The following is a 56,282-nucleotide window of genomic DNA, read 5'->3' on the forward strand; positions in this document are numbered from 1 at the left end:
CATAACCCCATCGTGCGCCCCGCAAGCAACCGCGACTGGCCGCCGCCCGAGCCGCGCAAGCGGACCCCGTATGAAGACCTGATCCTCAACGCCTGGGATAACCGAAGCGCCTTGCCGGCCTCCGTTGACGGACTGCTGGCCGAACACGTCCATGATTCGGTTGCGCACTTCACTTCGTGGCCCTGTGCGCTCTATGAACCGCGTGGCCTCTATTGCGACGGCGAGAAGTACTACGCTTACGCCGGAGATCGCAGCATCGAGACGGCGTGACGAGCGCCCGCTCGGCAAGGTCGCGGGCGTAGCCGTTTTCGCTGGCCCAATCGCGAAACGAGCTTCGATAGCCGTGCGCCGTCACGACGCGCTTCGACGTATCGCTGGCGGCTTTCACGCGGCGCAGTAGCGCCGTCAACGTCATATGGATAACACCTTGCCGCGCGGCAACGGAAACGACGCCAGGCGTGCAGACCATCTCCCGACGCGCAAAAGAGCATCCAGTCCGTGGACATGCCGCGTGACGTTGATATGGGTAGCCGATCCGAAAGACTCCCGGCGGCTGTCGGAACTCATCGAACTATGGAATCTTCATCACGGAATGCAGTTGCGGCATACGCGCACGTACCCGACGCTCCAACGCATTTGCGTTGCGCTAGGCAACCCGCTAGCGACAGCATTCAGCGCTGATGACTTTGCGGCTTATCGGGCGTCGAGGATCGCAGAGGGCGTCACGGCAAACACCGTCAATCGCGAGCACGCCTATTTGAGAGCCGTCTTCAACGAGCTCGCGCGTCTCGGCCATTGGCCTGGAGCAAACCCGCTAGCACGCCTCCGTCAATTTCGGATCGCCGAACGAGAGCTATCCTTTCTAACATCGGAGCAGATCGAGGCATTGCTGAACGCCCTCGGTCGGAGGAAAAGAAAAGATGCGCAACTGATTACCAAGCTGTGCTTGGCGACAGGAACTCGTTGGAGCGAAGCCGAGAGTCTTCGCATGCAACAACTGCGGGGAAACGCAGTGCACTACACGCAAACAAAGACTGATAAAAATCGCTCAGTGCCCATCGATGGTACGTTAGCCGATGAAATACTAGCTTTCCACGCCTCAAAGCCGAAAGCTATCGGCGATCGCTTTTTCGAAAACTCTGCCGGAACCTTCCGCATGGCAATCGAAGATGCACAAATTGACTTGCCTGAAGGGCAACTTACGCATGTTCTGCGTCACACGTTCGCGAGCCATTTTATGATGAATGGCGGGAACATCTTACTTGCCGAAGAAGGCGTCGAGGTGACTCCGTGTGAATTTCTCGCTGCGTTGCGTGGTCGCCTTCTTGGTAGCCGACACCTCTTCCATGTACCGCTTCAACGCGGCCGACACCGTCAGCTTTTCGGAGGGCGGGCGAGACAGGTAGACGCCCCGTACCATCTCGTCTTCGGTCCGGCGCGCCCAATCCTCGGCATCGTGTTTGGTGCGGAAAGTCTTGGCCGTAGTCGGCCAGCCGATCTTGCGAATGACCGCCTTCCAGGTGCCGGAAGGTGTCTTGACGATGATTGCCATGTGGCTGTTCTGAAAGCTGACTGTACCAAAAATGTACTTTTCAACGCCCAGAAAGCACAATGGGTTACGTGAAATTCACGTAACCCATTGATTTTATTGGTGCCGGCTGCAGGACTCGAACCCGCCACCTGATGATTACAAATGCCTCGTGAACTGGCACTATAGGCCACTATCGCTTACTACACGGGCGTGGAGTCGCGCACGGATCACTTCATGCCCTCGTTCGCTAACTATTGCGTTGACAGCTCGTTGACGCACGGCTGATCGTTACCCGAGGCATCGGCCACCGGACAGCATTAGACGAAAGAATGGAACCATCGGTCAGCGTAGCATCTATCGCAGTGAAGAGCACGGTATCGGCAATCTGGAGCTTGCTGAAAAAGCCCCTCGAACTCGTCACTCAGATCCTGTTTCGTGCAGCCTACGAGCTATCCACACGGCATAAGTCCTATCGGGACGTTAAAGGGCTTTGGCTGGACGAACTAGGCGATTACTTCTCATACAGTGTGAACTGGAGAAAGGTGTTTCTCGGGAAAAAGCAAGAGGCATGCACGTTATGGATCAAGGCGAAGGAAGGGAGGTCGTTTAAGCGGGTCACACTATGCGTAACCGCATCGCTCGAAACGCTTCGCTATCAATCAACCGTGGTCCTTTACGACGTCGGCGAAACGCCGACTGTCGCGGCCGTCCCAAGCATCCCGCTGCGACAAGTCGAGGTCCGGGGCAATATGGTCCATGTTCCATACGATACCGTGCGAATCGAATTGAAAGAGCTGATCAATGAAGATGGCGAACCAATTCCGCTGCCGCGCGACGTGTCGGATTACGGCCACCCCTTCGATAACCTCGAAGCGGCAATGGGCCTCCGCAAGAGCGACGTGTTTCGGTGGGGGAAATGGTGGAACCTCGACTTCCTAGAAAGCGAGAAGCACGAATTCCGCGTCAATTATCGTGGCATGGCATTCCTCTCTGAGTTTCACGGTCAAAGGGTTGCTCACGCCTGGTACTCTTTGCTGGCCTGGCTTTCCAAGCGGGATTGGTTTCTCGAAGTCTGCTTTTGGTCGAGAAATCTTGTTACTGCAAAGCAGTTGAGGCTGGCCTTTGAGAAAAGCTTCAGCGCAGAGTGAGCCGTCCTATGCGAGCGACACGTTTGGCAGAGTCAGATTACGAGGTAGAGCACGCCATCACTCTCAATATTCACCAGTCCCTCATTCTTGTAACAGCAGTGGAGCCCACATAGGCGTCACCTGCGGTTAATTGTGACATTCCGGCACTGTGCTTTCGTTCTCGGTACCCCACGTGTCTAGCCATCGCCATACCTCCTCACCAGTGAGGTGCAAGCCCGTCTTTTGGAACTCCAGCCAGGAATTCACGGCCTCTTGCTGGAATCGCGCGCGTGCCGCCACTCTCTGACCGAGCTCGACGTCAGACGCGTGGCCCACATCGTGAGCTCCAGATGACGGTAATCGCGATTTCATAGCATAACGTAACGTATCAATCGTATCGTAACGTACCAAGCGACGGTCTAGACGCGCGTTGCTACGTTTGCGGCGGGAGCTGCCGCCGAGGGTCACGCCCTCGCCTCTACGATACTCGGTTTCGTTCGTCGGCCTCGCGCGGGAGCGCGAGGCAATCAAAGGAACGTGGATGCGCGGACGCGAGCCAGTGTTCAAAGTCCCTCATCCTTGTATTCGCTAAAGCTTGGAGAGTTCGACCGGACCAAACATGAACACCATCAGATAACCAGTGGAGGTCTTGAATTTCCCCGCCGTAAAACCGGGCTGGACCTTTGCCACCAAGGCGACCCTCGTTTTCAGCCCGATGAATGGACCGTTCACCGAGCCGCCGACCAATTTTTCAAACTCGTCCTTGGTCACCGGCTGCGCAAAGTCAGAGCCGGATCGCCAGCTTCCATTGCTGTAATCATCGAACACGTAGCCGGCGGCCGTCTTTTCCACCTTGATCACCGGTTCGACTTTTCCGTTTTGCTTCGCGCCGTACATCCCCTCCAGCGTATCCGGCGAATTCCTGTTGCAGCCGGAAAGTATCGCCACAAGTAGTCCAAGCACAATACCCAAGAGCTTCTTCAATTTTTCGTCCTCTATATCGGTCAGCAGATAAGGGAATTTTAGCCAGCGCCTATAGACCCTTGACGCTGTTCATGCGGAATCGACTCGTCGCAGCGCGAGCGGCAGCCTGGCCGGCGCCAATAGCATGGCGCGCGCCAGCTTGCGCACCACCCAGTGCTTTACCGCCCGCCCATTTCGAGCCTTGACCGGCCGCGCGCGCGATGATGCGCGACGCACCGCCAGTCGCTGAAGATACGACCCAGTTCCCGAAGCCGGTGCCGATCGGCGCACCTCCGGCGAGGCTAGATGCCACGTGGGTAACACCCATGATGACGAGCACGTCGATGATCGCAATCAGCAGCAAACCCAACGCACTGCCGAGGCCGGAGGTCGGAGTCATCGAATCCATGTACTGCTGAAATGCGACGTACGTGAACGACAGCACTGTCACCGCAAATACGTTGACGAAAACGTAGTTGACGATCAGACCTACCCACGCATCGAAGAACCGCTTCGTAACGTCGAAAATCAGGCAGCCGATGAAAATCGGACCAAAAGCCAACAGTACGGTCAACATGCCCTTTGAGAGCAGGATGAGGTAGGCGGCATAGACGGTCATGATGAGCCCAGCCCCGTAATACACTATCCCCGAAAAGAAGAATGAAAATCCGTTAGAGGTTAGCAAAGAACCCCGAGAGAACGCATCGCTCCCAAGCGACCATGCCTGACCCAGTTGTTGATCGAGGATCGATGGACCGGCAACGGTGTCAGCGGTCTGCCCAGTAACGATGCTCGTGAGATCTGTCGGCAAATTCAGCACGGGATCGAGCACGTACTGCCCGTACCCAGCGATGGAAAAGCCGATGCTCAGGATCAGCGTTATCTTGATGATCCGGAATACCATGTCATTGCCCCAATCCTGCACTTTTCCGCGAATGCCCGCCCAAGAATAGAGAATGAAGTAGATCCCGAGGCACGTTGTTACTACAGGCAGCATCGCAGTAATCGTCCGCTGGACTGCGGCGTTCAGGAACGCATCAATCGCAGCTTGGAAGTGCGTGAAGATGTTTGCGAAAATTGTCAGCGTCATGGCGCTCTCTCCTTGCTATTGCCGGCGAGCCGGACTTTCGTTGACTAAAGTTTTGCCGGCACGCTGGGCCTTCAGAAAGCTGCCGTAGTCACGGCATACGCGTTCGATTGCTACATCGTCGTATGCATCAAGCGTACGTCGCTCAAAGGCGAGTAGCTGCCGCTTGATATGTAAGCGCGCCAACATCTTCGCGTCAGGCCGAGGCTTTGCTTCCTCCGCCGCTATTTCGCTCACGATGAATCCGATCATCGAGTTGAGCACCTCCAATGCCGTTTCGAGGCGAGCCACGCTATCGGTCATCACAGAACCTCCGTGACGGCGGGAAAGCCCTCGACCACCAGATGATCCAGGCGCTCGTAGAAAACGCCCAGCATTGCCGCGAGGTCCTCGTACATCGGATTCGGCCTCATCAGATCGATGCATTGGCCCATCCCATGGACGGCCTCCTGAAGCGACGTGTACCACGTGAGTAAATCGGGGGACGCGTTACTATTGATGTCAGCCATGATTCACCTCCTTGCAGGTGGGTCGTGGTTAGGGACGAAGGAGCGTCTCACCGCTCGTTCGTCCCGCTACGAAGAGCGCATCGTTGTGCTTCGAACGACGCGCGAAACAACAGAACCTGGGGCGCAGCAAGACAAGCAAGGGCGACGAGCTCAACGCTCATGGTCATCTTTCCTTGACGCACTATCGCGCGTTGGAATCACGCTCGGCCTCGACTTCTGCACATGAGTTCCTGCCGCACTTGCGACCTTCGGCCTCTCGTCACTGAGACGATCATGCCCTTCCCTCGTCTTCCTCATCCGGCTAGCGGTGTGCTGCCGCTCTGTCATCGGCACCGGCACGCTGCTCACGAAACGTCTAATGTCGTTGCTCAGAAGCGCGTCACCCGGCTTACCAGAGGCTCGAAGCGCGTCAGCGAGTTCCAGCCACGTATTGGTCACTTCTTCATGCCTGCGTGCAGCTGCCGCCTCCCATACGCCATCGGCGCTCTTTCCAGTCAGTACGGCATTGGCAGCAGCTCGAAGCTTGGCGAGCTCCACATTCGACCGACAGGGATTGTCCTGGCGGTTCTTGGACATGTGGTACATGTTCTGTCGTTTTCCCTTGCGGACAACGCCGCGGATAGATCTCGGCGTAGCTGCGGCCTGAATTCCGTGTTCACGTAGTTTCTGAGCGAACAGTTGCCTAAACTCCCAAAGCTGAGGCGGCCCGTGAAGTAGTCGTTGCCCATCCACCGAGCCTGCTTTCACGCATACATGAGCGTGCGGATGCGGTGGTGCTTGTGGATCTGGATCAGTATCGGGCGTGTGGAGTGCGAAAACGTACTCGTGCCCCGCGAACGCTTCTCGCGAAAATTCCCTGACCGCCGACGTAAACCGCTCGACGTTCGTATCGGCAGGCATCGACAGCACCAAATTGACTGTGAGCTTTCCATTCGAGCGTCGCTTGCCGCACCATTCAGACCAGTGCTGCTGCAACTCGCGCACATCATCGAGACACGTGAGTTGTTGGCCGCTATCCGTCTCGGCTGTGAGCCGGCCATTTCGAGTGATATACGTCAAATGAGCCCAGACGCGACCGGTCGTTTTCGCGACACTGCTAACCTTCACAACCGCCTCCGGCGCTCGATGCACAACACGCGCTATCGCCGCTCGCGCCGTATCCGTGCTGGCAACAGCGCGCCGGCTACTGCGCATATGCAGGTCAGGAAGCGAAGGCCGCACTTGCCCGGTCGATTGCCGTCCGGCGCGAACCGATGTTAGTCGTCGGAGTTCTTCCGAATCCGATGAATCCAGTATCCCTAAAGTATCGAAGAGTTTTTCGACCTTGCGGTTGCTCATGGCTTCGCACTCCTTCGGCTAATGCTCGCATCCGTCAGTTCCGCGACGAGAGCGCAATGCCGCTTGATTTCTGCGCTGAGCGTTTCGACACGCTCGACCGTCATGCTTCGACTCGCATTCGGCTCCATGTTCAGAGTACGGGCGATCTGATTGAGGTTCCTCCCAATCGCCGCAAGTTGCCTGCTCGACTCGGCCAAGGCGTCAACCTCGGCACGGTTGAACTGTGGCTGCCGGAGCAATGTCGCCCGTATGAGCTTAACGATCCATTCCGTCCTTCGAAGGCCCTCCCCCGTAGCCGCTGCCGTTAGTAGCTGATGCTCTTCGGAGGTCAGCAAGACGTTCACCTGCGTCCCTGCGCTCCGCGACTTCCGCGTAGGCGGTAAAGCGGGTTTCTCTTCGGTATGCAACACCTTGTCCAGCATCAGCCGTAGGAGTTGCGCTTCGCTTCGACAACCGTGGCGCTGTGCCGCCGCAGCAAACTTCAGCTTGGTTTCTCGTGACACGCGCGCCCGGATCGTCTCGTACTCTTTCATGTCACGGCTCCGCCGCGTGCCCACTTTCTAGAAGAAAGTGTTTCCTGCCCTAGCACACAAGACACATCGCCACTTTCGTTGACGAAAGTTTTCGTCGGCCTGTATTGCGCAATACACGAGCGCACAAGGCATCGAAGCGCTTCGTCGCGCTCCCGCGCGACTATGTCGTCGTTGTTTGCAAAGGCGAGGAGTTCCCCCTCGATAGCGGCTCCCGCCGCTGGTTGGCACATTTGGCTATGGTTCATGACGCTCCTCGAATCCCCTCGCTGCACCCGGCCAGAAAGCCCAAAATCGCGTCGTAGGCATACGTCAGCGCCAGTGCGCCGGTTCCAACCGTTGCCATCAGCAACTGATTCCGGACCGGTACGGGATAGGGGATAACAAGTGTCGCCACAAGTACAAACAGCGATACGCCGGATAGCAGTAGCAGAGGCCATCTCACGACAGGCCGAATCCAGCGAAGAGCGAGAAACGCGCAGATGGTTACGATCACAATTGCTGCCGAGATGGCTCTACGCATGGCTGTTTCCTCGCTTCCGCTGGGTGATCTCTTTGATGGCGTCGAGCGCGGGGCGAGCAATCTGTGGATCGCTGCGGGGACCGTCTTTCGTCCGCAATTCGGCGATACGCTGCTGCTCGCTTGCTTCACGACGAGCTTTGACGCGCACGGCTCCGAGCGGAACGAAACTTCCGTCATGAAGCTTTCTCAGAACTGCACGAAACCATCTGAGCGGCGTGGTCCGAATCGCCCTAGTCTCGATGGCATCCGCCAGTTCGTCGAGCAACTCCTGCGCTCTACAGGCCTCCGTGCTCGCGAGAGTCTCGAGAAGACCCAGGATCGCAGCTCGTTCGCTCGGTGGTAGCTGCGGAGGAAAGATCAAGTCGCGGGCGCCGCATGGCTCGATGTTTTCGGGCTTTCGTAGCCTTCTCTCACAACCACGCACAACGTCGTTCGACGAGGTGGTTGTAGTGGTGGTGTTAACTGACTTTGGTATGTCTTGGCTTGGTAAACCTTTATGGCCGCTTCCACCGGCGCCGGCTGAGCCGTACGCGGGTCCGCCGGAGGCGGAAACGCCGGAGCCGGAAAATCCGGCTACGGAGTTCGCCGTAGGCGCAACGAGAGGCTCCGGGTTGAACTCGATATTCCATATCCACTTTCCTCCCGCCCCCTGCCGCTTTTCGCGGATCAGATAGCCGGCAGCTTCCAGTTCCCCCGCCATCCGCTGCCAACGATCCTTACGGACCTGCAACCGAATTCGAAGCGCTTGCACGCTAACCTGCCAACCAGCCGGCTTCACGGCAAGCCACGCAGCGACTGCTCGGCTGTCGAGTGCTAGGCGGTCATCCTCCAACAACGCTTCGGGAACTGATCCCCATCGGGTTCTGTGGGTTACGCGAACCACTCCGCCCGCATGGTGAGGAAATGCCGATCGATCTCGGACCATCGCAGATGACGTCACAGCGAGAACCCTTGTTCGAGACACCGTTGCTGAAGGAGCGCGACGTTGATCAGGCTGTACTTCCCTACACTTACCGTCGGCAGATAACCCTTGTTGCAGAACCCGACGATAACGCCGACCGGTAGGCCGATCGCCGCGGCGAAGGCCTCGCGCGACATCATCGGAACCGGTGGAAGCACCGGAAGGCTCGGCGCGCTCTTTGCCGCTTCGGTTATTGACGCCATAATCGCTCCTTGGAGAATCACCAGTGATAGTGGTAAATTACCACTGTTAGTGATTTATAGTCACGGAACGATTTCTTGTCAACGGTCATGCACATGCACCCCATAGCCACGCGAATGAAGGCGATCATTGAAGCCGAGACGGACAACCGGCGACGCTACAAGGAGCTGGAGGAAATCTCGAATGTCCATCCAGATACTTGGAAGTCGTTTTGGTACGGTAAGCAGCGCCCGACCGCAGAGATGATTGAGGCCATAAGCCAAAGATGGCCGCAGTACGCCTTCTGGCTCGTAACAGGCATCACCGATCCCGAACGGAACCACATAGCGCCGGCAACGGCTGCAAGCGGGTACCCGGTTATGCGCGGGGTGGAACAGCCTTGGGCGACACGAGAATTTCGCTATCTGATCGCAGCGCGCAACAGTGAACCGACCGACGACGATCAACGAGCGTTGCGTCGGCGACAAATCCAAGACGCGGCTCTTCAAGCCATGGAGAAAGTGATATCGCCGGCAGCGAACGTTTCGTACGAAAAGGCGATGCGCGTACTCGGCGAATCCGGCCGGCATGATTTCTATCCGCTGGCCCTGGATCCCGAATATCTATCGATCCGTAAGGCCCGACGGGACGCCGAGGATCAATTACGGAAGGACGGCTTCGGTTGGTTCGATAACGTTCTCTCGTCCGTGAAGATCGACAAGCGGTTGCTCCAAAACCCTAAGGCGTTGCTCAGCAAGGTCTTCGGCGCGTTATTCGCTCGACAAGATGACCATCAAGAAGACTAAGAGCGGCTGGCTCGTTGATATCCAGCCTGGGGGCCGCGGAGGGAAGCGCTACCGGAAAACGCTCAAGACGCAAGCCGAAGCGAAAGCGTACGAAGCATGGCTCACGGCGAAGGTTGCTCAAGCGCCCGAGTGGGTGCCTGCACCCAGAGACTCGCGGCGACTGTCGGAGCTCATCGAGCTATGGAATCTCCATCATGGAATGCAGTTGCGGCACACCCGCACGTATCCGACGCTCCAGCGCGTCTGCATTGCGCTAGGCAACCCGTTGGCGACAGCATTTAGCGCAGACGACTTCGCGTCTTATAGGGCGTCGCGGATCGCCGAGGGCGTAACGGCCAACACGGTCAATCGTGAGCACGCGTATTTGCGAGCCGTCTTCAACGAGCTCGCTCGTCTCGGTCATTGGCAGGGAGCAAACCCGCTCGCACGCCTCCGCCAATTTCGGATAGCCGAACGGGAGCTGTCCTTTCTCACATCGGATCAAATCGAGGCGTTGCTGGTCGCCCTCGGTCGGCGGAAAAGACAAGATGCGCTGCTGATTACCAAGCTGTGCTTGGCGACAGGAGCGCGTTGGAGCGAAGCCGAGTGCCTCCGAGTGCAGCAGTTGCGCGGGAATGCCGTTCACTTCACGCAAACGAAGACCGACAAAAATCGCTCAGTGCCGATCGACCCTGCACTAGCCGAAGAAATACTCGCGTTTCGGGCATCGAAGTCAAAAGTCATAGGCGACCGCATTTTTGAAAATTCTGCGGGCGCCTTCCGCATGGGCGTACGCGATGCGTGCATTGAACTGCCGGAGGGGCAACTCACTCACGTACTCCGTCACACCTTCGCGAGCCACTTCATGATGAATGGTGGCAACATTTTGACGTTGCAGCGCATCCTCGGGCACTCTAGCCTACAAATGACGATGCGTTACTCACACTTGGCACCAGATCACTTAAAGGAGGCTACCCGGCTCAACCCCCTTGTCTCGCTATCGAATCGGGAGAGCGTCCGGACTCCGAATTCGACCACGCATCAAAACACTGACGGCTTTGAAACTCGCGACGTCACTCAATTGGAAAGACCCGATCAGGTCAACGAACATTGCGAACACGCGCCTGTTCGCGCTGACGTAAGCGCTGACGGACCTGCACATACAAGTTAGCGTCTGCGTTTTCGAGGTCACGAAACGTTACCGCCATAGAGTAAGGCTCCGGAATATCCGGTCGGGGATTCCATGGCTCATCCTTTCTTGTGACGACGATGAACAATCGCCTATCCTTGGATACTTTATACGTCCATGTTGCACACTGTAACGTGCCCTTTGATCGGGTGGTCGCATTGATATTGGCAAACGCTGACTCAGCCAGTTTTCGCGCGGCTGCTACGCGATTCGTGTTGAACCAGCCACTAACCTGCTCAAGGCTTTCAGCCTCAACTACGTTAAAACTGAGTTTTGAAGATCGGTAGCCAATTCTGGTCGTCTTCACCGTCGGGCTGTATGCCAACGCGACCGAAATCTCTCGTGCTCTCTTGCGCCCCTGCCAAAATTCATCCGGCAACAACAGCTCGTAAAAATGATGATGATCTGTGGCGATAGCGTCCTCTGCAACCAAAGTAACGGCATCGTCATCAGATTCGAATAGGTGTCGAGTCACTACGCGGCCGAATCCGCCAAGGCCGAGCTTCAACTCGTTATCTTCGGCGAGGAGAGTCTCAATCTCTCCAGGAACTCGAGCATGCGCACCAAGTATAGCCCTCACCATATTCGCAGAAGCGTCTGGCAAAAAACGCAGCACTGTTGCCGCAAGATGCGCTACTTGTGGCGCAGCGAAGCTGGTGCCCGGAGCATCATCGAAAAGTCTGCCATTGGCAAAATCTCGTGAGGTTGAAACCACGCCAAGACGTTGACCTGCGAAACCGTTGCGAAGGTGATGCCTCGCCACGTTTCCGCCAAACGCGACGAAGTCCGGCTTGACAGCTCCGGCGACCGAAGGGCCACTTCGCGTGAAAGGGCTCGGCTGGTTGCGTCTTGCTATGGGGGTGGTCTCGATTCTTTCCGGGAATCGCTGAGCTTGATGATCCAACTCAAATTCGGCTAGTCCCCCGACGGTCAGGGAGTTTATTGAAGTCGCGGGATCAAGCAGGCGAAATTCACTACCCGACAAATATCCGGGATATGTCTGCAATGCATCGTCCGGTATTTCGTCGGTGAGAAGATTGCCAGTAGGTACAACAAACAGGATATTCAGTTCGCGGCTCAATCGATCTAGCGTGTACGCCAAGCCCCGGACATGCCTCCCGTCGTACACTTTATTCGCGTCGCCATATGCAAGACAAAAGATCTTGCAGCCATACTGTTCGCGAAAATACCGAACAGCATCCTCAACTGCCTTCTCAACGAAGTGGGTTTGATCTTGGCCATCATTGCTGAATACCTTTCCCGCAAAGAGTCGCAACTGCGGTGCAAAGCGATCTGGCAGCAGATCAGTCATCGAACCATACAAGGCGAGACCAGCAACACGAGTACCATGCCCATCCTCGTCCGCTGCTGGCTCGCCCGGCTCTATAAAGTTGCCCGTTTCCCCAATCGCAGGCGCCAACAATGGATGGGCCGCCGCAATTCCCGTATCCAAAACGCATACGCCCGGAGCGTCATCCGGTACAGGGTCGAGATCGGGCAAATCGTTGATGTCCAGCTGCAGCGACTGCAGCTCAAGTCGGAAACTCGGCGGCAAGTCAACTAGCCGCACATCCCGATAGCGCAACAAGACGTCTACCTGCGTTGCAGACGCTCGGAGCTTGAACATGAGCAGGCTTTCTTTATCGAGCCGATCTAGCGTCTCGATCTGTTCTGCTCGCAGTAATTCCTCAAACGCGCGGACCAAACGTACTCGCTCGTCGTTACGCTCGATCGGCCAGAGCTCGACGTCCACAATCGACGAATTTTCATCGGGCAACCCAAGCTGTGCTAACGCAGGCCCCGTTCGGTCAGCCGGCGTCCAGGAATCAAACCCCCTAATGGCGAGCAGTAGGTTGGCGTACGTAACATTGCCATCACGAGCCAGCACGGTAAGTCGTTGGTCCACCACCGCGAGCGCGTCTTCGGTGCTGAACAGCAGCGCGACCGAACGCCCCTCTTGGCTTACAACAGTGAGCCCGGGAATTACCTCCAAGTCGTCCGGTCGAAACCCCTCAAGAACATCGATACGCAAGAGCCTACGCTCGTCGAAACCTGGCTCCGCTGGAGCCTCAGTCACGACGGTTAGACTGCGCTGTAACTGAACGCCGTGCTGCCTTACGTCGCTTGGCTTCGGAAAGCCAGGAAATCGATTTTTTTTCCTTAAGGTTACCGGCTCATCCCGTACTACGCGCAGATGCTCATATGGCATTTGGCCCCCGCGGTTCTATATGTTTGATGGTCTCCGCGTAAGAATGCGCAAAAAAGCTACTTTGTGCAACTTTTGCCGGTGGTGCGTCGTCTGTGCTCACGAGCGACCGCAGAATCGAGGTGCGTGGTCTCCAAGAACTCTCGACCCTGAAGGACCATTTCTTTTATCGCCCGACGCAAAACGCGCTCGATATCCGCGTGAGACATACCCTTGAACCGAGAAGACACTGCAACGTCAGACGGCTCGAAGTTCCTCCGGACGCCACGTAGCTTGTTCTGCAACAGCGCCTTTATCTGCACGGCATCTGGGTTAGCAAATTGGACAGTCTCATCGAAACGTCTCCAAATTGCCGAATCGAGTAGATTCTCGTGATTTGTCGCCGCTATAAGCACGCTCTTACCGCGATACTCATCGATCATTTGGAGCACTGCATTAACCACGCGGCGCAGTTCTCCATGCTCTCCGGAGTCGCCCCTATCTTTGGCCAACGCGTCAAATTCGTCGAAGAGGGCCACGACCGGACGCCCCTCCACAAAGTCGAATACCTTTCGAAGATTGGCGGCCGTCTCTCCGAGGTACGACGAGATAACTGCATCCAGACGAATAATCGCCAGCGGCAAATCAAGTTCCGTCGCAATTATTTCCGCCGTGAGAGTTTTGCCGCATCCCGGCGGACCGAAGAATAGTAGCTTCCGTGCAGGCTCCAACCCGTAGGTCGTCAGTGCGCCTTCGCGGTTGTGCTCAAGCAGGATGTGCTCGATAGCCGAACGAACGTCAGCGCTAACCACCAAGTCGGTCAGTTCACGCGTCGGCTGCCGAATGTCGATCAAGTCAACCCCGCGCTCCTTGTCCGAAGGAACCGACTTCTTGAGATTGACGACCGAAAGCGATGAAGCGGACGAAGGACGCCCATAGAGAACTTTTTCGAGATCGTTGGCAAGCAAATGATGCTGCTTCCCTCTTTCCTCGGCGATAACTGCCTCGGACGCCCGGCGAAAAGCTTCGTGGTCGCCCTCGACACCCGCGCGTACCAATTGTCGTAGAAGTTTTCCGTTCGCCATGGTCGATACCCCTACCCTCGTCACTGCCGAAGGAATACTATATGTGTATACGTACAGTATAAAGAAAGCTGCCGACTAAAGCGACAGAGGCGCAGCATACAGAATTGCCAAAATTCCGTCTTCTTCTCGAAGAACGACTCGGTGACATCACCTGACGAGCATGGCATGCCTAGCATCGTCCAATTGCACATCGAATCTTCTTGAACGCTATCGGCTGCTCCCCCCCACCACGAGGCCGAACTCTAGGCTGTTTCTGCTTCGCTGCCTGCCAATGCCTAAAGTTCGTTTTGCAGACTCGTCCAGAACCGTGCCGTGCTCACCCCTGCGCATTCAAGTCGTAGCCGGGTCGGGCTAACGCCTCTCAGGCCATTAAGCACTCGCGAAAGCGCGGGACGGTCGGAGTCTTTCAGCTGCTTCCGCTATACCGAGACCGAGAGGTACACGGTCTCGCGCAGAATTTCACCCGGATGCGGATGATGTTTCATCATGGCGTGCCCTCTCGCCGTTGACGATCCGTTGACAGTCCGCTGATGTGGCAAGGGCCTAGCCGAAGCTAAGCCCTTGTTTTAACTGGTGCCGGCTGCAGGACTCGAACCCGCCACCTGATGATTACAAATCAACTGCTCTACCAGATGAGCTAAGCCGGCGTAGCCCGCTATTCTACTTCATTTCACGATCTTGAGGTGGCCCTTGCCGCCCTTGTTGCCGCCTTCGTCATCTTTGTCGGCGGCACGCGTCGCAACCGGAGCAAGAGGCGCGAGCGGCGCAGCGGGTTCTTCGGCAGGCGCCTCGCGCACTGCGTGCGCCTCATGCGCTTCGGCTTCTTCGTGGTCCTCGGAGGACAGCACGTCGTCGGCGTCGCCGGGCGGCGACTCGACCGGGAACGCCATGCCCTGGCCGTTCTCGCGCGCGTAGATCGCGAGCACGTTCGACACCGGTACCTCGATCTTGTGCGACTTGCCCGAGAAGCGCGCGTGGAACTCGATCATCTCGTTGCCCATCTGCAGCTGGCTCGTCGCCTCGAAGCTGATATTCAGCACGATTTCGCCGTCACGCACGAACTGGCGCGGCACGCGCGTGCGGTTGTCGACCCGCACCGCGATATGCGGCGTGAAGCCGTTGTCGGTGCACCACTCGTACAGCGCGCGCAGCAAATACGGCTTGGTGGAAATCTCTTGCATCAACAATCCTTTCACGAGGCGGCATCCACACCCACGCCGTGCACGCCGCCTCTGTTACCTGCAACCGCCAGGGTACTGCCCAGCTGCATGCCCAACTGCGTGCTTAACGACGCATGACCTTTTCAGACGGCGTCAGCGCTTCGATGTACGCCGGACGGCTGAAAATGCGCTCGGCATACTTCATGAGCGGCGCGGCATTCTTCGACAGCTCGATGCCATAGTGGTCGAGGCGCCACAAGAGCGGCGCAATTGCGACGTCGAGCATCGAGAACTCTTCGCCCAGCATGTACTTGTTCTTCAGGAAGATCGGCGCGAGCTGCGTGAGGCGGTCGCGGATCGCGAGGCGCGCCTTCTCGTGGTTCTTCTCTGCGGCCTTGCCCTTCTCGTTTTCGAGCGTGCTCACGTGCACGAACAGTTCCTTCTCGAAGTTGAGCAGGAACAAACGCGCGCGGGCGCGCTGGACCGGGTCGGCCGGCATCAGCTGCGGATGCGGGAAGCGCTCGTCGATGTACTCGTTGATGATGTTCGACTCGTACAGAATCAGGTCGCGCTCGACCAGAATCGGCACCTGACCGTACGGATTCATCACGGCGATGTCTTCCGGTTTGTTGAACAGGTCGACGTCGCGGATTTCGAAGTCCATGCCCTTTTCGAACAACACCAGCCGGCAGCGCTGGGAGAACGGGCAGGTAGTGCCGGAGTACAGAACCATCATGATTTACATTTCCTCAATAAACCCAAAAGGCCAGCGGGCGAAAAACCGCCGAACGGTCCCTGAACCGTCAGACGGCATCTCGTCGCACCGGCCCCACGTCGGTCAGGACGTGCCTATTTGATATCTTTCCAGTACGCGGCGTTCAATCGCCACGCGAAAAAGCTCAAGACGCCGAGGAACAGGAGCACCCACACGCCAAGCTGCCTGCGGGTTTTCTGCTCGGGTTCGGCCATCCAGCCGAGGTAGGCCACCAGGTCGGCCACGTCGGCATCATAATCCACCGGCGAGAGCGTTCCGGGCGTGACCTGCTGGAACCCGGCAAAGCGACGGACCTTTTCCCCGGTTTCCTCGTCCGTCGTGTCCTCGAACTTCGCCGTGCGGATGCCCTGCAACTGCCACAGCACGTGCGGCATGCTCACGTTTTCGAACACCAGATTGTTCCAGCCGGTCGGCCGCGTGTCGTCGCGGTAGAAGCTGCGCAGATACGTGTACAGCCAGTCGCGCCCTTTCGCCCGCGCTTCCACGGAGAGATCCGGCGGCGCCACGCCGAACCACGCCTTCGCGTCGTCCGGGCGCATCGCGACGGACATCGTGTTGCCGACCTTGTCGGTCGTAAACAACAGATTATCTTCGATTTGCTTCTGCGGAATGCCGAGATCCTGCAACCGGCTGTAGCGCATCAAGTTCGCACTATGGCAATTCAGACAATAGTTTACAAACAATTTGGCGCCGTGTTGCAGCGAAGCAAGATTTTCGCCGTTATCGGGTGCGCGGTCGAGCGGAATGTTTTCCTGCGCCGCGGCAGACCCGACCCCAAATACGCATGAGAGCGTCAGCGCAGCCAAGCCGGCCCGGACGCTCACCTTCACGAGCGTCGAAAAAAGAGATCTTTTCGTCATGTCTTCTTCCTCGCTCGTCGATTAATGGGGCTTGAACCGCACGCGCTCGGGCGGCTGCCTGAAGGTGCCAAGCGGCGTCCAGAACGGCATGCCGAGGAAGAAAGCGAAATAGACGAGCGCGCAGATCTGGGCGATCAGCGTGGCTGCCGGCGATGGCGGCTTCGTGCCGAGGAACGCGAGCGTCAGGAACGCCAGCACGAAGATGCCCAGAAACACCTTGTGGAAGAACGGCCGGTAACGGATCGACTTCACGGGCGAGCGGTCCAGCCACGGCAGGAAGAACAGCGAGATCACCGCCGTGCCCATCACCACCACGCCCCAGAATTTCGACTCGGTGAAGTACATGGCGAGGATCACGAGCACCGCCAGCACCGGCAGCCCGGCGCGCCATTTGCCGCGGGCGCGCACCAGCGCGAGCAGCCCGAGCAGCGCGATCACGATCATCAGCACGATCTTGAACGGGTCGGTGGTGGCGCGCAGCATCGCGTAGAACGCCGTGAAGTACCAGACCGGCGCGATTTCGGGTGGCGTCTGCAGCGGGTTGGCCGGCACGAAATTGTTCGCTTCCAGGAAGTAGCCGCCCATTTCCGGCGCGAAGAACACGATCGCCGCGAACACCATCAGGAAGATGCACACGCCCATGAAGTCGTGCACCGAGTAGTACGGATGGAACGGGATGCCGTCGAGCGGCACGCCGTTGGCGTCCTTCTTCTCCTTGATCTCGATACCGTCCGGATTGTTCGAGCCCACTTCGTGCAGCGCGATGATGTGACAGATCACGAGCCCGACCAGCACCAGCGGAATGGCGATCACGTGGAACGCGAAGAAGCGGTTCAGCGTGACGTCCGACACCACGTAGTCGCCGCGAATCCACAGCGAGAGGTCCGGGCCGATGAAGGGAATCGCCGAGAACAGGTTCACGATCACCTGCGCGCCCCAGAACGACATCTGGCCCCACGGCAGCAGATAGCCGAAGAACGCCTCGGCCATCAGGCACAGGAAAATCGCGCAGCCGAAGATCCACACGAGCTCGCGCGGCTTGCGGTACGAGCCGTACAGCAGCCCGCGGAACATGTGCAGGTACACGACCACGAAGAACATCGACGCGCCCGTGGAGTGCATGTAGCGAATCAGCCAGCCCCACGGCACCTCGCGCATGATGTACTCGACCGACGCGAACGCAAGCGTCGCGTCGGGCTTGTAGTTCATGGTGAGGAAAATGCCGGTGACGATCTGGTTCACCAGCACGAGCAGCGCGAGCGAGCCGAAGAAGTACCAGAAGTTGAAATTCTTCGGCGCGTAGTATTCGGAAGCATGAGCGCGCCAACTCGCCGTCATCGGGAAGCGCTTGTCGATCCAGCCTTGCAGCCCGGTCGTTTCCACCCCATCCTTTTCGGTTCCCGTCGCCATCACGCTTCTCCTTTTTCGTCCCGGCCGATCACGATCTGCGTCGGGGACGCGAACATGTAGCGGGGAATATCGAGGTTTTGCGGCGCCGGCTTGTTCTTGAACACACGGCCGGAGAGATCGTAGGTGGAGCCGTGGCACGGGCACAGGAAACCGCCCGGCCAGCTGTCGGGCAGGTTCGGCTGCGGGCCTTCCTGAAAGCGCGGCGTGGGCGTGCAGCCCAGATGGGTGCAGACGGCCACGGCCACGAGAATGTTCTGATGCTCGGCGCGCGAACGGTATTCGTTCATGCAGTACTCCGGCATCGGCATCGAGAACGGGTGCTCGGAGTTCGGGTCGGCCAGATCGGGATCGGCTTTCTTCACGTCGGCCATCATGCGATCCGTACGGTTCAGGATCCACACGGGCTTGCCGCGCCAGGCCACGGTCATGAGCGAGCCGGGCTGCAGATTCGTGATGTCGACTTCGACAGGCGCGCCGGCGGCGCGGGCTTTTTCGGATGGTGCAAAGGAACCTACGAAGGGTACGACAGTGGCCACGCCTCCAATGCCACCTGCTACGGACGTCGCAATCAGCCAGGTTCGGCGGCTGCCGTCGACGCGGTCATTCTCGTTGTCTCGCATCACATCGCCCCACTTCTGAGTTGGATTTTTCCGTCACGCCAGCTTACCCGCGGTGCTGCCGAACGCTAGTTTGCTCGAATGGAGTTGGCATTTACAAGGGGCGTCCTCCAAAAAGCCTCGGAAGTCCTTGATATCTCGGGGTTTTCCCGCAGAAAAGAGGGCCACTTTCTTTTCAGTTTGTAAATGCCCGATGAATAAAACGATGCTGCATCACGACAATTGGCGCCGGATGCCCAATCAAACGGGATTGTCGATATCGATGAAAAGATGCTCGATATTGAACGCTTCCGAGAGGTGCGCGCCCACTGCCTGCACACCGAAGCGCTCGGTAGCGTGGTGGCCCGCAGCGAGGAACGCCACGCCGCTTTCCGCAGAGGTGTGCGTGGTCGGCTCGGAGATCTCGCCGGTGAGGAAGACGTCGGCGCCGGCCTCGATCGCGGCGTCGAAGAGACTTTGTGCCGCACCCGTACACCAGGCCACGCGGCGCAGTTGCCAGTCTGGGTCGCCGAGCACGAGCGGCGTGCGGCCGAGCGTCTGCTCGACCTCGGCAGTAAAGTGCGCGAGCGTGATCGGCATGGGCAGCGTGGCCATCCAGCCCAGATCCTGATCGCCGAAGCGTTGTTCGCCGATCCAGCCGAACCGGGCGCCCAACTGCGCGTTATTGCCCAGTTCAGGATGGCTGTCGAGCGGCAGATGGTAGGCGAACAGGTTGATATCGTTGGCGAGCAGCGTCTTCAGGCGCCGGTACTTGCGGCCCGTAATTTGCGGCGCTTCGTTTTTCCAGAAGTAGCCGTGATGCACGAGCACGGCGTCGGCGCCCCACTCGAGCGCGGCTTCGAGGAAGGCGAGCGATGCGGTCACGCCCGTGGCGATCTTCTCCACGCGCCGCCGCCCTTCGACCTGCAGGCCATTGGGGCAGTAGTCCTTGAACCGCGCGGATTCCAGAAGATTGTTCAGATACAATTCCAGTTCGATCCGATCCATATAATCCTCTAATCTTCAGATGCTTAGACGCTTTTGGCTGTTCTTCGCCCAGGCGGTGACGGTCCTGCTGGCGTTGATGTTCATCATCGCCACGCTCAAACCACAGTGGCTGCAGCACCAGGGGCAGTTCGGCAAGCAGCTTGCCGAACCGATCGTCGCACTGCGGGAAGTGGCGCCAGGCATCGGTTCAGGCGCCGCCCAGGGCTCCTATGCGGACGCCGCCCAGAAGGCCATGCCCGCGGTAGTGAACGTGTTCTCGAGCAAGGATGGGTCGCTGCCGCCCGATCCCCGCCAGAACGATCCGCTATTTCGCTACTTCTTCGGCGATCGCAACAAAAATCAGAAACAGCAGGAGCAGCCTGCCGCCAACCTCGGTTCGGGCGTCATTGTCAGTCCGGACGGTTACATTCTAACGAACCAGCACGTAATCGACGGCGCGGACCAGATCGAAATCGCGCTTTCCGACGGCCGCACCACCAACGCCAAGGTGATCGGCATCGACCCGGAAACCGATCTCGCGGTGCTCAAGATCAATCTGCCGAACCTGCCCACCATCACGCTCGGCCGCATGGACCAGACGCGCGTGGGCGACGTCGTGCTCGCCATCGGCAACCCGTTCGGCGTGGGCCAGACGGTCACCATGGGCATCATCAGCGCGCTGGGCCGCAATCACCTCGGCATCAACACGTTCGAGAATTTCATTCAAACCGATGCGCCGATCAATCCGGGCAACTCCGGCGGCGCGCTCGTCGACGTGAACGGCAACCTGCTCGGCATCAACACGGCCATCTATTCGCGCTCGGGCGGCTCGCTCGGCATCGGCTTCGCGATCCCCGTCTCCACGGCGCGCAGCGTGCTGGAGAGCATCATCACCTCGGGGTCGGTCACGCGCGGCTGGATCGGCGTGGAGCCACAGGATGTGACGCCGGAGATCGCCGACTCGTTCGGGCTAAAGGAGAAGTCGGGCGCGATCGTCGCGGGCGTGCTGCAGGGCGGCCCCGCCGACAAAGCCGGCATCAAGCCCGGCGACGTCCTGACCTCGGTGAACGGTGAGGCCATCACCGACACCACGCGCCTTCTGAACGTCATCGCGCAGATCAAGCCGGGCACCGACGCGAAGATCCACCTCGTGCGCAAGAACAAGGACATGGATCTCGACGTGCTGATCGGCAAGCGCCCGCCGCCGCCGAAGCAGCCGGCTCAGGAAGACGGCGAAGGCGACGACGGCGGTTGATTGCACAGCGCGGGCGGGGCATCGCGCCCTGCCCGCAAGCAGGAAAGCAAAAGGCCGCGAATGAACTGACTGGGGTTCGCGGCCTTTGCTTTCCTGCGCCGAGCCCGCGGGGCTAGCTCGCCGCCTGACTCTCGTCCGCTGGCTTCTTCTCGCCCGTGCCGATGAAGATACGCGCCGCGATAATGCCGGCCTCATAGAGGAGGATGAGCGGCAGCGCGAGAATGAGTTGCGAGAACACGTCCGGCGGCGTCACCACGGCCGCGACGATGAACGCGCCGACGATCACGTAGGGCCGGATCTGCTTGAGCTTCTTCACGGTGACGACGCCCATGCGCACGAGCAGCACGACGATGATCGGCACCTCGAAGGTCACGCCGAACGCGATGAACATGGTGAGCACGAAGCTTAGGTAATTGTCGATGTCGGTCGTCATCTCCGCGCCGAGCGGCGCGTTGTAGTGCGCCATCACGCGGAAAATGGTCGGGAACACCACGAAATACGCGAACGCCATGCCGCACAGGAAGAGCGTGTAGCTGCTCGCCACGAGCGGGGCGACGAGCTTCTTTTCGTGCTGGTAGAGGCCTGGGGCGACGAACGCCCAGATCTGGTAGAGCACGACCGGCAGCGCGATCACGAAGGCCACGAGCATCGTGACCTTCATGGGCACGAAGAACGAGCCGGTCACGTCGGTGACGATCATCTTGCCGTCGCGCGGCAGGTTCTGCATGAGCGGACGCGCAAGCAGACGGAATATGTCGGGCGCCCAGTAGACGAGCCCGAGGAACACGACGATCACAGCGATGCCTGCGCGAATGATACGGTCGCGCAACTCGACGAGATGGGAAATGAAGGTCTCTTCGGAGCCTTCTTCCAGTTTTTGCTGGGGGTCGCTCACACCGGCCCTCTGTTGGAAATGGTCGTGCGCAAAGGCGGATCCGCGTCAGAAGAACCGGGTGGGCCGGCGCAGGCTCGCCGGCGTGTGCTGCGCCACGCGCGCAGCGCCCGATTGCACCCGCGTGCGGCGCAGCGTGGCGCGTTTGTACCAGACCGGCGCGGCGCTCTGCTTGACGCGCCAGTTCTTGCGCCTGGCACCGCTCGCGCCCGCCTGGCCGGTGCGCCATCCCGATTGCGTGGCGACGCCCTCTACGACATTGGCGGCGGCGCCTTCCAGGCTGGCAGGATCCGCTCCGCCTGCGATGCTCGGCGACACCGACGTGCCCGCATTCCACGCGTCGTTCAATTCGGTTTCATGCTTGCGCAGATTCTCCTGAACGTTCTTCTCGACGTTCTGCGCCGCCGTTTCGAACTCGGTCTTCATGCGGCGCAACTCGTCGAGTTCGATCTCGCGCGTGACTTCCGCCTTGACGTCGTTGATATAGCGCTGCGCGCGCCCGAACAGCGCGCCGGCCGTGCGTGCGACCCGCGGCAGCCGCTCCGGCCCGAGAACGACCAGCGCGACGACGCCGATCAGCGCCATCTTGGTTAAACCGAGATCGAGCATGAATGGAGTTTTCCGTCAGCCTTGGCTGCCTTAGTGGAAACGAGCTGGAAACAAGCGGAACAACCCGTGGCGGCGAGAACAACGGCCGCCACGCGTTTTAGCGGTAGTCGTTCGAGCGCTGTGTCTTGTCCTTGGCTTCGACGTCGACTGCACCGCCGTCGGCCGGCAGTTCGCGCTTTTGCGTGTCGGCACCGGCGCCTTCGCTCTCACGCATGCCTTCCTTGAAACCCTTCACCGCACCGCCCAGATCGCTACCGATATTGCGCAGCTTCTTGGTGCCGAAGACGAGCGCAACGATCAACAAGACGATCAGCCAGTGCCAAATGCTCAACGAACCCATGATTGACTCTCTCCTTAACCCCGCCGCCACGCGGCCTGCGCAGCGCGATAAATTGTGCCTGTCCGATGTTGCATGGACGTGGCGTGCGACCCTTTAGCCCGATGCTTCACTGAGACCACGCCATCCGTCATTTATACCGATTTCCACCGCCGCCGACACTCAGCCCATGCGGTGCCACGGACGCGGTCCGGCCAGCAAATGCGCGTGCAGATGGTAGACCTCCTGCCCGCCGCCCGGCCCCGTATTCACCACCGTGCGAAACCCGGTTTCGCCGCCCGTGTACGAGACGCCCAGCTCTTTGGCGAGCCGCGCGACCAATACGAACATTCTACCAAGCAGCGGGGCGTCGTTTTCACCGCAATCGGCAAGGGTGGGAATATGCTGGCGCGGAATCACGAGGACGTGAGTTTCGGCTGCAGGCCGGATGTCGCGGAAGGCGACGAATTCGTCGTCCTCGTACACCCGCGTGCTGGGGATATGGCCATCGGCGATCTTGCAGAAGAGACAGGTGCTGCGGTCGTGACTCATGGTGCTCCTGGTGAGCAAAGCCGCACGTGGCCCCGCCAGCCCTCAGAACCAGGCGCGCGGATTGTGCAGCGGCTTGTTGTCGTACAAGTACAGCCAGCCTTTGATGATACGGTACAACGTCCAGATTGCGACAGCCCACAAAATTGGAATGCCGACCAGCACGAAGATGAGCACGCCGCCGATCAGGTGGCCGGCCAGCCCGAGCCAGAACGTGCGGATTTGCCACGTGAAGTGCTGCTCATAGGGCGTGCCGAGCGCTTCGTCGCGTTTGAGGTAATTCAGGATGATGGCCACCAGCACCGAAATGCCGCCGGTCAGCCAGTACACCGCATAGAGCGCGTACAGCACGTGCGTGAAAGTCCGCAGGCTGCGCAACCGGTCCGCGTCAGCGCCGTTGCGGTACGAAGGGGGCGGATAGTCGCCAGACGTGGACATGTCGTTCATCTCCCTCTGTGTAGCGCCGTGCGCGCCGTAGCGCCTCAGTCGCCGGTCTCTTCGCGCTCGCGGCTCTTGCGCAGCGCCTTTTCCTCGAGCCCCGAAAGGCCTTCGCGGCGTTCGAGTTCCGCGAGCACGTCGGCGGGACTCAGATCAAAGTGCGAGAGCGTGACGAGGCAATGGAACCACAGGTCGGCCATCTCGCCGACCAGCGCCTTCGGTGCGCCGCCCTGGCGCACGTCCTTGGCGGCCAGCACGACTTCGGTCGCCTCTTCGCCGACCTTCTTGAGCACCGCGTCGTCGCCCTTGTGAAAGAGGCGCGCGACGTAGGAGGCGTCCGGATCGCCGCCCTTGCGGCTGTCGATCACCGCCGCGAGGCGCAGCAGGGTGTCGTGGGTGTTCAGTTGCGTCATTTGTAGATGTGTTCGGGGTCTTTCAGCACCGGGTCGACGGCGGCCCAGCGGCCTTCGTCGACGGTGCCTTCGAATTGCTGGAAAAAGCACGAGTGGCGGCCCGTGTGACACGCGATGCCCGAGACCTGCTCGACCTTGAGCAGCACGACGTCTTCGTCGCAGTCGAGGCGGATGTCGCGCACGTGCTGCACGTGGCCCGACTCCTCGCCCTTGAACCACAGGCGCTGGCGCGAGCGCGAGAAGTACACGGCGCGGCGCAGTTCGACCGTCTTCGCGAGCGCTTCGCGGTTCATCCACGCGAACATCAGGACGTCGCCGGTCGTGGCCTCCTGTGCGATCACCGGCACGAGGCCGTTGGCGTCCCAGTTGACCTTGTCGAGCCAGCTGGCGTTGGTGAGGTCGTTGTCGGGTTTGGCGGTTTGAGTGTTGCTCATGGCGTCACATCCTCACCGAAATGCCCTGGTCGGCCATGAAGCGCTTCGCCTCGCCCACCGTGTGTTCGCCATAGTGGAAGATGCTCGCCGCCAGCACGGCGTCGGCATGGCCCTTGACGATGCCGTCCGCGAGATCCTGCAGGCCGCCCACGCCGCCCGAGGCGATTACGGGAATCGGCACGGCGTCGGACACCGCGCGCGTGAGGTCGAGGTCGAAGCCGCTCTTCGTGCCGTCGCGGTCCATGCTCGTGAGCAGGATTTCGCCGGCGCCCAGCTCCGCCATCTTGCGCGCCCATTCCACGGCGTCGATGCCCGTGGCCTTGCGCCCGCCGTGTGTGAACACTTCCCAGCGCGCGGGTTCGCCCGGCGCGGACGTACGCTTCGCGTCGATGGCGACGACGATGCACTGCGAGCCGTACTTGTCGGTGGAATCGCGCACGAGCTGCGGATCGGCGACCGCCGACGAATTCATGCTGACCTTGTCGGCGCCGGCGTTGAGCAGGCGCCGCACGTCCGCCACTGCGCGCACGCCACCGCCCACGGTAAGCGGAATGAAGACCTGCGAAGCCACCGCCTCGATGATCGGCAGGATCAGGTCGCGCTGGTCGGAGGTCGCGGTGATGTCGAGGAAGGTGAGTTCGTCGGCGCCCTGGTCGTCGTAGCGGCGCGCGATTTCGACGGGGTCGCCCGCGTCGCGCAGTTCGACGAAATTGACGCCCTTGACGACGCGCCCGGCGGTCACGTCGAGGCAGGGGATGATGCGTTTGGGTAGAGCCATGATCTTGCCGAAGTTGCCAGTCGGTGTATGTGCGGCGAGCACCTTTCGCGAGAAGGCTGCCGAACCCGGTTCGGGCGTGGCGCGCAGCCGCAGCCCATTGTCGCGCGCTTTGCGCCTTGCCTTGCGCCCTGAGGCGAAAATATCCGGCGCGAGCGCCAGTCTCCATGGAGATGGCGGCGCAGCGCCAAAAACAAAAGGCCTCCCGTGACGGAGGCCGGCATACGGCGCCTTAGGCGTCGTCCGATTCGCGCAGGCTGTCTGCGCGCGTTTGCGCGGCGGCGAAATCGAGGTCGCCCGAATAGATCGCGCGGCCGCAGATCACGCCTTCCACGCCTTCGTCCTCGACTTCGCACAGTGCGTCGATATCGGCGAGGTTGGAAAGCCCGCCGCTGGCGATGATCGGAATCTTCACCGCGCGCGCGAGGCGCACCGTCGCTTCGATATTGATGCCCTGAAGCATGCCGTCCCGGCCGATGTCGGTGTAGATGATCGACTCGACGCCATAGTCCTCGAACTTGCGCGCGAGGTCCGCGACTTCGTGACCTGTGAGCTTGCTCCAGCCGTCCGTCGCGACCTTGCCGTCTTTCGCGTCGAGGCCCACGATGATATGGCCCCCGAATGCCGTGCAGGCTTCCTGGAGGAAGCCCGGATTCTTCACGGCGGCGGTGCCGATGATCACATAGGACAGGCCGTCGTCGAGATAGCGCTCGATCGTGTCGAGGTCGCGGATGCCGCCGCCGAGCTGCACGGGGATCTCGTCGCCGACTTCGCGGATGATCTCGCGAATCGCGTCTTCGTTCTTCGGCTTGCCGGCGAACGCGCCGTTGAGGTCGACGAGGTGCAAACGCCGCGCGCCGCGCTCGACCCAGTGTCGGGCCATAGCCGCCGGTTCCTCGGAGAAAATCGTCGCCTGGTCCATATCGCCTTGTTTGAGGCGCACGCAGTGACCGTCTTTGAGATCGATGGCCGGAATCAGCAGCATAGCTTCGGGTGTATCTGGGAATGAGGTTGAAGTCTGCAGCGCCGGCGGAAAAAAAGGCCCGATCCGACGCCGTTTCGCTAGTTTAGTACAACTCTTTCGGCGGCCTTGCTGACGCAAATCTAATGCCGCGGCGCTCGTGCGCGAAGGCGGCCGCGAACGTCAGCGCACGCACGAAATCAGGGGTTCCAGTGGACGAAGTTGCGATAGACGCGCAAGCCCGCAGCAGCGCTCTTTTCCGGGTGGAATTGGGTGGCGAAGATGTTATCCCGCGCCACTGCCGAGGTAAAGGCCGCGCCGTACGGCGTTTCGCCCACGGTGAGCGCCGCCTCCGCCGGAACCACGTAGTAGCTGTGCACGAAGTAGAAGAAGCTTTCGTCGGGCACACCGGCCCACAGGGCGTGCGCGCGCGCCTGGCGCACGCGGTTCCAGCCCATTTGCGGAACCTTGAAGCGCGAGCCGTCGTCCTGCAGCTTGCCTTCCAGATCGAAGCGCACGACCTTGCCGGGCAACAGGCCGAGGCCCTTGGTGTCGCCTTCCGCGCTCCAGTCGAACAGCATTTGCTCGCCCACGCACACGCCCATGAGCGGCTTCGTGCGCGAGGCTTCGAGCACGGCATCCTGCAGGCCCGACTCGGCGAGGCTGCGCATGCAGTCGGGCATCGCGCCCTGCCCCGGCAGCACCACGCGGTCGGCAGCACGGATCGCCTCGGGACGCTCGACGATGGCCACGTCGGCTTCCGGCGCGGCCTGCCTCAGCGCCTGGGCCACCGAACGCAGGTTGCCCATTCCATAATCAACAATCGCAATTGAAGTTTTCATCTCGCATCCGGCCTGCTTAAAAGGCCTTGCCCTTGGCTGTGTGGGCGCATGTGCGCCGCAATGTGCCCTGATCTGCCTTCGAAGCCGTCAATGTACGCCAGTCGGCGCGTGCAGGCCCATAAGCCCAATGGCTAATGTGGCGCGCATGCCGCATGCGGGCGACAGCCCCGGCGCGGCGCACCCGGAGTCCTGCCGGGACACGCCGAGGCATTGCTGTGCGCAGCGCGGCTCGCCTTCTGGTCGGTAAAAGGCGTCGCTTAGAGGCTGCCCTTCGTCGACGGGATCTTGCCCGCCTGACGTTCGTCCAGTTCGGCGGCCTGGCGCAACGCACGGCCGAATGCCTTGAACACGGTTTCCATCTGGTGGTGCGCGTTGAGGCCGCGCAGATTGTCGATGTGCAGCGTCACGCCGGCGTGGTTCACGAAGCCGCGGAAGAATTCGATCGACAGGTCGACGTCGAACGTGCCGATGCGCGCGCGCGTGAACGGCACGTGGAATTCGAGGCCCGGACGGCCCGAGAAGTCGATCACGACGCGCGAGAGCGCTTCGTCGAGCGGCACATAGGCGTGGCCGTAGCGGCGAATGCCCTTCTTGTCGCCAATGGCCTGCGCCACCGCCTGGCCGAGCGTGATGCCGACGTCTTCCACCGTATGGTGATCGTCGATATGGGTATCGCCATGCGCCTCGACTTCCAGATCGATCAGACCGTGCCGTGCGATCTGGTCGAGCATGTGGTCGAGAAACGGCACGCCGGTCGCGAGCTTTTGCTCGCCGGTGCCGTCAAGATTCAGTTTCACGCGGATTTGCGTTTCGCTGGTGTTGCGAACGACTTGCGCGACGCGCATGGCAATTTCCTTCAAACAGCCCGTAACAGGAGAGTGGGAGAACGAAGCATTCGGCGGCCTACTTGAGCACGAGCTTCAGGGCAGCGAGCAATTGCGCGTTTTCGTCGGGGGTGCCAACGGTCAGGCGCACGCAGTTCGCAAGCAATGGGTGCATTTTACCCACGTTTTTGATCAGGATCCGGGCGGACAGCAGCGTGTCGAAAACCGCCGCCGCATCGGGCACGCGCACGAGCAGGAAATTGCCCGCGCTTTCGAACACCTGGGCGCCCGGCAGCTTCGCCACTTCCGCGGCCAGCGCCGCGCGTTGCGCGCGCAGCTGCGCGGCCTGCGCATCGAGCACCTCGACATGGTCGAGCAGCAGATCGGCCGCAGCCTGCGTGAGCACGTTCACGTTGTAGGGCGGCCGCACCTTGTCGAACTCGTTGAGCCACGACGCACGCCCGGCCAGATAGCCGAGGCGGATGCCCGCGAGCCCGAGCTTCGACATCGTGCGCATCACGACCACGTTGTCGAACTCGCCCGCGCGCGGCATCCAGCTTCGCATCGCGAACGGCTGGTAGGCCTCGTCGATCACCACGAGGCCCTTTGCCTGCGCAGCCGCCGCGATCACGCGCTCGATATCGGCGTCGTCGAACAGCGTGCCCGTCGGGTTGTTCGGGTACGCCAGCCAGATCACGGCGGGCGTGTGCTCCGCGATGGCCGCAAGCGTCGCCTCGAGGTCGAGCGTGAAGTCGGACTTGAGCGGCACGCCCACGAACTCCACCTGCGCGAATTTCGCCGACATCGCATACATGACGAAGCCCGGCACCGGCGCGAGCACCTTCGCGCCCGGCTTCGCGCACGCCATCGTGATCATGCTGATGATCTCGTCCGAGCCGTTGCCGAGCAGCACGTCGCAGTCGGCGGGCACGCGCATCGCGTGCTTGAGCTTCGCGATCAGCGCTTCGGGGCGCGGCGCGGGATAGCGGTTGAGCGCGACCGCCGCGAGGCGTTCGCCCAGTTTTGCGGCAAGGTCGGCGGGCAGGGCAAACGGGTTCTCCATGGCGTCGAGCTTCACGAAGCCGGAAGCGTCGGGCACGGGGTAACTCGTCATCGCGAGCACGTCGCGACGGATGATGTCTTGTGGTGTCGTCATGTCGAAAGGCGGCTCGCGAAAAAGCGGGGCCGCCGGCACGGGCGGCTCGGCGAGGCGGCCGCCCTGGTTATCGTCGTGGTCTCTGCTGCGTGTGGGGCAAACGACAGGTCAAACTGCGGACCCAGCTCCATGCGCCCGCGGCACTGACGAGGCTCGCCGCCGCGCAGCGTCTCCATGCTGCGCGGCGGCTCATTCAACCGGTTTCCGCCAGTTGCCGGGCGCGCCTTACACCTGCTTCATGCGGAATTCGGCACTGCGCGCGTGGGCCTGCAGGCCTTCGCCGTAGGCCAGTTCGGCAGCGATTTCGCCGAGCGTCTGCGCGCCTTCCGCGCTCACCTCGATGAGGCTCGAGCGCTTGATGAAATCATAGACGCCAAGCGGCGACGAGAAACGTGCGGTACGAGACGTCGGCAGCACGTGATTCGGCCCCGCGCAGTAGTCGCCGAGGCTTTCGCTCGTGTAGCGGCCAAGGAAGATCGCACCGGCGTGGCGGATTTCGGCGCCCCACTTCTGCGGCTCCAGCGCCGAGATTTCGAGGTGCTCCGGTGCGATCTCGTTGGCGATGGCGCAGGCCTCCGCCATGTCGCGCACCTTCACGAGCGCGCCGCGGTTCGTCAGCGACGTGGCAATGACTTCGGCACGCGGCATGGCGGGCAGAAGTTCGTCGATGGCCTCTTCCACGCGCTTGATGAAGCCTTCGTCCGGGCACAGCAGAATGGACTGCGCGAGCTCGTCGTGTTCGGCCTGCGAGAACAGGTCCATGGCCACCCAGCGCGGATCGGTCGTGCCGTCGCAAATCACGAGGATTTCCGAGGGGCCCGCGATCATGTCGATGCCGACCGTGCCGAACACGCGGCGCTTGGCCGAAGCGACATAGGCGTTGCCCGGCCCGCAGATCTTGTCGACGGGCGGAATCGTATCCGTGCCGTACGCGAGCGCCGCGACGGCCTGCGCACCGCCGATCGTGAACACGCGATCGACGCCGCCGAGCAGCGCCGCCGCCAGCACGAGCGGGTTCTTCACGCCGTCGGGCGTGGGCACGACCATGATGATTTCGCGCACGCCCGCGACCCGTGCGGGAATGGCGTTCATCAGCACGGACGACGGATACGCGGCCTTGCCGCCGGGCACATAAAGGCCCACGCGATCGAGCGGCGTGACCTTCTGGCCGAGCACCGTGCCGTCGGCTTCGGTGTATTGCCAGCTATGCGAGCCGCACTCGATGCGCTGCTTCTCGTGGTAGCCGCGCACGCGCGCCGCCGCGGCTTCGAGTGCCGCGCGCTGCTTGGGCTCGAGGCTCTCCAGCGCCGCTTCGAGTTCGCTGAACGGCAGTTCGAGCGCCGCGACGCTCGTCGCGCCCAAACGGTCGAAGCGGTTCGTGTAGTCGGCCACGGCAGCGTCGCCGCGCGCCTTCACGTCGGCAAGAATCTGCGCGACGGACCGCTCGATGGCCTCGTCCTCGCTCGCCTCGAAGGCGAGCACCGCGTGCAGCGCCTGCTTGAAGCCTGAGGCGCTGGAATCGAGTTTGCGCATCGTGATAGCCATGCTGGTATCCATCCGTTACGTTGTGCGCGCCGCGCCTTTTGAGATGCGTGGCGCGCGAGGCGGCGCGTCATTGCGCCTGCCCTTTGCTGCTGCTCCGTCAGCTCCCCTGCGTGCCGCGGGACGCGCGTTCGAACGCGTCGATGATGGGCCGCAGCGCGGCGCGCTTGAGCTTGAGCGCCGCCTGATTCACGACGAGGCGCGACGAGATCTCCATGATCTCTTCCACCTCGACCAGATTGTTCGCGCGCAGCGTGCCGCCCGTGCTGACGAGGTCGACGATCGCATCGGCGAGGCCAACGAGCGGCGCGAGCTCCATCGAGCCGTACAGCTTGATGAGGTCGACGTGCACGCCCTTGGCCGCGAAGTGCTGGCGCGCGGCTTCCGTGTACTTGGTCGCCACGCGCAGGCGCGCCCCCTGGCGCACCGCATTCGCGTAATCGAAGCCGCCCTTCACGGCCACCGAGAGACGGCAGCGCGCGATGTCGAGGTCGACCGGCTGATACAGGCCGCCGCCGCCGTGCTCGTTGAGCACGTCCTTGCCCGCCACGCCGAAGTCGGCCGCGCCGTACTCCACGTAGGTCGGCACGTCGGTCGCGCGCACGATGATTACGCGCAGGTTCGGGTCGGTGGTCGGCAGGATCAGCTTGCGCGAGGTTTCCGGGTCTTCGGTCACATGCACGCCAGCCGCGGCGAGGAGCGGCATCGTTTCCTCGAAGATGCGGCCCTTCGAGAGCGCAAGCGTGAGCGGCGCGCTGGCCGCGGCCGCCGGCGTGGGCCTGGACTCGACCGTGCTCATTGCGCGCTCCCCTTGATCCGCTTCACGTTCGCGCCGATCTTCGTGAGCTTCTCTTCCATGCGGTCGTAGCCGCGGTCGAGGTGATAGATGCGGTCGATCAGCGTTTCGCCTTCGGCGCACAGGCCCGCGATCACGAGGCTCGCCGAGGCGCGCAGGTCGGTTGCCATCACCTTCGCGCCAGAGAGCTTCTCGACGCCGGCGACGAGCGCCGTCTTGCCGTCGATCGTGATATGGGCGCCCAGGCGGTTCAGTTCCTGAACGTGCATGAAGCGGTTTTCGAAGATGTTTTCGACCACCTGCGAGGTGCCGTCCGCGATCGCGTTGAGCGCCATGAACTGCGCCTGCATGTCGGTCGGGAACGCGGGGTATTCGGAGGTGCGCACGTTCACGGCGCGCGCGCGCTCGTGCATGCGCACGCGCATCCAGTCGTCGCCCTCTTCGATCGTCACGCCCGCTTCGCGCAGCTTGTCGGTGACGGCGTCGAGAATATGCGGACGCACGTGGCGCAGCGTGACGTCGCCGCCTGCGGCCGCGACCGCGCACAGGAACGTGCCCGCTTCGATCCGGTCCGGAATGACGGTGTGATGCGCGCCGTGGAGCGTGTCCACGCCCTGAATGACGAGGCGGTCCGTGCCGATGCCTTCGATCTGCGCGCCCATCGCCACGAGCAGGTGTGCGAGGTCGCCCACCTCGGGCTCGCGCGCGGCGTTCTCGATCACGGTTTCGCCATCGGCCAGCACGGCGGCCATCAGCAGGTTCTCCGTGCCGGTGACCGTGATCATGTCGGTGACGATGCGCGCGCCCTTCAGGCGTTTGGCGCGCGCCTCGATGAAGCCGTGCTCGATGTTGATCTCGGCGCCCATCGCCTGCAGGCCCTTGATGTGCTGATCCACGGGGCGCGCGCCGATCGCGCAGCCGCCCGGCAGCGACACCTTCGCTTCGCCGAAGCGCGCGACGAGCGGCCCGAGCACGAGGATCGACGCGCGCATGGTCTTCACGAGCTCATACGGCGCGACGAGGTTGTTCACCTTCGAGGCGTCGAGCTGCACGCGCGCGCCGTGCTGCTCGGTGCGCACGCCCATCTGGCCAAGCAGCTTGAGCGTGGTGCGCACGTCCTGGAGGTCGGGCACGTTGTCGAGATGAACGGGTTGCGCGCTCAGAAGGCCTGCGCAGAGAATCGGCAGCGCCGCATTCTTTGCACCGGAAACAGCCACTTCCCCTGCGAGCTTCTGCCCGCCGACGATGACGAGTTTATCCATGCCTGAGGTTTCCTGATCGGTGCGGCCGGCTTGCGGGGTCGCTTGATGTTGAGCTGCGCCGCTCGCGGCGGCGTCTATGTCCTGGGTGATTCGCACTGGGATTCCAGATTATGCGTTCTGCCATTCGGCGGGCGTGAGCGTCTTCATGCTGAGCGCGTGGATTTCCTCGCGCATGCGGTCGCCGAGCGCCGCGTAGACGAGCTGATGGCGCTGGATCAAGCGCTTGCCGTCGAATGCTGAGGAGACGATCGTCGCGAAGAAGTGCTGGCCATCGCCTTCGACTTCGAGGTGCTCGCACGCGAGCCCTGCCGAGATGTACTGCTTGATCTGTTCCGGAGTCGGCAACATGAGTATGGCTCCTGCCTGATAGTGCGCTTAGTGACGCAGCTTGTACCCGCTCGCGAGCAAACGCATGGCGAGCGTGGCGAGCGCCACGAAAAACACGAAAACGATCGACAGGCTCACGAGCGGGTTGATGTCGGACAGGCCGAAGAACCCGAAGCGGAAGCCATCGATCATGTAAAAGAACGGATTGAGCCGCGACACTTCGCGCCACAGGGGCGGCAGCGTATGCGTCGAATAGAACACGCCCGAAAGGAACGTGAGCGGCATGATGAGAAAGTTCTGAAACGCCGCGAGCTGGTCGAACTTCTCCGCCCAGATCCCGGCGATCAGGCCGAGCGTGCCGAGGATCGCCGAGCCGAGCACCGCGAAAGCGAGGATGTAGAACGGCGCGGCGAAGCTCATCGGAATGAACCAGATCGTCACGACGAACACGCCCGCGCCGACGGCGAGGCCGCGCACGATCGAAGCGAGCACGTAGGCGCCGAACATCTCCCATGCGGCGAGCGGGGGCAGGAGCACGAAGACGAGATTGCCCGTGATCTTCGACTGGATCAACGACGACGAACTGTTCGCGAAGGCGTTCTGCAGCACGCTCATCATCACGAGGCCGGGAATCAGGAAGCTCGTGTACTCCACGCCCGGATACACCTCGACGTGGCCGCGCAGCGCGTGGCCGAAGATCGTGAGATAGAGCAGCGCGGTAATGACGGGCGCGAGTACGGTCTGGAAAGCGACCTTCCAGAAACGCAGCACTTCCTTGTAGAACAGCGTACGGAAACCGCTCATGCGAGACCCTCGACCACTTCAGGACCGTTCATCACCTGCACGAAGACATCCTCCAGATCGGCCTTGCGCACTTCCACTTCCTCGAGCTTGCAGCCATTCGCGCGGCACTTCGCGAGAATGCGCTCCACGTCGTCGTAGCTCGCGAGGCGCAGCAGATGCTGATGTACGCTGGCATTGGACGGATCGACTTCGAGCGCGCGCAGCTCGCCCGGCAGCACGCCTTCCGAAAAGCGCAGGAACAGCTGCGTGCCGGCGAAGCGCTGCAGCAGCGCACTCGTGCGCTCGAGCGCGACCATTTCGCCGCGCCGGAGCATGGCGATGCGGTCGCACAACTGCTCGGCTTCTTCGAGATAGTGCGTGGTGAGCACGATGGTGTGCCCTTCGCGGTTCAGGCGCGCGATGAACTTCCAGAGCGTCTGGCGCAGTTCCACGTCCACGCCGGCGGTGGGTTCGTCGAGCACGATCACGGGCGGCCGGTGCACGAGCGCTTGCGCCACGAGCACGCGGCGCTTCATGCCGCCGGAGAGCGCGCGCATGTTCACGTCGGCCTTCTCGGTGAGATCGAGATTGGCCATGACTTCGTCGATCCACGCGTCGTTATTGCGCAGACCGAAGTAGCCGGACTGGATGCGCAGCGTCTCGCGCACGGTGAAGAACGGATCGAACACCAGTTCCTGGGGCACGACGCCGAGGTTGCGGCGCGCGTTGCGGTAGTCGGCGACGACGTCGTGGCCGCGCACGGCGATCGAGCCCTCGTCCGCGCGCGCGAGGCCGGCAAGAATGCTGATGAGCGTCGTCTTGCCCGCGCCGTTCGGGCCGAGCAGCCCGAAGAACTCGCCGTCTTCGACCGTGAAGCTGACGCCCTTGAGCGCCTGAAGCGACTTGTAGCGCTTCTTGACGTTACGGATTTCTATGGCTGGCATGACTAATACGCCGCCCGTTTACGAACGGCGCGGCTCAAGAGTGCATCAATGCTGCGGGGAAGACCGGAATTGGGGACGGCTTGCGAGGCCGGCTTTGCTGTCTCAGTGCACGCTTTTCATCTAGCAAGCGATGCTTTTTGCGCCGAGGCAGCGCCCAAAAAACGGTTGATTATAGGCCAAGTCGGAGAGCACGGCCTGGCCTTGGAGGCGCAACGGCGTCGGCCCGGCTGTGCGGCGTTGTGCCGCTCGAACGCAATCGTTCGGCCAGGCGACGCGGGTCAATGTCGCTCGTTGAGAAGCGAATCGACGCCGTAGGCGCGCGCGAGAGAGGCGAGCGCGGGGGGCAAATTGAGCACGGCAAGCGGAGCGCCGCGCTCGCGCGCGGCACGCTGCCAGGCGATCAGCACGGCGAGCGCCGACGAATCGAACTGGGTGAGCGCCGCGCAGTCCACGGCGGTGGCGCCCGCCGAAATCTGCGCGAACCCGGCCGAGAGCGCGGCCTTTGCGCTCTCGTGGGTCAGGTTGGCGCCGGTGGCGAAACGTTCGCTCACGAGGTCGCCTTGCCCGATGCGAGTTGCTGGTTACGCTGCGTGAGGAACTGAATCAGGCCGTCCACGCCGCCTTGCTGGATCTTTTCCTGGAACTGCTGCTGGTACGCCTGGATGAGCCACGCGCCGAGCACGTTGATGTCATACACGCGCCAGCCTTGCGGCGTCTTGTAGAGGCGATAGTCGAGCTCGATCGGCTGGCCGCCGTTCATGACCGTCGAACGGACCACGACGTCGGTGTCGTCCGGGTTCGCGCGGAACGGCTTGTACTGGATCTGCTGGTCGCGCACCTGGGCGAGCGCGCCCGAGTAGGTGCGGATGAGCAGCGTCTTGAACTGCTCGATGACCTGTTGTTGCTGCTCCGGCGTGGCCGTGCGCCAGTTGCGGCCCATCGCGAGCTGCGTGGTGCGGCGGAAGTCGGTGTACGGCAGGATCTTTTCGTTTACGAGCTGCGTGATCTTGCTGATGTCGCCGGACTGGATGGACTTGTCACCCTTGATCTGGCTCATGACCTGCTGCGTGACCGTCTGGACCATCGCGTCGGGATTGCTGGTGTCTACCGTCTGGGCGAACGCACCGCCGGCAAACGAAAGAAACATGGCGAAAAACGGGTACAGAAGGAATTTTTTCATATCGAGTCCTGCTAGTTGGGGGACATCGCCCCGTTGGAGCCAACGATATCACGCGAGATCTATCTCGCTGTGTCGAAAACTGCCAGCAAAGTGCGACAAGCGTTTCTGCTTGTTACTCACACCTATATGTCAGACGAAAGCGCCGGCGAGGCCTTCACCACGCCGGAGCGCAACGCTCAGTGCAGCCGCAGCATGCTCGGGAAGCCGATGCGCGCGGGCGGGATCATCTGGTCGCCCGGTACGGTGGTTTCCGACGCGCCCATGGGCGCCGCGGCGCCAGCCGGGCCTTCCAGCGCGGCCGGAGCGGGGGTTGTTGCGCCGCTGGGGGTTGCGGGCACCGTGCTCGCCGCATTCGGCGTGGCCGCAGGCGCAGTGCCCGAAGCAGGCGCCGCCGCACCGGCAGCCGCCCCCGAAGCGGGCGCCGCCGCGCCCTCGTCGGTGTCGTCGTACTTCGGCAGCGGTGCGCCGTCGCCGTAATCCGGCAGGTTGCTGTCAGACGACGCGCGGCCGTCCGAAAGCAGGTAGCGACGGCGCTGCAGATAGGCGTTGCGGATGAACGAGTACTTGTCGATCGCCGCGCCTTCGAGCAGGTCGCTTGCGCCAAGCAGGTTGGCGCGCGTGCTCACCACGTTCAGGCCGTAAAGGCCCCACGACAGCGCGGCCGGATCCACATAGGTGAGCGGATTGATGAAGTAGTTGGGCACGAGGCCCACGCCGTCACGCACGGTGCTCGGGCCGAACAGCGGCAGCACGAGGTACGGGCCGGGCGGCACGCCATAGTGACCGAGCGTGAGGCCGAAGTCCTGGTTGTGCTTGGGCAGCTTCGCGAGCGTCGCGACGTCGAACAGGCCACCCACGCCGAAGACCGTGTTGATCACGATTCGCATGATGTCCTCGACACCATCGGTGATCTTCAGCTGCAGGAAGTTGTTCGCGGCGTTGTACACGTCGCCGATGTTCGCGAAGAAGTTCGTCACGCTGTCGCGCACGGGCTGCGGCGTCACCTTCACGTAGCCCTGCGCCACCGGCTTGAGCGCGTACGTGTCGACCTTGTCGTTGAACGTGTACACCGTGCGGTTGAAACCTTCCCATGGATCTTCCTTCGACGGCGTCTGCACCGTCGAACAGCCCCCGAGTGCAAGCGCTGCGACGCCAAGCGTAATGGCGCGCATGCGGATGGTCGTCATTCTTTTTCTCCTTCTTATTGAGCCGCCGAAGCAGCCGGTGCGGGCGCGGGTGCTGCGGCAGGCGCCGCATCCGTGCTCGCGCCGCTGGACGGCTTCGCGGCGCCCGAATCGGCCGCCTTGCTATAGAGGAACTGTCCGATCAGGTTCTCGAGCACGATGGCCGACTGCGTCATCGAAATGGTGTCGCCCGCCTTGAGCATTTCCGAATCGCCGCCCGGCTCGAGGCCGATGTACTGCTCACCGAGCAGGCCCGACGTCAGGATCTTCGCCGACGTATCCTTCGGAAACTGATACTGCTGGTCGATGTTGATCGTCACCAGCGCCTGATAGGTGTTGGAATCGAAGCCGATCGAAGCCACGCGGCCCACGGTCACGCCCGCGCTCTTCACCGGCGCGCGCGGCTTGAGGCCGCCGATATTGTCGAACTTGAGCTTCACCGGATAGGTGGACTGGAACGACAGCGAACTCATGTTGCCGGCCTTCAGCGCGAGAAACAGCAGCGCGATAAAGCCCAGCACCACAAACAGGCCGACCCAGAAGTCGAGAGCATTCTTTTTCATCGTCATCCCAATGAGAATCCGTTGCAGCAGCGCTCAGATACGCGCCGCGCGGCCGGGCCGCTGCCCGGCGTCTTTGGCTGAACCGTTTAGCTGAACATCAGCGCGGTGAGCAGGAAGTCGAGGCCGAGCACCGCGAGCGACGCGTACACGACCGTTTTGGTAGTCGCGCGCGACACGCCCTCGGGCGTGGGCTTCGCCTCGTAGCCCTGATAGAGCGCGGTGAACGTCACGGCGAAGCCGAACACGATGCTCTTCATCACGCCGTTGCCCACGTCGGCCCAGACGTCCACGCCGCCCTGCATTTGCGACCAGAAGGCGCCGGCGTCCACGCCGATCAGCAGCACGCCCACCACATAGCCACCCAGAATGCCGACCGCGCTGAAGATGGCCGCGAGGATCGGCATGGCCACCACGCCTGCCCACATGCGCGGCGCAACTACCACGCGCACCGGGTCCACCGCCATCATCTCCATGGCCGTGAGCTGCTCGCCCGCCTTCATGAGGCCGATCTCGGCCGTGAGCGAGGTGCCCGCGCGGCCCGCGAACAGCAGCGCGGTGACGACGGGCCCGAGCTCGCGCACGAGCGAGAGCGCGACCAGCAGTCCGAGCGCCTGCTCCGAGCCGTAGCGGTTGAGCGTGTAATACCCCTGCAGCCCGAGCACGAAGCCCACGAACAGGCCCGACACGGCAATGATCAACAGCGAATAATTGCCGACGAAGTGGATCTGCTTCGTGACAAGACGCGGCCGGCGCAGCAGCGGGAAGAATTCGAGGACGAGGCGCACGAAAAAGCGCGTGGCATGTCCCGCGCGCGCGATCGTTTCGAGCACGGTGCGCCCGATCGAACTGATGGCGCCGATCATGAGCGGCCTCCGCCAATGCCGAAGTCCGCTTCGAGCGGCAGGTTCGACGGGTAATGGAACCGGAACGGGCCGTCCGGCGCGCCGTCGATGAACTGGCGCACGATCGGGTCGGTCGAGGCGCGCAGCTCGTCGGGCGTGCCCTGCGCCTGCACCCGGCCGTTCGCCAGGAAGTACACGTAGTCGGCGATGGCGAATGACTCGGGCACGTCGTGCGTGACGAGGATCGAGGTTGCGCCGAGCACGTCGTTGAGCGTGCGGATGAGGTTCGCGGTGATGCCGAGCGAAATCGGGTCGAGACCCGCGAACGGCTCGTCGTACATCATGAGTTCGGGGTCGAGCGCGATGGCGCGCGCGAGCGCCACGCGCCGCGCCATGCCGCCGGAAATTTCCGAAGGCGCCAGGTCGCGCGCGCCACGCAGGCCGACGGCGTTGAGCTTCATGAGCACGAGGTCGCGGATCAGCGCTTCGGGCAGATCGGTGTGCTCGCGCAGGGCGAAGGCGACGTTCTCGAACACCGACATGTCGGTGAAGAGCGCGCCGAACTGGAAGAGCATGCCCATCTTGCGGCGCAGGGCATAGAGGCCATCGCGCGATTGCGCGCCGACGTCCTGGCCGCCGAACAGCACCTGGCCGCGCTGGGCGCGAACGAGGCCGCCGATCAGACGCAGCACTGTCGTTTTTCCGCCACCGGAGCCGCCCATGACTGCCACCACTTGACCGCGCGGAAAGCGCATGTTCAGGCCGGACAGGACGAGCCGGTCGCCGTAGCCGAAGTCGACGTCGCGCAGCTCCAGTAGGGTCTCAGAGGTTGAGGGCACGTGGCTGACAGTCCATTTACACGAAGGCGGGATTATAGGGCCATCGTGGAAAACCTGCCGTGACGCCCCTCGTCCCGTTGATGTAAGCCGCAAGCGCCCGCTGTGGCGGGTTGCGGCCCCCTCGGCCCCGGGTCGCGCACGCGGCGCAGCCCGAAGCCAGGGCGGACCATTATTGCGTAAACGCGTTGCGCAATGCAGCAACCGCAGCAACCGGGTCGGGCGCCTCGGTCACCGCGCGCACCACCGCCGCGCTGCCTGCGCCAGTCGCAAGGACCTCGGGCAGCACGTTGCCGTCGATGCCGCCGATCGCCACCATCGGCACGACGCCGTCCAGCAGCTTCACGTAGCGGGCGAGTCGCGCGAGGCCCTGGGGCGCCGTGGGCATCGCCTTGGTCGTGGTGGCGAAAACGGCGCCGCACGCGAGGTAGCTCGGACGGAAATGAAGCGCCGTGAGCATCTCGAAGTAGCCGTGCGTCGACAGGCCAAGACGCACGCCAGCCGCCGCGATCGCGCCGAGGTCGGCTTCGCGCAGGTCTTCCTGGCCGAGGTGCACGCCATAAGCGCCGGCCGCGACGGCCTCCTGCCAGTGATCGTTGATGAAAAGCTGCGCATCGTGCTTGCGGCCCGCCGCGACGCAGCGCTCGATTTCGTGCGTGAGCGCCGCGGACTTCGGCTGCTTGCTGCGCAACTGCACCGTCTTCACGCCGTAGTCGAGCACGCGCTCGACCCACTCGGCCGTGGGCAGCACCGGATACAGGCCAAGCTTCGCGGGACACGGCGCGAACGGCTGCGCGGGCGCGGCGGGCAGGCCCAGCACGCGCGGAAAGCGCCTGATGTCGACGGGCCAGGCGTCGGCCTGCTGCTCGTCGCCGTCGCGCCAGGCGAGCGCGAGCACGAGCGCGTCGTGCGGGTCGAAGCCGCAGTCGAGGAACGCCGCCAGCGCCGGGATCCAGTCTTCCGCCAACTCGCCTTCGAGCGCGTAACGCTCGCCGCCCAGATGCAGCGTGGCGCGCGCCGCCTTCGGGTTTTCGCCCGCGGCTTCGATCACGCCCGCGCCGTCGGTCATCCAGCGCGCGATGCTGGCCAGATGCGGCGCCGCATCGGTCACGATGATCAGATCGCCGCCGTTGGGCGCGTCGGGCGGCGTGAGACAAATGCGCCACGGCGCATGCGTGGGCTGCCAGTCGCCCAGGCGCGCGCGGATGCGCTCCGCCGTTTCGGTGAGTTCGTCCGCGGGCGGCCAGAACAGTTCGCGGCCCTGCAATCGCAGCGTCTCAGTCATCGCTTGTCTCCATCCTGGTGCCAGAACGGCATGCCGACCACGGGCGTACTCGCCACCGCCGCTTCGCGCTCGGCCATCGGTCCGGCGAGATACGCGGCGCGCCCCGCCTCGACGCCCAGCGCGAACGCGCGCGCCATCGCCTCGGGGTGCGTGGCCTGCGAAACGGCCGTGTTGAGCAGCACGCCGTCGAAGCCCCACTCCATCACCTGGCACGCGTGCGAAGGCACGCCGAGGCCCGCATCGACGATGAGCGGCACATCGGGCAGGCGCTCGCGCAGCACGCGCAAGCCGTAGGGGTTGATCACGCCCTTGCCGGTGCCGATCGGCGCGCCCCACGGCATGAGCGCCTCGCAACCGGCGTCGAGCAGACGCCGCCCGATCACGAGATCCTCGGTGCAATACGGCAGCACCTTGAAGCCATCCTTCACGAGACGCGACGCGGCCTCGATCAGGCCGACCGGGTCGGGCTGCAGCGTGTAGTCGTCGCCGATCAGCTCGAGCTTGATCCAGTCGGTTTCGAAGACTTCGCGCGCCATGTGCGCCGTCGTCACCGCCTCGTTGACGGTGAGGCAGCCGGCCGTGTTCGGCAGGAGCGGCACGCCGTGGCGCTTGAGCAGGTCGAAGAAGCCGGCCTCGGCGGTGCCGTCGTTCATCTGGCGGCGCAGTGCGACGGTGATCATGCCGGGGCGCGCGGCGGCCATCGAATCGGCGAGCGACTGCAGCGACGGATAGCGCGACGTGCCGAGCAGCACGCGGCTCGCGAAGGTTTCGCCGTAGAGCGTGAGCGCGTCGGCGTTGGATGGGGCGGTCATGGGTTGCAATCCTTGGCGGTGTCGTGAAAGCGCTCGCTACCTGTGCAATAAGCGGCGACGCGCGGCCAGCAGCTTGGGGCGAGCGAAGCTCAGCCGCCGGCCACCGGGCTCACGACGTCGAGGCGGTCGCCCGCCTGGAGCGAGCGCGCGTCATGCTGGGTGCGCGCCACGAAATCGCCGTTCAGGGCCACGGCGAACGGCGGGCGCGCGCCGAATGCGGCGAGCGCATCGGCGACAGTCGCGCCCTCGGGCAGCGTGATCGGCTTCTGGTTGATATGAATGTCCATGGCAAATACGTTCTCGAACTGCGGATTGTTTCTGGTGAGGCTTCAGGCCGGCTCGTGCGCGCCCTGCGCGTGCAGCATGCCGCCCCAGCGCGACGCGCGGCGCAGCGACTCGAAGGAATCGGCATCGCTCACACGGGCGTCGAGGAGCGCCTGGGCGAAGCGCGCGGCTTCGTCGGCGACTTCCGGCGCGATCATGAAGCCGTGCCGATAGAGGCCGTTCACGCGCAGCGTGGTCTTGCCGTCCCAAATGAGCGCCGGGCGATGGTCGGGCAGCGTCGGGCGGCACTGCGTGTTCAACTCGAGGATGCGCGCCTCGCCGAACGCCGGATGCACCGCAAACGCCGCGCTCAGCAGTTCGAGCGCCGAGCGCACGCTCACGGGCGAACGGTCCTCGCCTTCGATCTCGGTCGCGCCGATCACGAAGACATCGTGTTCCTTGGGCGCGATATAGAGCGGATAGCGCGGATGCAGCAGCCGCACCGGGCGCGTGAGCGTGATGCCCGGCGCATGCACGCGCGCGACTTCGCCGCGAATGCCGCGCAACCCCGGCAGCGCGGGTTTGGCGCCCAGCCCGCGGCAGTCGATCGTCACGCGCGCGGGCGGCAGATTGGCCTCGTCGACCGTGGTGTGCCAGTGAGTTTCCACGCCGCGCGCGGCGAGCCCCGCCGCCAGCGCGGCCAAGGCCTGGCGATTGTCGAGCTGGCCCTCGCCTTCGAGCAGCCAGCCGCGCGCGAAGCGCCCGGCGAGCGCCGGTTCGGCCGCGTCGAGCTGGGCACCGGCGAGCGCAACGAAGTTCGCATCGGCGAGAGAACGCGGCGCGTTGGCGCGCACGCGGCGCTCGAAGAGCGGCGCTTCGGTGCGATCTGCGGTATGCCAGACGACGAGCGTGCCGTTGCGCTGGAAGAACACGGGCTCCGGCAACTCGGCCAGAATGCGCGGCCAGGATTCAAGCGAGGCGACGCCAAGCTCGGTAATCAGCAGTTCGGCGACGGCGGCCTCCGCGAGCGGCGCGAGCATGGCCGCCGCGACCCAGGCCGCAGCCTCGCCGCCTTCGGGGCCGCCGCGCTCGTAAAGCGCGACGCGATGGCCCTCGCCGGCCAGACGCCACGCGACGAGCCGGCCGCTCAGGCCGCCGCCGAGCACGACGAAGTCGGGCACGCCGCCCAAACTGGGGTTACGGGCGGGGCTCATGACGACACTCCGTCACGCAAGGCGAACGCGACAAGAAACGCGACAAGAATCGGGGAACAAAGAGAATAGGCGGTCATCGTATCCTTTCCGTACGGCAGCAGCAGACGTACCCAAGGACGAAACCGGCTGGCAAGGCCGACCGTGGAGGCTATGCGGCGCAGACGGCCCATACGTCCCGATAAGGAATTCGTACGAACCCATGCGCCCAAAGCGCAGCCCGGCGGGAATCCTGGCGCCCCTGCAAAGGCTGGGCGCCGGCCAAGACTTTCTGGAAACTTCCCGCGCCGGTATTACCCGGATCGGGTGCGAAGGGTCTCTCTCAGCCTCACTGGCGGCATGCCCGGCATACCGGTGAAGCACCCCTGTTTCGTCAGGGTCGATTAGACCACAAAACGCGCGCGGCCCGCAAACCTCGGCGGAACCGGGGGGCCTCGTCTGGCACAATGCCCGGAACCCGCCGCTTTCGCCTCGCAAGCCCGCGCGGTGAGACAATGGGCGCCACGCTACGGCGGCGCCGGCGTGCGCTTTTGTCTCCACGCCTTGCGCCGGGTTTGACTGCACCTGCAACCCATTAAGACTCACTTAAGCGCCCGGCGACAGAATCGCTGCAAAAATCGCTGCCGCCGTGCGGCGCACGGCGCTCGCCCCCAGCGGGCCGCCACACCTTCAGGACCCACATGACCAACCAACCTGCCCGCGCCACGCCCGATCAGAACGAGCACCAGAAGATCACCGCGTGGAGCCTGATCAAGCCCTACTGGGTCTCCGAGGAACGATGGATCGCCTGGGGCCTGCTCGTCGCGATCATCGTGATGAACCTGCTCGTCGTGTGGATCAACGTGCGCCTGAACGGCTGGAGCGCGGAGTTCTACAACGCGTTGCAGGCCAAGGACGTCAAGCGCTTCCCGGCGCTGCTGATGACCTTCACTGAACTGGCGTTCGGCTTCATCATCCTCGCGGTGTATGGCCGCTATCTGCGCCAGATGCTCGGCTTTCGCTGGCGTCAGTGGCTCACTACCCGGTTCCTGAACGAGTGGCTCGGCAAGGGCGCGTTCTACCGCATCGAGCGCGACCGCCTCGCCGACAACCCCGACCAGCGGATCAGCGACGACCTCCAGTCGTTCGCCACGACCACGCTCTCGCTCACGCTCGACCTGCTCTCCACGGTCGTCACGCTCGTCTCGTTCGTCACGATCCTGTGGACGCTCGCGGGCGCGCTCACCGTCACGCTGGGCGGCCAACCGCTCGCGATTCCGGGCTACATGGTCTGGGCCGCCGCGCTCTATGCCGTGTTCGGCTCGCTCGTGATCCAGAAGGTCGGCCACCCGCTCGTGTCGATCAACTATCAGCAACAAAAGGTGGAAGCGGACTTCCGCTTCGGACTCATCCGCCTGCGCGAAAACGCCGAGCAGATCGCCCTCTACGACGGCATGGACACCGAGCGCGGCAACGCGCAAGGCCTCTTCGCGCACATCAAGGACAACTGGTGGCGCGTGATGAAGTACACGAAGCGCCTCACCTTCGTGCTGAGCTTCTACGGCCAGATCGCCATCATCTTCCCGCTCGTGGTGGCGGCGCCGCGCTACTTCGCGGGCGCCTTCACGTTCGGCGTGCTGATGCAGATCTCGCAGGCGTTCGGTACCGTGAGCGACTCGTTCTCGTGGTTCATCAACAGTTACTCCACGCTGGTCGAATGGCGCGCCACCGTGAATCGTCTGCGCGAATTCGTGCGTGTGGTGCACTCGCCGCGCCTGAAGGAATCGGTCTCGCCCGCCACCGAGCACGGCGGCATCAATCTGCACTTCATCGACAACAACGAGCTGGCCACCGAGCATCTCAAGCTCTCGCTGCCCAACGGCATGCCGCTCTCGGAAGTGCGCGACATCGCCATCAAGCCGGGCTCGCGCTGGCTCGTGCGCGGGCCTTCGGGCGCGGGCAAGAGCACGCTGATGCGCGCGCTCGCGGGCCTCTGGCCGTTCGGCGAAGGTTCGATCGACGCGCCTGTGGATGCGCGCATGATGTTCATCCCGCAGCAGAGCTATCTGCCCATCGGCACGCTCAAGGCGGCGCTCACCTACCCCTCGCCCGCCGACGACTACAGCGACGATGACTGCCGCGAAGCGCTGCGCGCGTGCCGCCTCGAAGAGTACGTGGATCGTCTCGCCGAATCGGCACACTGGTCGCGCGTGCTCTCGCCGGGCGAGCAGCAACGCCTTGCGGGCGCGCGCGTGCTGCTGCACAAACCCGACTATCTGTTCCTCGACGAAGCGACGAGCGCGCTCGACCCCGACAACGAAAGCCGTCTCTACAAGCTGTTCATGGAGCGCCTGCCCAAGGCGGCGATCGTGAGCGTCGCGCACCGCGAGTCGCTTGCGGCCTACCATCACGAAACGCTCGAGATCGAGCGCATGCCCGAAGAGCGGGTTGCTGCGTGAGCGCAAGCGCGGTGCGCGTCGTGCTGGTCACGGGCGCGGGCTCGGGGATCGGCGCGGCGCTCGCGCGTCGCATCGCGGCGCCCGGCGTGGCGTTGATGCTGCACGCGCGCGGCGCGGACGAAGCGGCGCGCGCCCGGCTCGCCGCCGTTACCGCCGAATGCGAACGGCGCGGCTCGACCTGCGCCGTCGCGTACGGCAATCTCGCGCAGGCCGGCGAGGCGGGCGCCCTCGTGGACGCCACGCTCGCGCACTTCGGCGCACTCGACCAGCTCGTGGCCAACGCCGGGCATGCGCAGCGCCAGACGCTCGCCGCGCTCGACGCCGCGTCGCTCGAAGGCGCATTCGCCGCCATGCCCGCCGCGTTCGCCGCGCTCGTGCAACGCGCGCAACCGGCGCTGGAGCGCTCGGCGCGCGCCCGCGTGGTCGCGCTGAGTTCATTCGTTGCACACCGCTACCGCGCCGGCGCGCCGTTCGCAGCCACGGCCGCCGCGAAGGCCGCGCTCGAATCGCTGGCGAAAACCGCCGCGGCGGAGCTGGCGCCGCATGGCGTGACCGTGAACTGCGTCGCGCCCGGCTATACGCGCAAGGACAAGGGCCCCACGCCGGAAAACGCGCCGGTGTGGGAGCGTGCGGCGCAGGAAACGCCGCTCGGCCGCGTGGCGGATCCCGCGGATATCGCCGAACTCATCGCCTTCCTGCTCTCGGACGCCGCGCGCCACATCACCGGCCAGGTGATTCATGTCGATGGCGGGCTCACGCTTTAACGCCGTGCGGTTGCTACCGGGCGCCATCGATCGCTCGCTATCGAACTAAACGCCGGAATACAACGATAGCGGGCGCCCCAAATTGTCCCTCGCCTCGGCGCGGTTTCGCGCCGTAAAATACCCCTCCAGCATACCGGAGACGGGCAGCGGCGCACCGCGCGGCCCGGCAGCGTCAAGCGCACACGCCACCCAACGCGTGCGGCGCCAGCCGGGTCGCAAGCGCCGCACGCGCCCGCCCGGTTCGTTGCGCGCACAACAACTATGGGGAAGACACGCGATGGGCTACTTTCACTGGTTCACCGAGTTGAACGCGCGAGAGCGGCGCACGCTCTACGCGGGGTTCGGCGGTTACGCCGTCGACGCGTTCGACTTCATGATCTACTCGTTCCTGATCCCGACGCTCATCGCGGCCTGGGGCATGACCAGGAGCGAGGCCGGCATGATCGCGACCAGCTCGCTGATTTCGTCGGCGATCGGCGGCTGGCTCGCCGGCATCCTCGCCGACCGCTACGGCCGCGTGCGCGTGCTGCAGTGGACCATCGCCACCTTCGCGCTCTTCACCTGCCTCTCCGGTTTCACGCATTCGTTCTGGCAGTTGCTCGCCACGCGCACACTGCAGGGCATCGGCTTTGGCGGCGAATGGACGGTCGTCACGATGATGATGGCCGAAACGATCCGCTCGCCGCAGCATCGCGCGAAGGCCGTGGGCACGGTGCAGAGCAGCTGGTCGTTCGGCTGGGGCGCGGCCGCCGTCCTCTACTGGGCCTTCTTCGCCCTGCTGCCCGAGGAATACGCATGGCGCGCATGCTTCTGGATCGGCATCGTGCCCGCGCTCTGGATTCTCTATGTGCGCCGCAACGTAAGCGACCCCGACGTGTTCGTCGCCACGCGCCGCGCGCGCGAAAGCGGCCCGATGCAAAGCCATTTCATGCAGATCTTCGCGCCCGCGCATCTGGCCACCACCCTGCTCGGCAGCGCGCTGTGCACCGGCATGCTCGGCGGCTACTACGCAATCACCACCTGGCTGCCCACTTATCTCAAGACGGTGCGCCATCTCTCGGTGTTCAACACGAGCGGCTATCTGATCGTGCTGATCGTCGGCTCGTTCACGGGCTATATCGTCGGCGCGATCCTGTGCGACAAGATCGGACGGCGCGCCTCGTTCATCCTGTTCGCCATCGGCTCGTTCGCGCTCGGCATGGCCTACACGATGCTGCCCATCACCGACACCGCCATGCTCCTGCTCGGCTTCCCGCTCGGCATCGTCGTGCAGGGCATTTTCGCGGGCGTGGGCGCGTATCTCTCGGAGCTCTATCCGAACGCGATTCGCGGCTCGGGCCAGGGCTTCTGCTACAACCTCGGGCGCGGTCTCGGCTCGTTCTTCCCGATTCTCGTGGGCACGTTCGCGCAAACCACCTCGCTCGTGAAAGCGATCGGCGCGGTGGCGGGCGCAGGCTACCTGCTCGTGATCGTCGCGGCGCTGTGCCTGCCCGAAACAAAGGGCAAGGTGCTGACCGAAGAAACGCCCGCCGAGGCGGCCGAACGCCCGTCTGCTCGATCCGCTGCACAATGAGCACGAACGTGCTGCAATACCCACCGCCCCTTCCCGTTGTACTCCCGGCATGAAAACGATCGTCCTCGGCGCCGGTGTGATCGGCGTCGCCACTGCGTACTATCTGAGCGAACGAGGCTGCGACGTCACGGTCGTCGAACGGGAACCGGGCGTCGCGCTCGGCACGAGCTTCGGCAATGCCGGTGTCATCGCGCCCGGCTATGTCACGCCATGGGCCGCGCCCGGCATGCCCGCGAAGCTGATCAAGTACCTGCTCAAGCCTGCCTCGCCTCTCATCTTCCGGCCCACGCTCGACGTCGCGCAGTGGCGCTGGATCGCGCGCTGGCTGCGCGAATGCGATCTCGCGCGCTTTCGCGTGAACAAGCAGCGCATGCAGCGCATTGCCTATTACAGCCGCGAATGCCTGCACGCGTTTCGCGCCACGCACGCGTTCGAGTACGGGCGTAGCCAGGGGTATCTCCAGCTCTTTCGCAGCGACTACGACCTCGAACTCGCGCAGCCGGCGCTCGGCGTGCTGCGCGACGCGGGCATCGCCTATCGCGAGCTCGATGCCGCCGCCTGCGCGCAGGTCGAGCCAGGCCTCGCCTGGTCTCGCGCGAAGCCGGTGGCCGGCGTGTATCTGCCAGACGACGAGGCCGGCGACTGTGCACGCTTCACGCGCGAACTGCGCGCCGTGTGCGAGGCGAAAGGCGTGACGTTCCTGTTCGATACCGAAGTGCTCGCGCTCGAAGCCGCGGGCGGCAAAGTCGGCGGCGTGCGCGTGCGTGCCGTGCCCGGCCGCGGCAAGGCGAACAACCGCAAGGACCGGCGCGAGCAACGCCGCGCGCCGGCGGAAGTGCTGCGCCCGGCCGAGCGCAGCGAACCCGCCGACGCCACGCCGCAAACGCTCGCCGCCGACGCCGTGGTGGTCGCGCTGGGCGTGGAGAGCGCGGCGCTCGTCGCGCCGCTTGGCGTGCGCGTGCCGCTGTATCCGGTGAAAGGCTATTCGGCCACGCTGCCCGTGGTCGACGAGCAGAAGGCCCCGCGCGCCGCGCTCATGGACGAGTCGCTCAAGACGGCGATCACGCGCTTCGGGCCGTATCTGCGTGTAGCGGGCACGGCGGAACTGGGCGACCACCGCGCGACGCTGCGCGAGCAGGCGCTGCAGACGCTCATGAAGGTGCTCGACGACTGGTTCCCGCACGCCGCGACGCCTTCGTCGGCGCAATTCTGGGTGGGGCGCCGGCCGATGGTGCCGGACGGCGCGCCGCTGCTCGGCACGTCGGGCGTGGATGGCCTGTGGCTGAACGTCGGGCACGGCTCGACGGGCTGGGCGATGTCGATGGGCTCGGGCCGCGTGCTCGCGGACCTCGTCACGCAGCGCTCGCCGGAAATCGATCTCGATGGATTGACGCTGGCGCGGTACCGCCACTAAGCGGCGGCAGCGACGCCGACGCGTGACGACGCCTCAATCGAGCGCGACGCTCGCCAACGCCTCGTAACGCGCGCCCTGCCTCGCCAGCGTGCTCGAATAGAGCACCAGCGACTCGAAACGCAACGGCGGCAACGCTTCCCCGCCGCTTGCCGCCGGCGCGCCCACGGCGTCGCGCGCGAAGCGCGCGAGCGTCACGTGCGGGCGGAAGGCTCGCGCGTCGAGCGGCAATCCCACGTCTCCCATGAGCGAGCGCACACGCCAGTCGAGCGCAGTGAACGCATCCGACATCGCGAGCACGGCCACCATGAGACGCGGATGCGCGCGTCCCGGCCAGCATTCGATATGCGTGACTTGCGCGGGCGGGATGTGCGGCGCGTGCTCGGCGAGCCGCCGCGAGAGCGCGCGCCCCTGGTCGAACGACATCGCGCCGATGAATGTCACTGTCAGATGGAGTTGCGCATAGGGCACGCGCCGTGCATTGGGCGGCACGTCGAGCGCGGCGAGCGCATCGCGCGACGCCGCAGTGGGCGAAAGCGCGATGAAGCAGCGCCGCCATTGCTGCGTGTCACGATCGGTCTCGCGGGCTTCGGACATGATCGGCGGGCCTCGTTCGGTCGGGCAATCGCGTCATGGTAACCCTGTCTGTCAGCCTGAGTGGCACGCACGTGAAAAAGCCGGGTCACCCTTGCGGGTGCCCGGCTTCGGTCGTTGCGTCTCCTGCCGTCTCCCATGTGCCCCGTCTATTGCGGGACACACCGGATTTAACGCGGCAACTCCGAGCTGCCCATCAGATACGCATCGACGGAACGTGCGCATTGACGACCTTCGCGGATCGCCCACACCACGAGCGACTGGCCGCGGCGCATGTCGCCGGCGGTGAAGACCTTGTCGACCGACGTGTAGTACGCCTTTTCGCCTTCAGTCGAGGCTCGCACGTTGCCGCGCGCATCCTTCTCGACGCCGAATGCTTCGAGCACCGGCGAAACCGGCTGCGTGAAGCCCATGGCGAGCAGCACGAGATCGGCCTTCATTTCGAATTCCGAGCCCGGCACTTCGACCATCTTGCCGTCCTTCCACTCCACGCGCGCGGCGATCAGCTTCTCGACCTTGCCGTTCTTGCCTTCGAGGCGCTTGGTCGCGACCGACCAGTCGCGCGAGCAGCCTTCGTCGTGCGACGACGACGTGCGCAGCTTGATCGGCCAGTACGGCCACACGAGCGGCTTGTTCTCCTCCTCGGGCGGCTGCGGCAGCAGTTCGAACTGCGTGACGCTCTTCGCGCCGTGACGGTTCGAGGTGCCCACGCAGTCGGAGCCGGTATCGCCGCCGCCGATCACGACCACGTGCTTGCCCTTGGCGAGCAGCTGGTTCGGCAGCTTGTCGCCGGCGTTGACCTTGTTCTGCTGCGGCAGGAACTCCATGGCGTAGTAAATGCCTTCGAGTTCGCGGCCCGGCACCGGCAGATCACGCGGCGTTTCCGAGCCGCCTGCGATCACCACGGCGTCGAACTGGTCCTTCAGCTCTTCCGGCGAGATCGTTTCCTTCGCCATGTTGCCGATGTAGGCAGGCAGTTCGCTACGGCCGATGAACACGTTGGTGCGGAACGTCACGCCTTCGGCTTCCATCTGGCGCATGCGGCGGTCGATCAGCCACTTCTCGAGCTTGAAATCGGGGATGCCGTAGCGCAGCAGACCGCCGATACGGTCGTTCTTCTCGAACACCGTCACGTCGTGGCCGGCGCGCGCAAGCTGCTGTGCGGCGGCGAGGCCCGCGGGCCCCGAACCGACCACGGCGACCTTCTTGCCCGTCTTGTGCTTCGCGACTTGCGGCGCGACCCAGCCTTCGGTCCACGCCTTGTCGATGATCGCGTGCTCGATCGACTTGATGCCGACGGGATCGTTGTTAATGCCGAGCGTGCACGCCGCTTCGCAGGGCGCCGGGCAGATGCGGCCCGTGAACTCGGGAAAATTGTTCGTGGAATGCAGGACGTCGATCGCGCTCTTCCAGTCCTGGCGGAACACGAGGTCGTTGAAGTCCGGAATGATGTTGTTGACCGGGCAGCCGTTGTTGCAGAACGGGATGCCGCAGTCCATGCAGCGTGCGCCCTGGATCTTCGCGTCGGCGTCGGAGAGCGCCGCGACGAATTCCTTGTAGTGCTTCACGCGCGTGAGCGGTGCTTCGTACGCCTCATGCTGGCGCTCGAACTCGAGAAAGCCGGTTGCCTTACCCATAGGGTTCTCGTCTATCTATCTATTCAGTGAGGGGGACCGCGCCCGCCGCCGCGCCGGGTTGTCGTAACCCGCATCGCGCGGCAGGCGCATCGTCGTGTTCAGTTCGTCGTCGCGGGAATCAGGCGGCCAGTTCTTCCTGGTTCGCCTTCTTCGCGCCGAGTTCGCCCAGCGCGCGCCTGTATTCCGTCGGGAACACCTTCACGAACTGGCGGCGCGCCGCATCCCAGTTTTCGAGCAGCGCCTTGGCGCGCGGCGAGCCCGTGAACTGGAAGTGACGCTCGACGAGTCCCTTGAGCAGCGCTTCGTCGGTCTGGCCTGCGTGCCACAGTGCGCGGTCCACGGTGCGCTCCTGTTCGGCCTGTTGCAGGACCGGGTCGAGCGCGACCATCGACTTGTTGCACTTGCCGGCAAACGTGCCTTCCGGGTCGTACACGTAGGCGATACCGCCCGACATGCCCGCCGCGAAGTTACGGCCCGTTTCGCCGAGCACGACCACCGTGCCGCCCGTCATGTATTCGCAGCCGTGGTCGCCCGTGCCTTCGACGATCGCCGTCGCGCCCGAGTTACGCACCGCGAAACGCTCGCCCGCCACGCCGCGCAGGAAGGCCTCGCCTTCGAGCGCGCCGTACAGCACCGTGTTGCCGCAGATGATGTTTTCTTCGGACTTGCCGCGGAAGTCGTTGGTCGGACGGATGATGATGCGGCCGCCCGAGAGGCCCTTGCCGACATAGTCGTTACCGTCGCCAACGAGATCGAGCGTGATGCCGCGTGCGAGGAACGCGCCGAAGCTCTGACCCGCCGTACCCTTCAACTGGATGTGGATCGTGTCTTCCGGCAGACCGTCGTGGCCGTACTTCTTCGCGACGACGCCCGAGAGCATCGCGCCGACCGTGCGGTTCACGTTACGCACCGGCTGGATGAACGAGACGTGCTCGCCCGTCTCGATCGCCGCCTTCGCCTTCTCGATCAGCGTGTGATCGAGCGCGCGGTCCAGACCGTGATCCTGCGTGTCGACATGCTTCTTCGCGACTTCGACGCCAACCGGCGGCTGATAGAACACGCGCGAGAAGTCGAGACCCTTCGCCTTCCAGTGCTCCACGCCACGGCGCGTGTCAAGCAGATCCGCGCGGCCGACGAGGTCGTCGAACTTGCGGATGCCCAGCTGCGCCATGATTTCGCGCACTTCTTCAGCGATGAAGAAGAAGAAGTTGACGACGTGCTCGGGCTGGCCCGAGAACTTCGCGCGCAGCACCGGATCTTGCGTCGCGACGCCGACCGGGCAGGTGTTCAGGTGGCACTTGCGCATCATGATGCAGCCCTGGACGACGAGCGGCGCCGTCGCAAAGCCGAACTCGTCCGCGCCGAGCAGCGCGCCGATCACCACGTCGCGCCCCGTCTTCATCTGGCCGTCGGCCTGCACGCGAATGCGGCCGCGCAACTGGTTCAGCACCAGGGTTTGCTGCGTTTCCGCCAGACCGAGTTCCCACGGCGTGCCGGCGTGCTTGAGCGACGAGAGCGGCGAGGCGCCCGTGCCGCCGTCGTGACCGGCGATCACGACGTGGTCGGCCTTGGCCTTGGCCACGCCGGCTGCCACCGTGCCCACGCCCACTTCCGAGACCAGCTTCACCGAGATCGACGAAACCGGGTTCACGTTCTTCAGATCGTGAATCAGCTGCGCCAGGTCTTCGATCGAATAGATGTCGTGGTGCGGCGGCGGCGAAATGAGGCCCACGCCCGGCACCGAATAACGCAGCTTGCCGATGTATTCCGAAACCTTGTGGCCCGGCAGCTGACCGCCTTCGCCCGGCTTCGCGCCCTGCGCCATCTTGATCTGGATCTGGTCGGCCGACGACAGGTACTCCGCCGACACGCCGAAGCGGCCCGACGCCACCTGCTTGATTTTCGAGCGCAGCGAGTCGCCATCCTTCAGCGGGATGTCCTTGACGACTTCGTCGCCGATGATCGAACGCATCGTGTCGCCGTTCCTGATCGGAATGCCGCGCAGTTCGTTGCGGTAGCGCTTCTCGTCTTCGCCGCCTTCACCCGTGTTCGACTTGCCGCCGATGCGGTTCATCGCGACCGCCAGCGTGGCGTGCGCTTCCGTCGAGATCGAGCCGAGCGACATCGCGCCCGTGGCGAAACGCTTGACGATTTCCTTGGCCGGCTCGACGTCGTCGATCGAGATCGCACGCGCCGGGTCGAGGCGGAATTCGAACAGACCGCGGAAGGTCATGTGGCGCTTCGTCTGATCGTTGATCAGATGGGCGTATTCCTTGTACGTCTGGTACGAGTTGCTGCGCGCCGAGTGCTGGAGCTTGGCGATCGCGTCCGGCGTCCACATGTGATCTTCGCCGCGCACGCGGTAGGCGTATTCGCCGCCCGCGTCGAGCATGCTGGCGAGAACCGGGTTGTCGCCGAATGCGTCGCGGTGCAGACGGATCGCTTCTTCGGCCACTTCGAAGAGGCCAATGCCGCCCACCTTCGAGGCCGTGCCCGTGAAGTACTTGGCGATGAGGTCGTCAGCCAGGCCGACGGCTTCGAAAATCTGCGCGCCCGTGTACGACATGTAGGTGGAGATGCCCATCTTCGACATCACCTTGAGCAGGCCCTTGCCCACTGCCTTGGTGAAGTTGTAGACGGCCTTCTCGCCCGACAGGTCGCCCTTGAGGCCCTGCGCCATTTGCGCGAGCGTTTCCATGGCGAGATACGGATGCACGGCTTCCGCGCCGAAGCCCGCGAGCAGCGCGAAGTGATGCGTTTCGCGCGCCGAACCGGTTTCCACGACGAGACCCGTGCTCGTGCGCAGACCGTGCTGCACGAGGTGCGAGTGGATCGCCGAGGTGGCGAGCAGCGCCGGAATCGCGACGTTGTCGCGGTCCGCGCGGCGGTCCGAAACGATCAGGATGTTGTAGCCCGACTTGACCGCATCGACGGCTTCCGCGCACAGCGACGCGAGACGCGCTTCGATGCCTTCCTTGCCCCAGGCCACCGGATAGCAGATGTTCAGCTCGTAGCTGCTGAACTTGCCGCCCGTGTACTGCTCGATCGCGCGGATCTTCGCGATGTCCTTGAAGTCGAGCACCGGCTGCGACACTTCGAGACGCATCGGCGGGTTGATGTTGTTGGTGTCGAGCAGGTTCGGCTTCGGGCCGATGAACGACACGAGCGACATCACCAGGTTTTCGCGGATCGGGTCGATCGGCGGGTTCGTGACCTGCGCGAACAGCTGCTTGAAGTAGTTGTAGAGCGTCTTGTTCTTGTTGGACATGACCGCCAGCGGCGAGTCGTTGCCCATCGAACCGACGGCCTCCTCGCCCGACATCGCCATCGGCGCCATCAGGAACTTGAGGTCTTCCTGCGTGTAGCCGAACGCCTGCTGACGGTCGAGCAGCGCAGCCGCTTCGGCGCGCGCGGTCGCGACGTCTTCTGCCTTCGGCTCGATCTCGTCGAGCTTGATGCGCACGGCGTCGATCCAGCTCTTGTACGGCTTGGCGTTGGCGAGGTTGTCCTTGAGTTCCTTGTCGTCGATGATGCGGCCGTGTTCCATGTCGATCAGGAACATCTTGCCCGGCTGCAGGCGCCACTTCTTGACGATCTTCGACTCGGGGATCGACAGCGTGCCGGCTTCCGACGCCATGATGACGAGGTCGTCGTCCGTGACGATGTAGCGCGCCGGACGCAGACCGTTACGGTCGAGCGTCGCGCCGATCTGACGGCCGTCCGTGAACGCGATCGCGGCGGGGCCGTCCCACGGCTCCATCATCGCGGCGTGGTATTCGTAGAACGCCTTGCGGTTCTCGTCCATCAGCGTGTGCTGTTCCCAGGCTTCCGGGATCATCATCATCATCGCGTGGACGAGCGGGTAGCCTGCCATCACCAGCAGTTCGAGACAGTTGTCGAACGATGCCGTGTCGGACTGGCCCGGGTAGATCAGCGGCCAGAGCTTGGGCAGGTCGTCGCCGAGCACGTGCGAGGCGATCGCGCCGGTACGGGCGTTCAGCCAGTTCACGTTGCCCTTCACGGTGTTGATTTCACCGTTGTGGGCGATCATGCGGTACGGGTGTGCCAGCTCCCACGCCGGGAACGTGTTCGTCGAGAAACGCTGGTGCACGAGCGCCAGTGCCGAGACCACGCGCTCGTCCTGCAGGTCGCGGTAGTACACGCCAACCTGGCCGGCCAGCAGCAGGCCCTTGTAGACGACCGTGCGCGCCGAGCACGACGGCACGAAGTATTCCTTGCCGTGCTTGAGCTTGAGCGCCTGAATGCGGTGGCTCGCGGTCTTGCGGATGATGTACAGCTTGCGCTCGAGCGCGTCCGTGACCATCACGTCCTTGCCGCGGCCGATGAAGATCTGGCGGATCAGCGGCTCGCTCGCCTTCACCGTGGGCGAAATCGGCATGGCGTGATCGACCGGCACGTCGCGCCAGCCCAGCACGACCTGGCCTTCGGCGCGCACCGTGCGCTCGAGCTCCTGCTCGCAGGCGAGACGCGAGGCGTGTTCCTTCGGCAGGAAGATCATGCCGACGCCGTACTCGCCGAACGGCGGCAGCGTCACGCCCTGCTTGGCCATCTCTTCGCGGTAGAACGCGTCCGGAATCTGGATCAGGATGCCCGCCCCGTCGCCCATCAGCGGGTCGGCGCCCACGGCGCCCCGGTGGTCGAGGTTCTCGAGAATCTTCAGGCCTTGCTGAATGATTTCGTGACTCTTCTTGCCCTTGATATGGGCGACGAAGCCGACGCCACAGGCGTCGTGTTCGTTTTGCGGGTCATACAGACCTTGCGCGGCGGG

The 56,282-nt window shown here is 63.4% G+C and carries 55 protein-coding genes, 1 tRNA gene, 3 pseudogenes and 1 riboswitch (1 of these 60 running past the window's edge); of the genes and pseudogenes, 10 read left to right on the plus strand and 49 right to left on the minus strand.

The window, feature by feature from the left end; genetic code table 11:
• Positions 1-270, plus strand: a pseudogene (locus BHE01S_RS38525) (hypothetical protein); the annotation flags it as partial.
• Positions 271-415: 145 nt separating this feature from the next.
• Positions 416-1,246: pseudogene (locus BHE01S_RS39915) on the plus strand (phage integrase); the annotation flags it as partial.
• Between the two features lie 15 nt (positions 1,247-1,261).
• Here BHE01S_RS39915 and BHE01S_RS39295 read toward each other — a convergent pair.
• Positions 1,262-1,552, minus strand: a pseudogene (locus BHE01S_RS39295) (site-specific integrase); the annotation flags it as partial.
• Between the two features lie 308 nt (positions 1,553-1,860).
• On the opposite strand from BHE01S_RS39295, the gene BHE01S_RS27830 reads away from it, so the two are divergent.
• On the plus strand, positions 1,861-2,679 hold the full coding sequence (locus BHE01S_RS27830; RefSeq protein WP_042269607.1) for a hypothetical protein: 819 nt from the start codon (positions 1,861-1,863) through the stop codon (positions 2,677-2,679).
• Between the two features lie 567 nt (positions 2,680-3,246).
• On the opposite strand, the gene BHE01S_RS27835 is transcribed toward BHE01S_RS27830, so the two are convergent.
• The 8 genes from BHE01S_RS27835 to BHE01S_RS27865 all read right to left on the minus strand — a co-directional run bounded on the left by BHE01S_RS27835 (position 3,247) and on the right by BHE01S_RS27865 (position 8,772).
• Positions 3,247-3,642 (minus strand): hypothetical protein, encoded by a 396-nt coding sequence (locus BHE01S_RS27835; RefSeq protein ID WP_084069314.1) that lies wholly within the window; start codon positions 3,640-3,642, stop codon positions 3,247-3,249.
• A gap of 49 nt (positions 3,643-3,691) precedes the next feature.
• Positions 3,692-4,711, minus strand: coding sequence for a type IV secretion system protein (locus tag BHE01S_RS27840; RefSeq protein WP_042269610.1), 1,020 nt, complete (start codon positions 4,709-4,711; stop codon positions 3,692-3,694).
• Positions 4,712-4,726: 15 nt separating this feature from the next.
• The gene (locus tag BHE01S_RS27845; protein ID WP_042269613.1) at positions 4,727-5,011 is read right to left on the minus strand and encodes a hypothetical protein; all 285 of its coding nucleotides are present in this window, start codon (positions 5,009-5,011) and stop codon (positions 4,727-4,729) included.
• Positions 5,011-5,217: a hypothetical protein gene (locus tag BHE01S_RS27850; RefSeq protein ID WP_042269616.1), complete on the minus strand. Its 207-nt coding sequence runs from the start codon at positions 5,215-5,217 to the stop codon at positions 5,011-5,013. The genes BHE01S_RS27845 and BHE01S_RS27850 overlap by 1 nt, the downstream gene beginning before the upstream one ends.
• Positions 5,218-5,367: 150 nt before the next feature.
• Positions 5,368-6,555 carry a relaxase/mobilization nuclease domain-containing protein gene (locus BHE01S_RS38075; protein WP_157025678.1) on the minus strand — a complete coding sequence of 396 codons (1,188 nt, stop codon included), beginning with the start codon at positions 6,553-6,555 and terminating at the stop codon, positions 5,368-5,370.
• A complete protein-coding gene (gene mobC, locus BHE01S_RS27855) occupies positions 6,552-7,088 on the minus strand; it encodes a plasmid mobilization relaxosome protein MobC (protein ID WP_052406160.1) in 537 nt (178 codons plus the stop codon). The genes BHE01S_RS38075 and mobC overlap by 4 nt, the downstream gene beginning before the upstream one ends.
• Before the next feature lie 512 nt (positions 7,089-7,600).
• Positions 7,601-8,308, minus strand: coding sequence for a hypothetical protein (locus BHE01S_RS38085; RefSeq protein ID WP_157025682.1), 708 nt, complete (start codon positions 8,306-8,308; stop codon positions 7,601-7,603).
• A gap of 236 nt (positions 8,309-8,544) precedes the next feature.
• Entirely contained in the window at positions 8,545-8,772 is a 228-nt protein-coding gene (locus tag BHE01S_RS27865; protein ID WP_042269620.1) for a hypothetical protein, read from the minus strand.
• Positions 8,773-8,847: 75 nt separating this feature from the next.
• On the opposite strand from BHE01S_RS27865, the gene BHE01S_RS27870 reads away from it, so the two are divergent.
• Both BHE01S_RS27870 and BHE01S_RS27875 read left to right on the plus strand, forming a co-directional pair.
• Positions 8,848-9,555, plus strand: a complete 708-nt coding sequence (locus tag BHE01S_RS27870; RefSeq protein WP_167337716.1) for a hypothetical protein — start codon at positions 8,848-8,850, stop codon at positions 9,553-9,555.
• The gene (locus BHE01S_RS27875) at positions 9,536-10,705 is read left to right on the plus strand and encodes a phage integrase (RefSeq protein WP_063769109.1); all 1,170 of its coding nucleotides are present in this window, start codon (positions 9,536-9,538) and stop codon (positions 10,703-10,705) included. Before BHE01S_RS27870 ends, BHE01S_RS27875 begins: the two co-directional genes overlap by 20 nt.
• Here the strand turns inward: BHE01S_RS27875 and BHE01S_RS37185 are convergent.
• The 9 genes from BHE01S_RS37185 to BHE01S_RS27930 all read right to left on the minus strand — a co-directional run bounded on the left by BHE01S_RS37185 (position 10,635) and on the right by BHE01S_RS27930 (position 19,802).
• Complete coding sequence (locus tag BHE01S_RS37185) at positions 10,635-12,755, minus strand: S8 family peptidase (protein WP_232436245.1); 2,121 nt, start codon at positions 12,753-12,755, stop codon at positions 10,635-10,637. The two genes, BHE01S_RS27875 and BHE01S_RS37185, sit on opposite strands and share 71 nt — an antisense overlap.
• 233 nt (positions 12,756-12,988) lie before the next feature.
• Positions 12,989-13,993, minus strand: a complete 1,005-nt coding sequence (locus tag BHE01S_RS27895) for an AAA family ATPase (RefSeq protein ID WP_042269630.1) — start codon at positions 13,991-13,993, stop codon at positions 12,989-12,991.
• Positions 13,994-14,564: 571 nt separating this feature from the next.
• Positions 14,565-14,640: transfer RNA gene (locus tag BHE01S_RS27900), tRNA-Thr, on the minus strand.
• A gap of 18 nt (positions 14,641-14,658) precedes the next feature.
• Positions 14,659-15,174 carry a ClpXP protease specificity-enhancing factor gene (locus BHE01S_RS27905; protein ID WP_042269632.1) on the minus strand — a complete coding sequence of 172 codons (516 nt, stop codon included), beginning with the start codon at positions 15,172-15,174 and terminating at the stop codon, positions 14,659-14,661.
• Between the two features lie 103 nt (positions 15,175-15,277).
• Positions 15,278-15,889 carry a glutathione S-transferase N-terminal domain-containing protein gene (locus BHE01S_RS27910; protein WP_027797364.1) on the minus strand — a complete coding sequence of 204 codons (612 nt, stop codon included), beginning with the start codon at positions 15,887-15,889 and terminating at the stop codon, positions 15,278-15,280.
• 113 nt (positions 15,890-16,002) lie between these two features.
• Positions 16,003-16,788 (minus strand): cytochrome c1, encoded by a 786-nt coding sequence (locus BHE01S_RS27915; protein ID WP_084069316.1) that lies wholly within the window; start codon positions 16,786-16,788, stop codon positions 16,003-16,005.
• A 21-nt stretch (positions 16,789-16,809) separates the two neighbouring features.
• Positions 16,810-18,198 (minus strand): cytochrome b, encoded by a 1,389-nt coding sequence (locus BHE01S_RS27920; RefSeq protein ID WP_042269635.1) that lies wholly within the window; start codon positions 18,196-18,198, stop codon positions 16,810-16,812.
• Positions 18,198-18,818 carry a ubiquinol-cytochrome c reductase iron-sulfur subunit gene (gene petA, locus BHE01S_RS27925; RefSeq protein WP_042269636.1) on the minus strand — a complete coding sequence of 207 codons (621 nt, stop codon included), beginning with the start codon at positions 18,816-18,818 and terminating at the stop codon, positions 18,198-18,200. Before petA ends, BHE01S_RS27920 begins: the two co-directional genes overlap by 1 nt.
• A 237-nt stretch (positions 18,819-19,055) precedes the next feature.
• Positions 19,056-19,802: a Nif3-like dinuclear metal center hexameric protein gene (locus tag BHE01S_RS27930; RefSeq protein ID WP_042269638.1), complete on the minus strand. Its 747-nt coding sequence runs from the start codon at positions 19,800-19,802 to the stop codon at positions 19,056-19,058.
• Positions 19,803-19,821: 19 nt separating this feature from the next.
• Here BHE01S_RS27930 and BHE01S_RS27935 point away from each other — a divergent pair, with 19 nt between their 5' ends.
• Positions 19,822-21,036, plus strand: coding sequence for a Do family serine endopeptidase (locus tag BHE01S_RS27935; protein WP_042269640.1), 1,215 nt, complete (start codon positions 19,822-19,824; stop codon positions 21,034-21,036).
• A gap of 112 nt (positions 21,037-21,148) precedes the next feature.
• On the opposite strand, the gene tatC is transcribed toward BHE01S_RS27935, so the two are convergent.
• The 28 genes from tatC to BHE01S_RS28075 form a co-directional block, all read right to left on the minus strand.
• Positions 21,149-21,931 carry a twin-arginine translocase subunit TatC gene (gene tatC, locus BHE01S_RS27940; protein ID WP_042269642.1) on the minus strand — a complete coding sequence of 261 codons (783 nt, stop codon included), beginning with the start codon at positions 21,929-21,931 and terminating at the stop codon, positions 21,149-21,151.
• 45 nt (positions 21,932-21,976) lie between these two features.
• A complete protein-coding gene (gene tatB / locus BHE01S_RS27945; RefSeq protein WP_042269644.1) occupies positions 21,977-22,537 on the minus strand; it encodes a Sec-independent protein translocase protein TatB in 561 nt (186 codons plus the stop codon).
• 97 nt (positions 22,538-22,634) lie between these two features.
• Entirely contained in the window at positions 22,635-22,877 is a 243-nt protein-coding gene (gene tatA, locus BHE01S_RS27950) for a Sec-independent protein translocase subunit TatA (protein WP_042269645.1), read from the minus strand.
• Positions 22,878-23,036: 159 nt separating this feature from the next.
• The gene (locus tag BHE01S_RS27955) at positions 23,037-23,405 is read right to left on the minus strand and encodes a histidine triad nucleotide-binding protein (protein WP_042269649.1); all 369 of its coding nucleotides are present in this window, start codon (positions 23,403-23,405) and stop codon (positions 23,037-23,039) included.
• Between the two features lie 42 nt (positions 23,406-23,447).
• Positions 23,448-23,840, minus strand: a complete 393-nt coding sequence (locus tag BHE01S_RS27960; protein WP_042269760.1) for a DUF4870 family protein — start codon at positions 23,838-23,840, stop codon at positions 23,448-23,450.
• 44 nt (positions 23,841-23,884) lie between these two features.
• The gene (locus BHE01S_RS27965; protein ID WP_042269651.1) at positions 23,885-24,253 is read right to left on the minus strand and encodes a phosphoribosyl-ATP diphosphatase; all 369 of its coding nucleotides are present in this window, start codon (positions 24,251-24,253) and stop codon (positions 23,885-23,887) included.
• Positions 24,250-24,687: a phosphoribosyl-AMP cyclohydrolase gene (gene hisI, locus BHE01S_RS27970; protein WP_042269652.1), complete on the minus strand. Its 438-nt coding sequence runs from the start codon at positions 24,685-24,687 to the stop codon at positions 24,250-24,252. The genes BHE01S_RS27965 and hisI overlap by 4 nt, the downstream gene beginning before the upstream one ends.
• Before the next feature lie 4 nt (positions 24,688-24,691).
• Complete coding sequence (hisF, locus tag BHE01S_RS27975) at positions 24,692-25,465, minus strand: imidazole glycerol phosphate synthase subunit HisF (RefSeq protein WP_042269761.1); 774 nt, start codon at positions 25,463-25,465, stop codon at positions 24,692-24,694.
• A gap of 229 nt (positions 25,466-25,694) precedes the next feature.
• Positions 25,695-26,447: a 1-(5-phosphoribosyl)-5-[(5-phosphoribosylamino)methylideneamino]imidazole-4-carboxamide isomerase gene (hisA, locus tag BHE01S_RS27980; RefSeq protein ID WP_042269654.1), complete on the minus strand. Its 753-nt coding sequence runs from the start codon at positions 26,445-26,447 to the stop codon at positions 25,695-25,697.
• A 176-nt stretch (positions 26,448-26,623) separates the two neighbouring features.
• Positions 26,624-27,265, minus strand: coding sequence for an imidazole glycerol phosphate synthase subunit HisH (hisH, locus tag BHE01S_RS27985; protein ID WP_042269656.1), 642 nt, complete (start codon positions 27,263-27,265; stop codon positions 26,624-26,626).
• A 257-nt stretch (positions 27,266-27,522) separates the two neighbouring features.
• Positions 27,523-28,110 (minus strand): imidazoleglycerol-phosphate dehydratase HisB, encoded by a 588-nt coding sequence (gene hisB / locus BHE01S_RS27990; RefSeq protein ID WP_028218451.1) that lies wholly within the window; start codon positions 28,108-28,110, stop codon positions 27,523-27,525.
• Positions 28,111-28,168: 58 nt separating this feature from the next.
• Positions 28,169-29,245 carry a histidinol-phosphate transaminase gene (hisC, locus tag BHE01S_RS27995; RefSeq protein ID WP_042269657.1) on the minus strand — a complete coding sequence of 359 codons (1,077 nt, stop codon included), beginning with the start codon at positions 29,243-29,245 and terminating at the stop codon, positions 28,169-28,171.
• 225 nt (positions 29,246-29,470) lie between these two features.
• Positions 29,471-30,790, minus strand: a complete 1,320-nt coding sequence (gene hisD / locus BHE01S_RS28000; protein ID WP_042269764.1) for a histidinol dehydrogenase — start codon at positions 30,788-30,790, stop codon at positions 29,471-29,473.
• A gap of 97 nt (positions 30,791-30,887) precedes the next feature.
• Complete coding sequence (hisG, locus tag BHE01S_RS28005; RefSeq protein WP_042269659.1) at positions 30,888-31,586, minus strand: ATP phosphoribosyltransferase; 699 nt, start codon at positions 31,584-31,586, stop codon at positions 30,888-30,890.
• Positions 31,583-32,845: a UDP-N-acetylglucosamine 1-carboxyvinyltransferase gene (murA, locus tag BHE01S_RS28010; RefSeq protein ID WP_042269661.1), complete on the minus strand. Its 1,263-nt coding sequence runs from the start codon at positions 32,843-32,845 to the stop codon at positions 31,583-31,585. Before murA ends, hisG begins: the two co-directional genes overlap by 4 nt.
• Before the next feature lie 108 nt (positions 32,846-32,953).
• Positions 32,954-33,193 (minus strand): BolA family protein, encoded by a 240-nt coding sequence (locus BHE01S_RS28015; RefSeq protein ID WP_028206568.1) that lies wholly within the window; start codon positions 33,191-33,193, stop codon positions 32,954-32,956.
• Between the two features lie 27 nt (positions 33,194-33,220).
• Positions 33,221-33,976 (minus strand): ABC transporter permease, encoded by a 756-nt coding sequence (locus BHE01S_RS28020; protein WP_042269663.1) that lies wholly within the window; start codon positions 33,974-33,976, stop codon positions 33,221-33,223.
• Positions 33,973-34,899, minus strand: a complete 927-nt coding sequence (locus BHE01S_RS28025) for an ABC transporter ATP-binding protein (RefSeq protein ID WP_042269665.1) — start codon at positions 34,897-34,899, stop codon at positions 33,973-33,975. The genes BHE01S_RS28020 and BHE01S_RS28025 overlap by 4 nt, the downstream gene beginning before the upstream one ends.
• Before the next feature lie 278 nt (positions 34,900-35,177).
• Positions 35,178-35,450: an STAS domain-containing protein gene (locus BHE01S_RS28030; protein WP_042269666.1), complete on the minus strand. Its 273-nt coding sequence runs from the start codon at positions 35,448-35,450 to the stop codon at positions 35,178-35,180.
• Positions 35,447-36,079: an MlaC/ttg2D family ABC transporter substrate-binding protein gene (locus BHE01S_RS28035; protein WP_042269668.1), complete on the minus strand. Its 633-nt coding sequence runs from the start codon at positions 36,077-36,079 to the stop codon at positions 35,447-35,449. Before BHE01S_RS28035 ends, BHE01S_RS28030 begins: the two co-directional genes overlap by 4 nt.
• A 176-nt stretch (positions 36,080-36,255) precedes the next feature.
• Positions 36,256-37,266, minus strand: coding sequence for an MlaA family lipoprotein (locus tag BHE01S_RS28040; protein ID WP_042269670.1), 1,011 nt, complete (start codon positions 37,264-37,266; stop codon positions 36,256-36,258).
• A 14-nt stretch (positions 37,267-37,280) separates the two neighbouring features.
• The gene (gene mlaD / locus BHE01S_RS28045) at positions 37,281-37,826 is read right to left on the minus strand and encodes an outer membrane lipid asymmetry maintenance protein MlaD (protein WP_042269766.1); all 546 of its coding nucleotides are present in this window, start codon (positions 37,824-37,826) and stop codon (positions 37,281-37,283) included.
• Positions 37,827-37,912: 86 nt separating this feature from the next.
• On the minus strand, positions 37,913-38,689 hold the full coding sequence (gene mlaE, locus BHE01S_RS28050) for a lipid asymmetry maintenance ABC transporter permease subunit MlaE (protein WP_042269672.1): 777 nt from the start codon (positions 38,687-38,689) through the stop codon (positions 37,913-37,915).
• Positions 38,686-39,507 (minus strand): ABC transporter ATP-binding protein, encoded by an 822-nt coding sequence (locus BHE01S_RS28055; protein WP_042269674.1) that lies wholly within the window; start codon positions 39,505-39,507, stop codon positions 38,686-38,688. The genes mlaE and BHE01S_RS28055 overlap by 4 nt, the downstream gene beginning before the upstream one ends.
• Positions 39,508-39,676: 169 nt before the next feature.
• Positions 39,677-40,789 (minus strand): thiamine phosphate synthase, encoded by a 1,113-nt coding sequence (thiE, locus tag BHE01S_RS37195; RefSeq protein ID WP_084069318.1) that lies wholly within the window; start codon positions 40,787-40,789, stop codon positions 39,677-39,679.
• The gene (locus BHE01S_RS28065) at positions 40,786-41,601 is read right to left on the minus strand and encodes a thiazole synthase (protein WP_042269676.1); all 816 of its coding nucleotides are present in this window, start codon (positions 41,599-41,601) and stop codon (positions 40,786-40,788) included. The genes thiE and BHE01S_RS28065 overlap by 4 nt, the downstream gene beginning before the upstream one ends.
• Positions 41,602-41,690: 89 nt before the next feature.
• Positions 41,691-41,888, minus strand: coding sequence for a sulfur carrier protein ThiS (gene thiS, locus BHE01S_RS28070; RefSeq protein ID WP_042269678.1), 198 nt, complete (start codon positions 41,886-41,888; stop codon positions 41,691-41,693).
• A gap of 42 nt (positions 41,889-41,930) precedes the next feature.
• Positions 41,931-43,079 carry an FAD-dependent oxidoreductase gene (locus BHE01S_RS28075; protein WP_042269680.1) on the minus strand — a complete coding sequence of 383 codons (1,149 nt, stop codon included), beginning with the start codon at positions 43,077-43,079 and terminating at the stop codon, positions 41,931-41,933.
• Between the two features lie 259 nt (positions 43,080-43,338).
• Positions 43,339-43,453: riboswitch (TPP riboswitch) on the minus strand.
• A gap of 303 nt (positions 43,454-43,756) precedes the next feature.
• Here BHE01S_RS28075 and BHE01S_RS28080 point away from each other — a divergent pair.
• From BHE01S_RS28080 to BHE01S_RS28095, 4 genes are all read left to right on the plus strand, one after another.
• Complete coding sequence (locus tag BHE01S_RS28080) at positions 43,757-45,514, plus strand: ABC transporter ATP-binding protein/permease (protein ID WP_042269682.1); 1,758 nt, start codon at positions 43,757-43,759, stop codon at positions 45,512-45,514.
• On the plus strand, positions 45,511-46,278 hold the full coding sequence (locus BHE01S_RS28085) for an SDR family NAD(P)-dependent oxidoreductase (protein WP_042269684.1): 768 nt from the start codon (positions 45,511-45,513) through the stop codon (positions 46,276-46,278). Before BHE01S_RS28080 ends, BHE01S_RS28085 begins: the two co-directional genes overlap by 4 nt.
• Positions 46,279-46,555: 277 nt before the next feature.
• Positions 46,556-47,851, plus strand: coding sequence for an MFS transporter (locus BHE01S_RS28090; protein WP_042269686.1), 1,296 nt, complete (start codon positions 46,556-46,558; stop codon positions 47,849-47,851).
• Between the two features lie 49 nt (positions 47,852-47,900).
• Positions 47,901-49,265 (plus strand): D-amino acid dehydrogenase, encoded by a 1,365-nt coding sequence (locus BHE01S_RS28095; protein ID WP_042269688.1) that lies wholly within the window; start codon positions 47,901-47,903, stop codon positions 49,263-49,265.
• Between the two features lie 33 nt (positions 49,266-49,298).
• On the opposite strand, the gene thpR is transcribed toward BHE01S_RS28095, so the two are convergent.
• From thpR to BHE01S_RS28110, 3 genes are all read right to left on the minus strand, one after another.
• Positions 49,299-49,859, minus strand: coding sequence for an RNA 2',3'-cyclic phosphodiesterase (thpR, locus tag BHE01S_RS28100; protein WP_042269690.1), 561 nt, complete (start codon positions 49,857-49,859; stop codon positions 49,299-49,301).
• Between the two features lie 167 nt (positions 49,860-50,026).
• A complete protein-coding gene (locus tag BHE01S_RS28105; RefSeq protein ID WP_042269692.1) occupies positions 50,027-51,493 on the minus strand; it encodes a glutamate synthase subunit beta in 1,467 nt (488 codons plus the stop codon).
• A 118-nt stretch (positions 51,494-51,611) separates the two neighbouring features.
• Positions 51,612-56,282 carry the 3' portion of a glutamate synthase-related protein gene (locus tag BHE01S_RS28110; protein WP_042269694.1) on the minus strand. The gene runs 30 nt beyond the window's last position, so only the last 4,671 of its 4,701 coding nucleotides appear in the window; its start codon lies beyond the right edge, outside the window; it ends in the stop codon at positions 51,612-51,614.

Source organism: Paraburkholderia heleia NBRC 101817 (assembly GCF_000739775.1).
Classification (GTDB): Bacteria; Pseudomonadota; Gammaproteobacteria; order Burkholderiales; family Burkholderiaceae; genus Paraburkholderia; species Paraburkholderia heleia.

Coding starts and splice junctions, on each gene's coding strand:
- mlaD (WP_042269766.1), bottom strand. CDS start 37,826: ATGAAAAAGAATGCTCTCGACTTCTGGGTCGGCCTGTTTGTGGTGCTG.
- BHE01S_RS27830 (WP_042269607.1), top strand. CDS start 1,861: ATGGAACCATCGGTCAGCGTAGCATCTATCGCAGTGAAGAGCACGGTA.
- thiS (WP_042269678.1), bottom strand. CDS start 41,888: ATGGACATTCATATCAACCAGAAGCCGATCACGCTGCCCGAGGGCGCG.
- BHE01S_RS27920 (WP_042269635.1), bottom strand. CDS start 18,198: ATGGCGACGGGAACCGAAAAGGATGGGGTGGAAACGACCGGGCTGCAA.
- BHE01S_RS27930 (WP_042269638.1), bottom strand. CDS start 19,802: ATGGATCGGATCGAACTGGAATTGTATCTGAACAATCTTCTGGAATCC.
- BHE01S_RS27955 (WP_042269649.1), bottom strand. CDS start 23,405: ATGAGTCACGACCGCAGCACCTGTCTCTTCTGCAAGATCGCCGATGGC.
- hisH (WP_042269656.1), bottom strand. CDS start 27,265: ATGAAAACTTCAATTGCGATTGTTGATTATGGAATGGGCAACCTGCGT.
- hisD (WP_042269764.1), bottom strand. CDS start 30,790: ATGGCTATCACGATGCGCAAACTCGATTCCAGCGCCTCAGGCTTCAAG.
- hisC (WP_042269657.1), bottom strand. CDS start 29,245: ATGACGACACCACAAGACATCATCCGTCGCGACGTGCTCGCGATGACG.
- petA (WP_042269636.1), bottom strand. CDS start 18,818: ATGCGAGACAACGAGAATGACCGCGTCGACGGCAGCCGCCGAACCTGG.
- BHE01S_RS27910 (WP_027797364.1), bottom strand. CDS start 15,889: ATGATGGTTCTGTACTCCGGCACTACCTGCCCGTTCTCCCAGCGCTGC.
- hisF (WP_042269761.1), bottom strand. CDS start 25,465: ATGGCTCTACCCAAACGCATCATCCCCTGCCTCGACGTGACCGCCGGG.
- BHE01S_RS28035 (WP_042269668.1), bottom strand. CDS start 36,079: ATGAAAAAATTCCTTCTGTACCCGTTTTTCGCCATGTTTCTTTCGTTT.
- BHE01S_RS28025 (WP_042269665.1), bottom strand. CDS start 34,899: ATGCCAGCCATAGAAATCCGTAACGTCAAGAAGCGCTACAAGTCGCTT.
- BHE01S_RS27935 (WP_042269640.1), top strand. CDS start 19,822: ATGCTTAGACGCTTTTGGCTGTTCTTCGCCCAGGCGGTGACGGTCCTG.
- mobC (WP_052406160.1), bottom strand. CDS start 7,088: ATGAAAGAGTACGAGACGATCCGGGCGCGCGTGTCACGAGAAACCAAG.
- thiE (WP_084069318.1), bottom strand. CDS start 40,789: ATGACTGAGACGCTGCGATTGCAGGGCCGCGAACTGTTCTGGCCGCCC.
- BHE01S_RS28075 (WP_042269680.1), bottom strand. CDS start 43,079: ATGAGCCCCGCCCGTAACCCCAGTTTGGGCGGCGTGCCCGACTTCGTC.
- BHE01S_RS28090 (WP_042269686.1), top strand. CDS start 46,556: ATGGGCTACTTTCACTGGTTCACCGAGTTGAACGCGCGAGAGCGGCGC.
- BHE01S_RS27915 (WP_084069316.1), bottom strand. CDS start 16,788: ATGACGAAAAGATCTCTTTTTTCGACGCTCGTGAAGGTGAGCGTCCGG.
- BHE01S_RS27865 (WP_042269620.1), bottom strand. CDS start 8,772: ATGGCGTCAATAACCGAAGCGGCAAAGAGCGCGCCGAGCCTTCCGGTG.
- hisB (WP_028218451.1), bottom strand. CDS start 28,110: ATGCGCGTCGCGCAAGTCGTTCGCAACACCAGCGAAACGCAAATCCGC.
- BHE01S_RS27905 (WP_042269632.1), bottom strand. CDS start 15,174: ATGCAAGAGATTTCCACCAAGCCGTATTTGCTGCGCGCGCTGTACGAG.
- BHE01S_RS28015 (WP_028206568.1), bottom strand. CDS start 33,193: ATGTTGCCGACTCCGGAACAGATCAAGCAGTACATCTCGGCAGGGCTC.
- mlaE (WP_042269672.1), bottom strand. CDS start 38,689: ATGATCGGCGCCATCAGTTCGATCGGGCGCACCGTGCTCGAAACGATC.
- BHE01S_RS28065 (WP_042269676.1), bottom strand. CDS start 41,601: ATGACCGCCCCATCCAACGCCGACGCGCTCACGCTCTACGGCGAAACC.
- BHE01S_RS28105 (WP_042269692.1), bottom strand. CDS start 51,493: ATGGGTAAGGCAACCGGCTTTCTCGAGTTCGAGCGCCAGCATGAGGCG.
- BHE01S_RS28080 (WP_042269682.1), top strand. CDS start 43,757: ATGACCAACCAACCTGCCCGCGCCACGCCCGATCAGAACGAGCACCAG.
- hisI (WP_042269652.1), bottom strand. CDS start 24,687: ATGAGCAACACTCAAACCGCCAAACCCGACAACGACCTCACCAACGCC.
- tatB (WP_042269644.1), bottom strand. CDS start 22,537: ATGCTCGATCTCGGTTTAACCAAGATGGCGCTGATCGGCGTCGTCGCG.
- BHE01S_RS27965 (WP_042269651.1), bottom strand. CDS start 24,253: ATGACGCAACTGAACACCCACGACACCCTGCTGCGCCTCGCGGCGGTG.
- BHE01S_RS38075 (WP_157025678.1), bottom strand. CDS start 6,555: ATGAGCAACCGCAAGGTCGAAAAACTCTTCGATACTTTAGGGATACTG.
- hisA (WP_042269654.1), bottom strand. CDS start 26,447: ATGCTGCTGATTCCGGCCATCGATCTCAAAGACGGTCACTGCGTGCGC.
- BHE01S_RS27840 (WP_042269610.1), bottom strand. CDS start 4,711: ATGACGCTGACAATTTTCGCAAACATCTTCACGCACTTCCAAGCTGCG.
- BHE01S_RS27845 (WP_042269613.1), bottom strand. CDS start 5,011: ATGACCGATAGCGTGGCTCGCCTCGAAACGGCATTGGAGGTGCTCAAC.
- BHE01S_RS27895 (WP_042269630.1), bottom strand. CDS start 13,993: ATGGCGAACGGAAAACTTCTACGACAATTGGTACGCGCGGGTGTCGAG.
- BHE01S_RS28095 (WP_042269688.1), top strand. CDS start 47,901: ATGAAAACGATCGTCCTCGGCGCCGGTGTGATCGGCGTCGCCACTGCG.
- BHE01S_RS27875 (WP_063769109.1), top strand. CDS start 9,536: ATGACCATCAAGAAGACTAAGAGCGGCTGGCTCGTTGATATCCAGCCT.
- thpR (WP_042269690.1), bottom strand. CDS start 49,859: ATGTCCGAAGCCCGCGAGACCGATCGTGACACGCAGCAATGGCGGCGC.
- murA (WP_042269661.1), bottom strand. CDS start 32,845: ATGGATAAACTCGTCATCGTCGGCGGGCAGAAGCTCGCAGGGGAAGTG.
- BHE01S_RS27960 (WP_042269760.1), bottom strand. CDS start 23,840: ATGTCCACGTCTGGCGACTATCCGCCCCCTTCGTACCGCAACGGCGCT.
- BHE01S_RS27850 (WP_042269616.1), bottom strand. CDS start 5,217: ATGGCTGACATCAATAGTAACGCGTCCCCCGATTTACTCACGTGGTAC.
- BHE01S_RS28020 (WP_042269663.1), bottom strand. CDS start 33,976: ATGAGCGGTTTCCGTACGCTGTTCTACAAGGAAGTGCTGCGTTTCTGG.
- tatA (WP_042269645.1), bottom strand. CDS start 22,877: ATGGGTTCGTTGAGCATTTGGCACTGGCTGATCGTCTTGTTGATCGTT.
- BHE01S_RS38085 (WP_157025682.1), bottom strand. CDS start 8,308: ATGGCGGGGGAACTGGAAGCTGCCGGCTATCTGATCCGCGAAAAGCGG.
- BHE01S_RS28040 (WP_042269670.1), bottom strand. CDS start 37,266: ATGACGACCATCCGCATGCGCGCCATTACGCTTGGCGTCGCAGCGCTT.
- hisG (WP_042269659.1), bottom strand. CDS start 31,586: ATGAGCACGGTCGAGTCCAGGCCCACGCCGGCGGCCGCGGCCAGCGCG.